Source organism: Gilliamella bombi (genome assembly GCF_900103255.1).
Lineage (GTDB): Bacteria > Pseudomonadota > Gammaproteobacteria > Enterobacterales > Orbaceae > Gilliamella > Gilliamella bombi.
The window spans coordinates 1-57,671 of record NZ_FMWS01000016.1; the positions used below are offsets into that span (position 1 = coordinate 1).

Genomic DNA, 57,671 nt, shown 5'->3' on the forward strand with positions numbered 1-57,671 from the left:
GTTGTTTTTGGCTGAATTATTATAACTCACATCATGCCGTCTAAAAAATAATCACGAAAGATCAACACGCCCTAATATATAAAAATATTAACAAAAAAGCAGGACTAATAGCCTGCTTTTTTATTACTACTATCGGTCGTTTTTAACGCATGGTAACAAACTCTTCGGCAGCAGTTGGGTGAATAGCCACCGTATTATCAAAGTCTTTTTTAGTTGCTCCCATTTTAAGCGCTACTGCAAAGCCTTGTAACATTTCGTCCATTCCGTAACCAATGCCATGAATACCAACAATTTTTTCATCTTTCCCCACGCATACTAATTTCATTCGACAAGGTTGTCGATGCTGTGTTACTGCGGTGTACATTGCTGTAAATGTTGATTTATACACTTTTACGTTTTCTTCACCATACTGCTGTATTGCTTCTGGTTCAGTCAATCCTACTGTACCAATTGCAGGATGAGTAAATACGACGGTCGGAATATTACTGTAATCTAAATGTTCATCAGGTTTATTGTTAAATAACCTTTCTGATAAGCGGCGCCCTGCGGCAACTGCAACAGGTGTTAGCGCTATAGCGCCTGTAATATCATCACCGACAGAATAGATGCCTGGGACATTGGTGTTTTGGTATTTGTCGACGATAACAAAACCTTTATTATCAACCGCAATTCCTGCCGCCTGTAAATTCATGTCATTTGTTGCTGGATCACGTCCAATCGCCCAAATTAAACAATCAACTGTGTAACTTTCGCCATTTTCGAGGTTTAATGTTAGTGAATTATCACTATTTTTAATTACCGATTTTGGAACCGCAAAAGTATGTAATTGTTGTCCTTCAGTAGCAATAACTTCCATTAAGGTTTCAACAATAAGCGGATCAAAAGATCGTAGTGGTGTAGCATTGCGAACAAATTGATGTGTTTGTGCGCCCAAAGCGTGTAATACGCTTGCTATTTCGCAAGCAATATAACCTGCGCCAACAACTGCCACACGTTTTGGCAAGGCTTTTAGAGCAAAAAAGCCATCTGAAGTAATGCCATTTTGCGCACCTGGAATATTGGGAATGCTTGGTTTTGCGCCAACAGCAATTAGAATATGATCAGCACTATAGTGTTCGCCATTTACCTCAACGGTGTGAGAGTCAACAAATTTTGCATAGCCATGAATGACGTCAACTTTGTTATTAGTAAGTACCCGATCATAAGACTGATGAATGCGATCAATATAAGCAGTTCGACTAGCAATTAATTTATCCCAATTGAATTGATTAATAGTGGTATCAAAACCGTAATCGGGACCATAATGTTTTATAGCTTCTGCAATTTGAGCACCATACCACATTACTTTTTTGGGTACACAACCAACATTAACACAGGTTCCACCTAATAATTTGGCTTCAATAATGGCACATTTCTTTCCATAGGACGCAGCTCGATTAATTGATGCTATCCCTCCACTACCACCACCAATGGCAATGTAATCATAATGTTTGGTCATAAAATATCCTTAATACTCTTTTTCGTTATTTGCTTATTAGCTTTGCATAAAGATCACAATAAAAAAAGTATTAATTTTGAAATTTAACAATAGTTATTAACGATTGATTAAAGTGTATTAATTTTTTTTACTGATTTTTATCTTAAACAAGAATTAACTAAGGTTATTAAGAGCTGAAAAGCCAATTGGCTACTTATTTCCAAGTAGCCAATTTTATTTGTGATTATTTAGCTTAGCGTTTTTTTTATTGCATTAATAATGTTGGTTGTTGAACATCCATCTTCAAAATTGAGCACTTTAACAGTTCCACCAGCAGCAATAACTTCTTTACCGCCAGCGATATCTTCAGGTTTATAATCGCCACCTTTGACTAATACATCGGGTAAAATAGTGCCTATTAATCGCTGTGGTGTTTCTTCCTCAAATGGCACGACCCAATCAACTGAATCAAGTGCACCTAATACAATCATTCGTTGCATAAGTGGGTTTATTGGTCTTGATTCACCTTTTAACTGCTTAACCGAGGCATCGCTGTTCACAGCAACTATTAGACGATCACCAAGTTTACGCGCATTAGCAAGGTAAGAAACATGTCCTGCGTGTAAAATATCAAAGCAACCATTGGTCATGACAATTTTTTCACCACGCATCCGTGCTTTTTGAACTTCTTCTTTAAGTTCTTCTTCTGTCATTACACCAAATCCGTCATCGGCACGTGCTCGAATGGCATTACTTAACTCTACTTGTGATACTGTTGAAGTGCCAAGTTTACCAACAACAACACCCGCTGCCGCATTGGCTAAGAAACAGCTTTCCTCTAAAGATTGCCCTGCGGCTAAAGCTGCAGCTAATGTGGCAATTACGGTATCGCCAGCACCTGTGACATCAAATACTTCTTTAGCTTGAGTCGGTAGATGATAAGTTGGTTTATCTAATTGAAGCAATGTCATGCCTTTTTCGCTTCGTGTAACCAATAGCGCTTTTAGTTGGTACTGTTTAATCAGTTGGTGGCCTTTTTCTATGATTTCATCTTCACTTTGACAATGACCAACTACCGCCTCAAACTCTGACATATTAGGGGTTAAGATTGTTGCACCGCGATAACGTTCAAAATCAGTCCCTTTAGGATCAACTAGAATTGGTACATTTGCTTGATTAGCAAGCTTAATTATTGCTTGAACTGCTGATAATGCTCCTTTAGCATAGTCCGACAAAACCAATACTTTATGCGTCGCCAATGCTGTTTGAATACGCTCAAGAATAGGAGTTGCATCAATATTGCCAAATCCTTCTTCAAAATCAATACGGATCAATTGTTGATTACGTGATAGGACTCGTAGTTTAGTTATGGTTGGGTGTGTTGAAACAGAGACAAAATCACATTGAACTTTGTGTTTACTTAGCTGTTCATCAAGAATTTTGGCTGGTTCATCAATACCTGTTAATCCGATTAGTCTCGCGTTACCACAAAGCGATGTAATATTCATAGCAACATTAGCCGCACCACCTGGTCGCTCTTCTAAAGAGTCAATTTTAACTACAGGTACTGGCGCTTCGGGGGATATCCGATTAGTTCCTCCATACCAATAGCGATCTAACATAATATCGCCTACAACTAATACATTGGCACAATTAAAATCAGGTAATGAGGTCTTCATTATGACTTGTTATCCTTAATTATTCAGTTAATTCATCTTTTATCTGTTAACTATCTTTATCAGATTCATAACTGTCGTTATCTTCTGTTTTGTCATTTTTTCGTGGTTGATAAAAACGGGCAAAAAAAGTGCCGATTTCAAACAGTAAACAGATAGGTACAGCTAGTAATATTTGTGAAAATACATCGGGAGGTGTAACAAACATTGCAACGGCAAACACTCCAACAATTATATAAGGGCGCTTTTTTCGTAGACTTTTAGGAGTAGTTATTCCTGTCCAACAAAGTAGTATAATGGCAACTGGCACTTCGAAAGCAAATCCAAAAACAATAAAGAGTGTCATTACAAAATCAAGGTATTTTGTAATATCTGTATTGATAGCTACATCAATAGGTGCAGTGTGAATAAAAAAGTAAAATGCTAGTGGAAACACCACAAAGTAAGCAAATGCGATACCAAGATAAAAGAGAATTGTGCTTGATACAATTAACGGCATTACTAGACGTTTTTCATGTTGATATAGTGCTGGTGCGATAAATCCCCAAACTTGATACAGTATGTAAGGAATTGAGATAAATATTGCCACCACAGCAGTTAGCTTAATTGGAGTAAAAAATGGCGCTGCAATATCTGTTGCTATCATGCTACTACCTTGAGGTAATTGGCTGATAAGTGGATTTGCCACGATATGATAAATATCATTGGAAAAATAGAGTAAGCAAGCTAATACTAGCAAAATACAGATAATAGAGCGTAGAAGCCGTGTTCTAAGTTCAACAAGATGTCCAATTAATGGTTGTGTAGCGTCGTCGGTCATGATTTATTTTTATCTGAGTGAGAGTGAGAATCGATCAGCGTTGCAGAGTCGATCTCGTTTTGTAATGATTCTGTTACGCGCTTTAAATCATCAATTGATTCTTGAATCTCTGGCGTAAGTGTTGTTAAACCACTTTGTTCAGCCTTTTTTAGACTGTCTTGTAACTCTTGCAGTTTAAGTTCTTTATTTAATTCTAACTGTACAGTAGCAGACATTCGGCGGAGTACTTTTATCCATCCTGCAACTGTTTTTATGGCAATAGGTAACCTTTCTGGCCCTAAAACCACCAGACCAATAATTAATACCAATAGTAACTGACCAAAGCTGATGTCGAACACGGGTTACTCTTTTTTGCTATTGTTAGTATCTGTATTGTTAGTATCTGATGAGTCAATATTCTCGACTTTTTGTAAATTGTCTTGCTCTTTTTGGTCGTGGCCGTCATCATCATTCATCGCTTTTTTAAAGCCTTTAATTGATGCACCAAGATCGGAGCCTAATGTTCGTAATTTTTTTGTTCCAAATAACAAAACAACAACAGCAACTAATATGAGGAGTTGAGGCAAGCTTGGCATCATGATAATTATCTCCAGTAAGGTTAATACCTAAATTATACACACAAACTACAATTTTCCCAAATAACTAGTTTTGTGCTCAATTCTTAATGCACAATTAGTATAATAATACATAATGCACAAAATAGTGCAATCGCTGTATATAAATTTCGTTCACGCTTTTTACTACGCTGAAGTTCTTGATTGATTTGCTGTAATTGAACATTCATTTGTTTAGAAATTCGTTCATAATCATTTAATTTTTCTGGTAACTGTGGCAACATGACCCGCCACTGAGGCAACGATTCCCAAGCTTGTTGTAGTATCTTTTTAGCACTATATTTATCTCGATACCACTTTTCTAAAAACGGCTTTGCTGTTTGCCACAAATCAAGTTCTGGATAAAGCTGACGACCAAGTCCTTCAATATAAAATAGCGTTTTTTCAAGTAAGGTTAGTTGGGGTTGGATATCCATATCAAATTGACGTGCAACTTGAAATAATTGCAGTAAAATCTGTGAAAATGAGATTTCAGAAAGTGGTTTTGAAAATGCGGGCTCACATACATTGCGCATTGCCATTTCAAGTGCAATAACATCTGTTGTTGCTGGTACCCAGCCTGATGCAATATAGGTTTCGGCTATTTTTCGATAATCTCGATTGAAAAATGCTAAGAAATTTTCTGCAAGATAGCGTTGATCATCAGCACTTAATATACCAACAATCGCACAATCAATACCAATATAACGTGGATTTTGTGGTTCTGTAATATCAACAAAAATGTTGCCTGGATGCATGTCAGCATGAAAAAAGTTATCACGAAACACTTGGGTAAAAAAAGCTTGTACTCCTCGTTCTGCAAGTAATTTCATATCAACATTATTTTGCTTTAACTGATCGATATCTGCAATGGGGATCCCTTTAATGCGCTCTTCAACCATCACATTTTTTCGACATAAATCTTGGTAAACATAAGGGATATATAAAATGTCGCTATTGATAAAATTATCGCGTAATCTAGCCGTGTTGTAAGCTTCTTTTTGTAAATCTAACTCTTTTAATAGTGTCATTTCATAATCATGCACTATTTCAACCGCTCGTAATTTTTCGCCTGATTCAATCCGCTTAGTTAATTGTTTAGCCATCCAATACATCAAACTAATATCGGCTTGGATAACGTGTAAAATGTTAGGACGCAATACTTTGATAACTACTTCGGCTTGACTACGTTTTAATATCGCCTTATGAACTTGTGCTATTGATGCTGATGCTATTGGTTTTTCGTCAAAATCTGCAAAATAATAATCAATTGGCTGCTCTAAAGCTGACTCAATTATTTGTTTGGCAATTTTACCGTCAATAGGGTTAACTTGGTCTTGTAATTTTGCCAAAGCATCGGCTATGTGTTTTGGTAAAATATCTCGTCGAGTTGAGATCATTTGTCCAATTTTCACCCAAACTGGACCTAGTTCTTGTAACGCTAGTTGTAAACGTTCACCGATTTCTTGATGTTTTGCTTTAGCTCTAACCCAAAACATACAAAATAATAAAGTACGCAACCATTTTGATGAACGATGTTTTGGCAACAATTCATTTAATTGATAAGCTCGGAATACAGTTAATATTTTAAACAGTCTAAAAAATGTCATTATTATTCATCGCATCAAAATTTAAAGCCAGTATGTAACGCAACTATACCACCAGTCATATTGTGATATTTCACATCGACAAATCCTGCATCTTCCATCATTTTTTTCAATGTATTTTGATCAGGATGCATACGGATAGATTCAGCTAAATAACGGTAACTTTCAGAATCATTTGCCACTATTTTCCCCATCAATGGTAACATGGTAAATGAGTATAGATCATACGCTTTATTCAGAATTTGATATTGCGGTTTAGAGAATTCAAGAATTAATAAACGCCCGCCAGGTTTTAATACTCGCCACATGGATCGTAATGCTTTTTCTTTGTCGGTGACATTACGTAATCCAAATGAAATAGTAATACAATCGAAATAGTTATCTGCAAAAGGTAATTCCTCGGCATTAGCTTGTACATATTCAATGTTTTTAAATAAGCCTTTGTCACGTAGCTTATCTCGTCCCACTTTTAACATCGATTCGTTAATATCAGCTAACACAACCAATCCATCATCACCAACAAGTTGCGAGAATTTTGCCGTTAAATCACCAGTACCTCCTGCCAAATCTAAAACTTTTTGACCTTTACGCACGCTACTATATTCAATGGTAATTTTTTTCCAAATACGATGTATGCCAAATGACATTAGATCATTCATAACATCATATTTATCAGCAACAGAATGAAATACTTCAGCAACACGTTTTACTTTTTCTTGTTTGGGAACTTGTTTGTAACCAAAATCAATTTTTTCTTGATTTGTATCGTCTTGTTTGTCAGAAGATTGAGACATAAAAATTTACCTATCACAAATATTTGACTTATTTTAACATAAGCCACAATAAATGTGATGAACTAAATCAATAATGCTTCAACCTCTTTTGTGATTGTTTCAAAATGTTCCAGCCGTGAGGATTTTGGATTTAAATCTTTTTCGTGAATGACTAAATCAAAATGATAACTGTCTTTAAAAGCTTTTAAAATTTCATTATTTTTTTGAAATAATTGATTGTAGTACTGTGCTAATGTTTCAAAATCAATTGAGGTAAAAACAACCTTATTGGCGCTTTCAACAGCTTTTGAAATCCGTTCTACATGTAACATCGCAATTTTCATAAAATCAGATTCACTCAAATAGCGTTTGTTATGCTGAGTTAAGATTTCTCGCTCAATATAATTAATATAACCGTTAGGTACATATTGAGTATTATAAATATTAGCAAATTGAATAGGTAAATCACGAAATCTATTTTGACCAACAATAGCTACTTTTTTAACAAAAAAAGGTTTTGCTGCTTGTGCGATATAAGACCAGTTTTTATAAGGATTTTCACGGATTTGGGTTGCGCTGATGCTTATAAAATCTCGATTGGCATCAACAATGATTACCGGACAGCCAAAATAGAGTTCATGATTTTTGACATCTTGCGGTTCACTAGTAAATACTACGTTAGGCTTAATTTTATGTTCGGAAAGAATTTGCTTAACGCGACAACTCCAATCTTGCCATCCATTGGGATAAAATTCAATACCAGCTTCATCAAGTACATGGATATGAATATTGTGGCGATCTTTAAACGTCTCTTTTAACCATGAAAAGCGGTCGCTAACTTGTGGTTGTTTGGGTAAGCGGCTTTTATCAAATAGCTGCTTATCACGTGATGCCTCACAGCCCAATATGATATGTAACACATCAACTTGGCTCATTGCTTTTTCAATCAAATAAATATGACCACAATGTAAAGGATAAAACTTCCCAAAAATTAAACCAACTTTATGCTTTAAAGCCATAACCATTACCAAAATACACAATAACTAATAACAATTTACAGAAAAAAAAAGCAATTTCTAATCAAATCATGCTATTTGATATATTTTACCAATTAGTAAAATAACTTTTACCATACAAATAGTTGATAATAAAGATAAAATAATACTTTATTATTTTTGTAAATTAGATAATAAAATACCCGTTGCAACCGAAATATTTAACGCAGGCATGTTATCATTTCCCTTTAAATGGACAACAACATTAGCACAATTAATAAGTTTTATATTAATTTGTTGAAATATAACTAACGCAACTTTTTTATCAAACTTGATTTTATGCAATTGAGTTGATGCAATGGATTTTGCCTGACACGGTAATAACGCAACAACTTGGTAACCACGCTGTTTAAGCATATCAAGTGAAGCAACAAAATCATCACTTTTAATTGATTCAACAGCCTCAATACCACCTTCTGCCACACGCATGGCAGCGCCACTATCGAGTAAATTTGTTTGACGTAATATAACGCCATTAACACCATAAAAAGCAGCACTACGAATTAAGCCACCTAAATTATGGGGATTATGAACATCGTCAATAGCTAAAATACAATCATGATCTTTATTACTATTGTTTTCTAAATAATCCAATAAGGTAAGTGGAACACGTTTTTTTACAATTAGGCAGACACCGCCATGGTGCTGAGTTTGAGTTATTTTACTAATTTGCTCACTAGAGATAACATCATAACCTAACCGTTGTTTGACTAACCAGTCTATTAGATCTTTAAACTGATAAGTCATCTCTTGGGTAATAAATAGTTTAACAATAGCTGTGCGTCGATGTTTGAAAACTGCTTTACAGCTATTTTCACTATAAACTAAAGTTTCTTCTTTACGTTGGCGATAGCCATCATAACCAAAGGTCGGTACTTGATCATTAGCACGAACCTTTTTTTGCCATGGTGAATCATTATCGATAGATGATTGAGATTGATTAAGTTCAACATTAAACCGCTTTTTTGCAAACTCAGATTTATCATTTCGAGGTTTGAATGTTTCAATACGATCATGACGATCTCGTTTAGATTTCAACTGAAATGAATCATCTTTACGCTTCTCTTTCCATCGAGAGGGCTTTTCAATAGCCGAGCGAGAATGTTTTTTAGATTCACTATTTTTGGCGTAAAAAATAGATGGTTTATTTTTTTCGGTATTGTCGTTCATATCAATCTCACAATTAATCGGTTATCGCGTACGGATGGTTGGGGCTATTTTATCTAATACGCCATTAACAAATTTATGGCTGTCAGCAGCACCGAAGGTTTTTGTTAAATCAATGGCTTCATTAATTACCACTTTATAAGGTACATCTTGACGTTTCATTAATTCATATAGTGCGATTCTAAGTATCGCTAATTCAATTTGTCCTAATTCATCAACAGATCGTTCAGTGAGATAAGGCGTCATTTTATCATCTAATTCGGCAGTATTTTTTGCTACACCATTTAATAATTCACGAAAATACTTAGAATCGACGCCTTTCATATCTTGTTCTGCAATAAAACTTGTCTCAACATCAGCAAGATCGTTTCTGGAAACTTGCCAAGAGTAAATGGCTTGTACCGCACATTCTCTTGCTCGACGACGAGGATTAACTAATGCCACAAAATTACTCCTTAATTGCTTTAATAATATTTAGCATTTCCAGCGCAGTTAATGCAACTTCAGCCCCTTTATTGCCTGCCTTAGTGCCTGCACGTTCAATTGCTTGTTCTATACTTTCGGTGGTTAAAATACCAAACCCTACTGGAATAGTGTTATCTAAACTTGTACTTAATAATCCAGAGCTTGATTCACCAGCAACAAAATCAAAATGCGCTGTACTACCACGAATTACGGTACCTAACGCCACAACAGCATCATATTTTTTTGACTGTGCGGCAACTTTAACAGCTAGAGGAATTTCATAAGCACCAGGAACCCAAATAACAGTGATATTTTTATCATCAACTTGTCCTATACGTGTCAATGCATCAATTGCACCATTTACTAGGCTATCATTAATAAAATGATTAAAACGCGCCACTACAATTGCAACTTTAGCTTTTGGTGCAGCAACTTTACCTTCAATCGTTTGCATATAAATTCCTTATTAATTCTATTTTATGCCATTTCACTCTGTTTTGCGTGAAAATTACTAAATAAATTGTATCACGAATTAAAGACTTATCCTATCGGCAAATAGCGTTACGACCAAGTTCTATCCAATATATTATTTAAAATAAATGCAAAGAATTTAACTATTTGCAAATGTATTATTTGTTAAATTTAAAATTAATTTAAATTTTGTCGTTATTTCAACCATCATTATTAGAAATAACCTTAATTTATTTCTATTTCAATGTTTATTTTTGCACTTAATGGCATAGTTCCTAAAATGTTCTTACCAAAATAAGAAATTTTGTTTTTATTGCTTGCAAGCTATTTTGAACAAATTACAATAGTCTATAAATTTATTTATTATTGATGGAGAAATACCTGTGTATATTGACAATATTCGTGATGAATTAAACCAAGCTATTAACGTATTAACTAATTTTGTTTCAGATGATAAAAATCTCCAACAAATCCAAAAAGCTGCTATTTTAATTGCTGATTCGTTTAAACATGGTGGTAAAGTTTTATCATGTGGTAATGGTGGCTCTCATTGTGATGCTATGCATTTTGCTGAAGAATTAACTGGTCGCTATCGTGATAATCGCCCTGCTTATCCTGCGATAGCCATATCAGATGTAAGCCACATTTCGTGTGTAGGTAATGATTTTGGATTTGATTCTATCTTTTCACGTTATGTTGAAGGTGTAGGTCAGAAAGGTGATGTACTTTTAGGTATCTCAACTTCAGGAAATTCAGCTAACGTGCTTAAGGCAATTGAAGCAGCAAAACAAAAAGGGATGAAAATTATTACGTTAACTGGTAAAGATGGTGGTAAGATGAATGGACTTGCCGATGTTGATATTCGTGTTCCACATTTTGGTTATGCCGATCGTGTGCAAGAAATCCATATCAAAGTTATTCATATTCTTATTCTGTTAATTGAAAAAGAGATGGCAAAATAATATGTGTGAATTATTGGGTATGAGTGCTAATGTGCCAACCGATATCTGCTTTAGTTTTACTAGTTTAATTAAACGAGGTGGGGACAAAGGTCCTCACAAAGATGGTTGGGGAATTACTTTCTACGAAGGAAAAGGTTGCCGAACATTTAAAGATCCTGAGCCTTGTAGCTATTCGCCTATTGCTAAAATGGTGAAAGAATATCCCATCAAATCTAAAGCTGTGATTGCTCATATTCGACAAGCAAATCGAGGCGGTGTCGCACTAGAAAATACCCACCCATTCACCCGCGAACTCTGGAGTAAAAATTGGACTTTTGCCCACAATGGACAATTAACCAATTACCAAAATTTAGATACAGGGCTTTTTCAACCTGTTGGAGAAACCGATAGCGAATACGCTTTTTGCTATTTAATTAATCAATTACAGCAAAAATATTCACAAAAACCTGTCGATGATCTTGAGCTATTTAATTTTATTAAGCAATGTGCCGATCGATTAAGCCAACTAGGCATATTCAATATGCTACTTTCTGATGGGCAATATGTGTTTGCCTATTGTACAACGAATTTGCATTGGATAACCCGTAAAGCACCATTTGGCAAAGCAAAATTACTGGACGAAGATGTAGAAATTGATTTTCAAAAACATACAACACCCAATGATATTGTTACTATCATTTCAACCTTACCATTAACTTCAAATGAGATATGGCAAAAACTTAATACTGGCGAAGCGATTTTATTTAAAGATGGCGAAATTAGCCAATCTTCCGCATTTTAATAGGGTGCTTGGTGACTCATTTTTAAATTGATAATGCAGATAACTTAAAGTTATCCATAACATTATAGGTTTTTAGCTAGAACAATCAGCAATACCATTGCCAATAACATACCAAAACCTTGTGAACAAATTGCCGAAATCCTAACGCAAAACCAACAAAAAGTGCACTCCAACCAACTTGACTAACAAAGTGGGTTGAAACAAGCGGAAACACAACATAAAAACCCAAGACAATAAACAGATTATCAAGTAAAAGTATTTGCCGACCTGTTTTACGAATTTGAGATGGTATTGGCATTTATTTAACTCTTTGAGTTAAATAGTTTTGATAATCAGGAATTTCAATATCAACTTCTTGCGTAAAAATAGAGGACTGAATTAATGCATTGGCTGTGGCTTGATTAGTGGCAACTGGAATATTCCAAACAGTAGATAATCGTAACAACGCTTTCACATCTGGATCATGAGGTACAGCATTAAGTGGATCCCAAAAAAAGATTAAGATATCAATTTTACCTTCTGCAATTAATGAACCTATCTGCTGATCTCCCCCCATCGGACCACTTAACATTGGCGTGATATTTAATCCTGTTTCTTGCTTTATTAATGTTCCAGTAGTGCCCGTGCCACATAAATTATGACGAGAAAGCTCTTCACGATTTTTTTTACACCAACTTAATAAAGAATCTTTCAGATGATCGTGAGCAACTAAAGCAATATTTTTTTTAGCTAGTAATTTACGTGTGGTATATAGCATCATTGTATCCTAATTCATTATTATATTTTTTTAATTTTTAACAGAGTATTAATCAAAGCGCAAGGTTTATTTAATTGATAATAGATAATAAAAAAGGCACCGAAGTGCCTTTTAAAATAAAGATACAATCAATTAGAATTGGTAAATTAAACCAAGTGCTACTGTGTCTTTTGTTGTGCCCTTGATTTGTGATTTAGTAAATGAACCATCTTCATATAAAGCACGGCGTGCACCGATATCATCTTTATCTAACAAGTTAATTTTATAATCGATAATAGCTTGTAGGTTTTTGTTAAAGTCATAAGTTAAACCAACATCAACATATTTAGCTAAATCATTACCTTTAAGCCCTGCATCACTTGAATAACTAGATGCGTCTTTAACTTTATGTTGGATATAAGCAACAGATGGCGTTAAACGTCCTACTTCAAAGTCAATACCATATTGAGCAACTAATTCATAGCCTTTGGTTTTTAAATCATCAGCGCTACGAGTAGTTGAGGCATTATCCCAGCCATATTTTTGTTTACCTTGAATATATAACGCAGCTAAATAAAGGTTGTCGTTGTCATATTTAATACCAGCTGACCATGCTTTAGCATCTTTATGACCACCAGTTTGTGCATAACCAGCACCAACAGATAAACCAGTATCAAGCACATCCCAATCAACAACTGAACCCCATGCTTCAGCACTATTGCGTTTATCATTAAGAGTATAATTACCGAAATGACGTGTTGAGCTGTTATCTCCGTTATCCGCATATTGAACGGCAAAACGTAAACCATTCACTAAGCCAAAGAAATCTGAATTACGGTAGGTTGCAACGGCTTTAGTACGAGCTGTTAATGCATAAAGATCATTATCAGAAGCATCACCACCAAATTCTGGTAAAACGTCAGTGTAAGATGTTAATGTTTTTAATACACCATCATTGCGACCATAGTCGAATGAACCAAAATCACCAAAGTTTAAACCAGCAAATGCATAACGAGTTTCATTATCAGCATTTTTACCTGTTTTTGCTTCATATTCCCAACGACCATAGCCAGTTACGCTGTCGGTCACTTGTGTTTGACCTGACATACCTAAACGTGCAGTGGTCTTGTCACCTTCACCTGTTTGGTTATTGCGATCAGTAATATAGTTTAATGCGTAAACACGACCATAAAAGTCAACTTTATTACCGTCTTTATTCCACACTTCAATAGAAGCGTTTGCTGTACCTGCAATTAAAAGTGCAGGAATAGCGATTGCTAATAGATTACGTTTCATTTTTTACCCTCAAAGGTATTTTATATTATTAAAGATGCAAATTGCTTTGCTCTGGTTTAACAAATAACTGCTAATAATCAGCAATTATATTATTACTGTGATAGCCATTTTGCCTAATAAACATGGCTCTAATGCCACATTGCCTATTTAACAATGGAATTTAGATTTATTCTGCGAATTTTCGAATATTTTAATACTTATTATAAATTTTTTTAGGCATAAAATGTTTTTTTAGGTGGGAATGAATTCAAAAGATGAAAAAAAAGGCACCTAAGTGCCTTTTTATAAGATATTAAGCGATTAGAATTGGTAAATTAAACCAACACCTAACACATCTTTAGTACCTGGTTTAGTATCGTGACCACGTGGATTTTCAGTATTTGAAGCTGCACCAAAATCTTTACGATCAAGAAGGTTGAATTTATATTCAACAATCGTACTAAAGTTTTTGTTTAAATCGTAAGTTGCACCTACAGATACATACTTAGCTTCTGGTGAATTGAAACCTCTATACTTCCAACGGTAACCATATTTTGAAAAATTATCATAATCAGAAGATTTAACTTTGTGTTGAACATAAGCTAGAGAAGGAGTTAAACGACCAACTTCAAGATCGATACCATATTGAGCAACTAATTCAAATCCTCTGACTTTTAAATCTGTATCTCTTATATGATAAACGTAATCACCAATTAATCCATAAGTACCAACCGCATTCTTATGTTTACTTTGGAAATAGTTAGCACCTAAATATAAATTATAGTTATCATATTTAAGACCAGTTGCCCAAGTACTTTGACGGCTATCACTTTTTGAAGTTTGAGCGTAACCTGCACCAGCTGTTAAACCAGTGTCAAAAATATTCCATTGAACATTTGCACCCCAAGCTTCTTTGGATTTATGGTTAATACGATCTTTAGTAGTACCTGATACAGGGTCTAACCATTTTTTATTCTCAATATCTTTAACTGCATCACCATTATCGGCATATTGTAATGCAAAGCTAATATCATCGGTTAAACCGAAGAAGTTATTGTTACGGTAAGTTGCAACAGCTTTAGTACGTTCTGAAAGAACATGCCATTCATTGTTTGCTGCATCACCACCAAATTGTGGTAATACGTCAGTATAAGCAGTAATTGCTTTTAACACACCGTCATTACGACCATAGTCGAATGAACCAGCATCACCAAAGTTTAAACCAGCGAATGCATAACGTACTTCACTACTGCCGTCTTTACTTTTACCCGCTTTAGCTTCATATTCCCAACGACCATAACCAGTTACGCTATCAGTGATTTGAGTTTGGCCTGACATACCTAAACGAGCTGAAGTATCATCACCTTCGCCTTTTTGACCACGGTCAGTGATGTTGTTAGCTGCTTTTACTCGGCCGTAAAAGTCAACTTTATTACCATCTTTGTTCCAAACTTCGATAGATGCATTTGCACCAGCTGCGACTAAAAGCGCAGGGATAGCGATTGCTAATAGATTACGTTTCATTTTTTACCCTCATGGTTATTTTTTAAAAAGACACTTCCATAAGTTTAGTGTCAATTTTCGTACAATAATTATTCATCCAAAAAATAATATTTTTATCTATTATTTTTCTACTTTTTACAGTAGTGTAAATTATGTATAAATTTTTTTTAAAATCAAGCGAACTTTTCATTAAATGTAGTATCTAAGTCTAAATTTAAGCCTGTTTGATTGTTTTTTAAACTAAAACAGATTAATATCTACCTACTGTAACTCTCAATAAATTCTTGTTAGGGATTTTAATCAACTTAAAAGTTTGCATTACGCGGCGTTCTTGGGAATGGGATAACATCGCGCACATTTTGAACACCTGTTACATAAACAATTAAACGTTCAAAACCAAGACCAAAACCAGAATGCGGCACAGTACCATATCGACGTAAATCACGATACCACCAATAATCTTCTTTTTTAAGTCCCAATTCTTCCATGCGCTTATCCAACATATCTAAACGCTCCTCACGCTGAGATCCACCAATGATTTCACCAATTCCTGGCGCTAAAACATCCATTGCTGCTACCGTTTTACCGTCATCATTCATACGCATATAAAATGCTTTAATATCTTTCGGATAGTTTTTTACTACCACTGGTGCTTTAAAATGTTGTTCAGCTAAATAACGTTCATGTTCTGAAGCTAAATCAATTCCCCAGCTGACTGGGTTTTCAAATTTAGCATCACAATTTTGTAATATAGTGATAGCATCAGTGTAATCCACTTGAGCAAAATCAGCATTAATAAAGTTTTCAAGACGATTGATTGCTTCTTTATCGACATGCTGAGCAAAAAATTGCATATCATCAGCACGTTTTTCTAGCACTTCTTTAAACACATATTTCAACATATCCTCAGCAAGCTTAGCGTTATCATCTAGATCAGCAAACGCTACTTCAGGCTCCATCATCCAAAACTCAGCTAAATGGCGAGTAGTATTTGAGTTCTCTGCTCTAAATGTTGGACCAAAAGTATAAACTTTAGAAAGTGCACAAGCATAAGTTTCAGCGTTTAATTGTCCAGAAACGGTTAAAAAAGATTCTTTACCAAAGAAATCTTTATCAAAATCAACTTTACCATTATCAGATTTAGGCAGATTTAGCATATCAAGTGTTGAAACGCGGAACATTTCGCCCGCCCCTTCAGTATCTGATGCGGTAATAATAGGAGTTGATAGCCAATAAAAGCCACGATCATTAAAAAACTGATGAATTGCTTGCGCAAGCGTATGGCGTACACGCGTTATCGCACCAACAATATTGGTTCTTGCACGCAAGTGAGCCACTTCACGAAGATATTCAATTGAATGGCGCTTTGCTGCCATTGGGTAAGTTTCGGGATCGTCAACAAAGCCATACACTTCAACTTGCGTTGCTTGTAATTCATATTTTTGACCTTGACCTGGTGACTCCACTACTTTACCAGTGACTTTAACGGAACAACCAGCTGTTAGACGCAAGATTTCCTGTTCATAATTAGGTAAATTATTTTCAATAACAGCTTGAATAGGGTCAAAGCAGGAACCATCGTAAACAGCTAAAAATGAAATACCTGCTTTAGAATCACGGCGAGTTCTTACCCAGCCTTGAACTGAAATAGTGCTACCAACAGCAATTTTGCCTTGTAACACATCAACAATAGGTGCAACTGAAGTCATTTAATTATCCATCTCTACATTAATTTGTTTAAGTAATATTTAAAGTAATACAGATATATTCTAAAGACTATCCCATAACGAAATGGAATTCTTGAATAACTTGTTTCTTATTACTAATTACTAATTTTTAGTTTCTAATATTAATAATAAGTTAAACATGAATTATTATCATTGTTTAACACTAAAAGTTCGTTTTAATTCATCAATAAAATCTAAATCCTGAGATATCGTTTTACCTGGACTATCTGATAGTTTAGCCACAGATTGATTATTACATTCCGTTAATTTAAGCACAATGTTCAATGCTTTGGTATTGGCATCTTTAGATGGAATATCACAAGCTAAAAAACCACCGACGCCAAAAGATAATTTTACGCGATGATTAAAATGTTGATAGATTTTAATCGCCTTATCAAAATTTAAGCTATCAGAAAAAACCAAAAGTTTAGTTTGTGGATCTATGCCCAATTGCTGATAATGAGCAATTGCTTTTTCACCCCATTGAATTGAATCACCTGAATCATGACGAAGCCCTTGATAATGGGAAGCAAAATGCAAATCAAAATCACGTAAAAATGCATCCATTGTAATACAATCTGTTAATGCTATTCCTAAGTCATGAGGATATTCATCTAACCAAACTTGAAGAGCATTTCTTTGGCAATCTTGAAGATTAGCACTTAAACGTTGATGAGCTTGAAACCACTCGTGTGCTTGGGTTCCAACAGGAGTAAGCCCTAAACGATAAGCCAGTAAATAATTGCTAGTACTATGAAAGTTATGAAAGTGTGTTTTCAAATAACTGACAACTGCCTCTTGCACCGCAAACGAATAACGCCTACGCGTACCAAAATCCATTAAATTAAAGCCCGACATATCCATATTAGCTGTTTTTTCATTAAACAACGCCAATTTATCTTTTAGCCGAGCTAGTGCCTCAGAAACTCCAATATTAGGTGAACGATCTTTATGAACAATTTCACTGATAACGGCAAGTAATGGCACTTCCCATAGAATAACATCTAGCCATTTACCTTCAATTGTAATAGAAAGCACTCCATCTTCATTTTTTATAGTGAGCAAATCACTATTGAAACGCCATTTTTTAAGCCAATTTAAATAGTCAGATTTAAAAAAGGAAATATTTGATAAATAGTTAAATTCATCATCAGACAGCGCTAATGATTCCATTAATTTCACTTGATGTATTATTTCATCAACATATTGTCCCAATAAATCATCACTACGACAACGAAACTGCGCAACGACAGTTACCTCTGGGTAGTAATGAAATACAGCCTGCTGCATATGCAACTTATAAGCATCAGTATCTAATATTGATGTAATTATTGCTGGTAACATGTAAATTTAGTGCTATTGCTTTAAATAAAAATTTCAAAGATTATAGCAGAATAATAATGAAGATATAGATTAATTATGTAATAAGATTGTTTTTAATCAGCTATAATATCAACCAATATAAAATATAAATTGATTTCAAACCAAAAGGTCATAACAACATGAATACAAAAACACCTGAATCGCTGCCTATTGCCAAAAATCGTCTTGATTATAAATCACCCGATTTTACCATTACCGACATTGATCTTGATTTTGATTTAGCTCCCGAAATAACAACCGTCACAGCTCGTAGCCATGTTGTTAAGAAAAATAATAAAGCGGACAATTTAATTTTAGATGGTGAAGATCTTAAATTGATTTCTGTTAATATTGACGAACAACCATGGCATGATTATCAGCTCACAAAAGCTGGTTTAATCATTCAGCGTGTTCCAGCAGAATTTACATTAACGATTGTTAACGAAATCAAACCAATTGACAATACAGCACTTGAAGGATTATATGTATCAGGCGAAGCGCTCTGTACTCAATGTGAAGCAGAAGGATTCCGCCATATTACCTATTATCTTGACAGACCTGACGTTCTTGCTCGCTTTTCAACACGTATTACCGCGAATAAACAACATTATCCTTATCTACTTTCGAACGGTAATCGCATAGCGCAAGGCGAGCTTGCAGATGGACGTCATTGGGTACAATGGCAAGATCCTTTTCCAAAACCGGCTTACTTATTTGCATTAGTTGCTGGTGATTTTGATATTTTAAAAGATCAGTTTATCACGCAATCAAAGCGGAAAGTTGATTTAGAAATTTACGTTGATAAAGGTAATTTAGATCGTTCGCAGTGGGCTATGACAAGCTTAAAAAATGCCATGCGTTGGGACGAAACACGCTTTGGGCTTGAATACGACTTAGATATCTTTATGATTGTAGCGGTTGATTTTTTCAATATGGGAGCAATGGAAAACAAAGGATTAAATATCTTTAATTCAAAATATGTGCTTGCCAAACCACAAACAGCAACAGATGATGACTATTTAGGTATTGAAGGTGTAATTGGTCATGAATATTTTCACAACTGGACTGGTAATCGGGTAACCTGTCGCGACTGGTTCCAACTTAGTTTAAAAGAGGGATTAACTGTATTTCGAGATCAGGAATTTAGCGCTGATATGGGATCTCGTGCAGTAAAACGCATTGAGGATGTCAAACTTTTGCGCACCGTTCAATTTGCCGAAGATGCTAGCCCAATGTCTCACCCTATTCGGCCTGAACAAGTAATAGAAATGAATAACTTTTACACAGTCACCGTGTACGAAAAAGGCGCTGAAGTTATTCGAATGATGCATACTTTATTAGGAGAAGATAAATTCCAAGCAGGGATGAAACTTTATTTTAAACGCCATGATGGTAGTGCCGCAACTTGTGATGATTTTGTTGCAGCCATGCAAGATGCCTCAGGTATTGATTTAACTCAATTTAAATTATGGTATAGCCAATCAGGAACACCTGAATTAACCGTTACCGATAATTATGACGAGAAAAATCAACAATATACTTTAACAGTAGAACAATATACGCCAGCTACTCAAGATCAAGCACAAAAACAGGCTTTGCATATCCCACTTGATATCGAGTTATATCAACATAATGGTGAAATAATTCCACTGCAATACCAAGGCAAATCTGTTCACCATGTTTTAAATTTAACACAAAACAAACAACAATTTATCTTTGATAACGTAACTCAAAAACCGATTATTTCAGTATTACGTGATTTTTCAGCACCTGTTAAGTTAACTTATGATTATCAAGATAATGATCTTATTTTCTTAATGCAACACGCTACTAACGCATTTAGCCGTTACGATGCAGCTCAAATGTTATTAGCAAAATATGTTCGCTTGAATGTAAAAAATTATCAAGAAAATCAAAATTTAATGTTGCCTGATTCAGTATTAGATGCATTTAGAGCCGTATTGTTATCAGAAAAAACTGACCCTTTCCTTATTGCACAAATCTTAACCTTGCCATCTGAAAACGAGTTGGCGAATTTATTTACTGTGGTTGATCCAATCGCAATTCATCAAGTGCGTCTATTTTTGTTAACGCATTTTGCAAACGAACTTTATGATGAATTATTAGCCATTTATCACCACAATAAAACATCACAATATCAAATTAAACATAATGACATTGCTAAGCGGTCACTTAAAAACTGTTGTTTAACTTTATTAGCTCATGCCGATGATAATTCGCACGCCAATACATTGGTTAACCAACAATATTATCAAGCAAATAATATGACTGATTGTTTAGCCGCCTTGAGTGTTGCTGTAAAAGCTGAACTTGATTGTCGAACTGAGTTATTGGCTAACTTTGATGACAAATGGCATCAAGATGGACTTGTTATGGACAAATGGTTAGCACTAAACGCAACAAGCCCAGAAAAGAATGTTCTTGCTACCGTGAAAAAATTATTAACTCACCGCTCATTTACACTCAGTAACCCAAATCGGATTCGTGCATTAATTGGAGCATTTGTAAATAATAACCCTGTGGCATTTCACGCTGAAGATGGCAGTGGTTATCAATTTTTAGTTGAAATTCTCACTGAGTTAAACCAAAAAAATCCGCAAGTTGCAGCAAGGCTTATCGATCCTCTAATTCGATTAAAACGTTATGACAAAAAGCGTCAAAAGCAGATGCAAAAAGCACTTGAGGCATTGCTAAAAATTGAAAATTTATCTAAAGATTTATTTGAGAAAATTAACAAGGCACTAGAAGCCTAAGTAGGAAATAGCATTCTGCAATATCGTTGTAGGATGCTATTAATAAATTTAAAATTGAAGTTGAAATTTTATACTAAAACGTAGAGTTTCCTGAAACTTTTTTACAAGCACTTTAATAAGTTTTAAATAATGACAATAAAAGAAATCACTCCCACAGAACTTGCACAAAAATTAAATCAGCAAGATAATCTATTTCTACTCGATGTACGAGAACCCAATGAAATAGCCATTTGCAGTATTGGCAACGCAACTCATATTCCAATGAATATGATCCCTTTATATCTAGATAAAATCCCAGATGAAATCGATATTGTTATTTATTGTCATCACGGCAGACGTAGCCTAACTGTTGCTCATTATTTAGCAGAAAACGGATTTGATCCTAACTTTCTCTATAATCTTACAGGAGGGATTGATGCTTGGGCGCTAACAATTGATAAACAGATGGCACGATACTAAAATGCCCGTTATCAAACGGGCTTTTCTTCATTACTTTACCTTGCTATGCTTATTCTTGAGGCATCACCCAATAACCATTTTGGTTATGCGTTTTCATATAATCTTTAAATTGTTGAGATTGATAAATACGCTTCACATCTTGAGCCCATCGACTATTTTCGTTTCCTTCATTCACTACAACCATAATTTCCAAATCAGGAATGATGGTTTCAGAAAGTAATGCTTTGTTCGAGTCAATATTAGCAGAATAAACAATGCTACCTGGAATTACCGCAAAATCTAATTCATTAAGCACTCTAGGAATATTGGCCGAATCCATTTCAATAATTTCAATACCTGCAATATTTTGAGCAATATCATTTTTACTAACAATAATAGGATTTGTATTATTTTTTAATTTTATCCAACCAGCTTTTTCTAGTAGATTATATGAACGAGCTGCATTAGAAGCATCTTGTGGAATAGCAACTTTTGCTCCTGAAAAAACTTGCGTTAATGAGGTGAACTTATTTGAAAATATTGCCGCAGGTACCGATGGTACATGCACAACCGATTTTAAATTTGCTTTACGCTGGGCATTAAACACATTCATATAAGCTGTGTGCTGTGCAACGGTTAAATCAATACTACCTTCACTTAAAGCTACATCTGATTCAAGTAAATGCGGAAAATTCACTAATTTAACCTTATAACCCTCTGATTCAAGTATGGGTTTAACAGCATCATTAAAAAGATCATTATATGGACCTGGTGATACGCCCATGCTAATTTCTTTTTTTGTCTGATTATCGACTGGTTTAGACGAATTATCACAACCAATAGTCAAAAACACTGAACTAGCAACTAAAACGACTGATATGTATTTAAATATTTTTTGTTTGATAAACGCATTTTTCATTTCAGCTATCCTCTATAAGCTATAAGCATTAAATACACTCTAACACAGAAAAAAGCATTCATTTATTCCAAGTAATTCTATCTTATAACTATATGGAATAAGATATAAAAAACGATTATTAGAGCAACAATTTAACCTGTGATACCGTTAGATATATCAATTATTGTCAATCGTTGAATATGCCATATAAACACCTGCAATAAATGATTCAGCCAAATTGCCTAAGCAAGCACTTATTCAACTAGAACAAAATAAATAGGTGATGAACAATGATTAAATTTGAACATGTCTCAAAACAATATGAAAGAAATGGCGTCACAACACAAGCTTTAAACGATATTAATTTAACCATCAGTAAAGGTGATATTTACGGCATTATTGGTTACAGCGGCGCAGGTAAAAGTACCTTAGTGCGCTTAATTAACTTTCTTGAAAAACCAACACAAGGCAATGTCATTATTCAAAATAAACTATTAAATCAATTATCTAGTAATGAATTACGTCAAACCCGTCAAAAAATTGGTATGATTTTTCAGCATTTTAATTTGCTTGAATCAAAAACCGTATTTGAAAATATTGCTATTCCTTTAATTTTAATCAAAAAAGATAAACATTCGATTAAACAAAAAGTCTATGAACTTTTGGAATTTGTTGGATTAAGTGATAAAGCTAACAGCTATCCCAAAGAGCTTTCTGGTGGGCAAAAACAGCGCATTGGTATCGCCCGAGCATTAGCCAACGGTCCTGATATTTTACTATGTGATGAAGCAACTTCAGCACTTGATCCACAAACCACTCAAGCTATTTTAGATTTAATCAAAAAAATCAATGAAGAATATAAAATAACAGTCGTGTTAATCACTCACGAAATGCATGTAATTGAACAAATTTGCCATAAAGTTGCAGTAATGGAAAAAGGCAAGATTATAGAACAAGGTAACGTACTTGACGTATTTGGACAACCAAAACACCAAACTACTCAAAATTTTGTTAGCTCAGTGATCAACGATCAAATTCCAAATGGTGTTGTGGAAAATTTGTTAGAAATAGAAGGTAAAAAAGACAATATTAAATTATTTAAGCTCGAATTCTTAGGACGATCTGCGTCAGAACCCGTGATAAATTCACTTATACTGCAACAAAAAGTTATCGTCAATATTTTGTTTGCCCATATGTCAGAAATCGAAAAAACGGTTTTAGGTAGTATGTTTGTTCAACTAAAAGGTAACGATAGTAATATCAAAGAATCAGTACATTACTTACGTGAGCGCGGTGTGCAAGTCACTGAAATTAAACATTGGGAGATGAGTAAAAATGGAAATATTTAATACTATAATTGACTATTTGGCCTCTTGCTTTGCAACATCAGTAACCACTGAACAATTTGTTCAAGCATCCTATGACACCCTAATTATGGTAGTTTTCTCCTTAATTTTAGGTTCATTAATCGGAATTCCACTTGGTATTTGCTTAGTTACAACAAGACCTTATGGACTATTAGAAAATCGTCGAGTGTTTCGTATTATCAACCCGATTATTAATATAGTTCGCTCATTGCCTTTTATTATTTTATTAGTTGCTATCCAACCTTTAACAAAGGTCATTGTAAATAGCTCTATTGGCACTATAGCAGCGATTGTTCCGTTAACATTTTATGTTGCTCCTTACATTGCTAGGTTAGTTGAAAATTCATTACTTGACGTGAATAGTGGTATTATTGAAGCGGCTCAATCAATGGGAGCGACGCCAATACAAATTATTTGGTATTTTATGTTACCAGAGGCATTTAGCTCTTTAATTTTAACGCTTACAACTGCTACTATAGGTTTAATTGGTGCTACAGCGATGGCTGGTGCTATTGGCGCTGGCGGTATTGGTGATTTAGCTGTGTCATACGGTTATCAACGTTTTGATAATACTGTTACTTATATCTGCGTGGTGATATTAGTTATCGCTATACAATTTATTCAAAGCACTGGTAATTATTTAGCTCGTAAAGCACGGCATGAATAAAACACATAATCACTTTTAGTTATGCATGATCAGTAAAAAATGGGGGGGAGCTAAAATATGACTTTCCCCATTTATTATTTAGAAAAATAGCCTTAATTATCTTTTATCTCTCTAATAAGATATTTTACGTAAAACCTCTGTTTGCCTATAAAAATCAGCCATCGAGTATAAAAACTATTTATTGAGCAGTTATACACAAATAGGCAAAACGTTTAATTGATTTCTTTATTTACAAATATCAAGTAAAATAAGCAAAATTTTACCATTCTAGAAATCTAGGAAATCAATGTGACAAACGCATTACAACAAAATTTGGTTGAAATTCACGATATGTCTTTTTATCGTGGAACAAGGCCTATTTATAAAAATATGAGTTTGAATGTCCCTAAAGGAAAAGTGACAGCAATCATGGGACCTTCAGGAATTGGTAAAACCACACTACTAAGGCTCATTGGTGGTCAATTAAAACCGCAGTCAGGAAAAATTTTATTCGATGGAGAAGACATTCCAAGCATGTCTCGCTCCCGACTTTATGAAGTACGCAAACGTATTAGCATGTTATTCCAATCGGGGGCTTTATTTACCGATCTAACTGTGTTTGATAATGTTGCTTACCCACTACGTGAGCACTTCAAATTACCTGAACCTATATTGCATAATTTAGTCTTAATGAAATTACAAGCTGTTGGTTTACGTGGTGCAGCTCAAATGATGCCATCGGAACTATCTGGTGGTATGGCAAGGCGAGCAGCATTAGCTAGAGCCATTGCGCTTGATCCCGATTTAATTATGTTTGATGAACCTTTTGCTGGGCAAGATCCTATATCTATGGGTGTTATTGTTAAACTGATATCTGAAATAAACCAATCATTAGGATTAACCTGTATCGTTGTTAGCCATGACGTGACCGAAGTGCTTAGTATTGCAGATTATGCTTATATTGTAGCCGAACAACATATTATTGCAGGTGGTACATCACAGCAATTACGTGATAATGATGATTTACGAGTAAAACAATTCCTTGACGGGTTGGCTGATGGTCCAGTACCTTTTCATTATCCTGCTGAAGATTACAAATTAGACCTAAGCAGAGGTAAAAAATAATGTTAAATATACTGGCAAAATTAGGACAATGGTTTATTGATGTCATTGCAATGATTGGTCGTTCTGGTGTGATGCTCTTTAGGGCATTAATCGGTAAGCCACAATTTAATAAACAATTCCCATTACTCATTAAGCAATTTTATTTTGTTGGAGTACAATCACTCACTATTATTATTGTTTCTGGTCTTTTTATTGGCATGGTTTTGGCCTTGCAAGGTTATTTTATTCTGACCACTTTTGGTGCTGAAGCCAGCCTTGGAATGATGGTAGCCCTTGCCCTACTTCGTGAGTTAGGTCCTGTTGTTGCTGGTTTGCTGTTTGCAGGTCGTGCTGGCTCTGCATTAACGGCTGAAATCGGCTTAATGAAAGCAACTGAGCAGCTATCAAGTATGGAAATGATGGCAATTGATCCATTACGACGTATTATTGCACCTCGTTTTTGGGCTGGTTTTTTCAGTATGCCATTTTTAACTGCAATTTTTGTTACCGTTGGTATTTTAGGTGGTGTTATTGTAGGTGTTGATTGGAAAGGTATTGATGCAGGCTTTTTTTGGTCATCTATTCAAAGTAATGTTGATTGGTGGCATGATCTAGGTAACTGTTTTGTAAAAAGCTTTGCATTTGCCATTGCCAGCACTTGGATTGCACTTTTCAATGGTTATGATTGTGTACCAACATCAGAAGGAATTAGTCGAGCAACAACAAGCACTGTTGTTTATTCATCATTAGTAATTTTGGGGTTAGATTTTATTTTAACCGCATTAATGTTTAGTCATTGAGGTCATTAAACATGAGTCGTAAAGTTGAAATCACTGTAGGATTATTTATGGTACTGGTCATTTGCTCGGTACTTTTTTTATGTTTCCGTGTAACGGATCCAACATCATTTGCTAGTCATAATTCATATCGAGTTTATGCTGTATTTGATAATATTGGCGGATTAAAAGCACGCTCTCCAATCAAAATCGGTGGCGTTGTGATTGGTCGAGTCAGTAATATAACACTAAAATCATCAGATCTTGATGTATATAAACCCTATGTAACAATAGATATTGATGCACAATACAATCAAATTCCAGTTTCAAGTTCGCTTTCAATTAAAACATCAGGTTTATTAGGTGAACAATTTATTGATATTAACTTTGGACTTGATAAAAGTACCGAATTAGAACTTGATTCATTGGATAGCGAAGGCACAAGCAACAATTTGCCAACAAATAATCATGAACCAGCTTATTTTCATGATGGTTTTGTAATATACAACACTAAACCAGCAATGGTTATTGAAGACTTAATTGGTCAATTCCTTTATAGTACTGGAGGTTCGACCGATGATAAAGATAAGAAACAAGATACACAAGATATAAATGAAAATTAAGGAGTTTTGTTACTATGTTAACCAAATTTAAACACACTATTTTTTTTGCATTAGCTTTAATATTTAGTGCTAATGCGTTTGCTGAAAATGATCCTTATAAAGAGATGGAAATGGCTGCTAATAAGATTTTTAGCACCATGAATGCACAATCTGCGACATTAAAATCAAATCCTAACAAACTAAAAGAGATCGTAAGAACAGATTTATTACCTTATGTACAAGTAAAGTATGCTGGCGCATTAATTTTAGGTAATTATTATAAAAGTGCTACAGATGCGCAACGTAAAGCCTATTTCGCTGCTTTTGAAAACTATTTGGTACAAACTTTTGCTCAAGCATTATCTATGTATAATGGCCAAACTTATCAGGTTGAATCGCCAAAAGATTTAACAGGTAAAACGCTTATCTCTATTCGTGTTTTATTAAACCAACCTAATAAAAACCAACAACCATTGCGAATTGATTTCCAATGGCGTAAAAACTCTGTCACTGGCGAATGGAAAGCTTATGATTTAGTTGCAGAAGGCGTCAGCATGATCACCACCAAGCAAAATGAGTGGTCAACAATTTTACGCCAAGATGGTATTGACGCATTAACTAAACAATTAACTGATCTTTCAAATCGCAATATTGACCCAAACGCTAAACCAAAAGGCTAGCCATAATGTCGCGAATAAAAACAGAAAAACAACAAGAAATATTATCTTTACAGGGTGAACTTGATGTTCACTCTTTAAACGATTTGTGGTCAACACAAAATACTATTTTAAATGGTGTAAAATGCATTGATGTTGCGCAACTTACTCGGGTTGATTCTTCAGGGCTCGCAACTTTAATTTATTTTTGCAATAAATATCATGTAAAGCTCAAAGGTATTAATCCTCAGCTACAAACATTAATTACATTGTATGATCTACAACCTGTAATTAATATTTAAAAAATGTTAAGTTTTATACTGAAACACATAGTTACCTGAAACTTTTTAACAAAAAATTCCCCCATAATTTACATTAATGATGAGTATGAATAATGGATAAACAAGAAATTATAAACAAATTAAAAAATTCGCTTGAACTTGATGATGTACATGTCCTAACCGATGATGGAAGCCATTTCCAAGTTATTGCTGTAGGAGAATTATTTGCCGATTTAAATCGAGTGAAAAAACAACAAGCAATCTATGCTCCTTTGGCTGAATTTATTAATGATAACCGTATTCATGCGCTTTCTATAAAGACTTATACCCCCACTGAATGGCAACGTGAACGCAAACTTATGGGATTATAACCATTTCTTAGCATGATAATCCCTTGAATTAATTGTTTTCGCCACCATATTATGTTGTATCAATAGACAACACCATTTGTATAAAGGTATCGCTACATGACTAATCCATTATTAACAGATGCACCATTACCCCTTTTTTCACAAATTAAACCCGAACATGTTTTGCCTGCTATACAAGAAACTTTAAAAAACTGCAGAAATACCATTGAAGCAGTATTAAAGCAAAATAGCCAATATACTTGGGATAACTTAATTCAACCAATTGATGAAGCAGACGAAAAATTTGGACGAGCTTGGTCTCCAGTTAGTCATCTTAACTCAGTTAAAAATAGCCCTGAATTACGTGAAGCTTATGAAGCTTGTCTGCCATTACTATCTGAGTACAGCACATGGGTTGGGCAACATAAACCTTTATATCAAGCTTATAAGCAACTCAAAGAAAGCGAACAATATGCTACTTTAACCAAAGCACAGAAAAAAGTGGTTGATAATGCACTACGTGATTTTGAATTATCTGGAATTGGCTTACCCGATGACAAACAGAAACGTTACGGTGAAATTGTTGCAAAATTATCAGAATTATCCTCAAAATATAGTAACAATGTGCTCGATGCCACCATGGGATGGTCAAAATTAATTACCGATATCAAAGAACTATCTGGCATGCCTGAAAGTGCGCTTTCTGCCGCAAAAGAACAGGCTAAATTAAAAGATAAAGAGGGTTGGTTACTAACCTTAGATATACCAAGTTATCTTCCCGTCATGACCTACTGTGATAATCGTGATTTACGATTTGAACTTTACCAAGCCTATAATACTCGTGCGTCAGATCAAGGACCAAACGCAGGTAAGTGGGATAACACTGAAATTATCAAACAAATCTTAACGCTTCGTAATGAGCTTGCACTATTACTAGGCTTCGATAATTATGCTAATAAATCATTAGCAACAAAAATGGCAAGCTCAACCGCTCAAGTCATTGAGTTTTTGAACAATTTAGCAACTAAAGCTAAACCTCAAGGTGAAAAAGAGTTAGCAGATCTTAAACGTTATGCTTATGAGTTTTTTGGCGCAAGTGACATCAAACCATGGGATATAGCTTATTATAGTGAAAAGCAAAAACAGCATTTGTACGCTATCAACGATGAAGAATTGCGTCCTTATTTCCCTCAACAACGAGTTATTAATGGTTTATTTGAAGTAGTGCATCGCATTTTTGGTATTACAGCCAAAGAGCGACAAGGCGTTGAAGTTTGGGATCCTGAAGTTAAATTTTATGATCTCTTTGCCGCAAATGGTGAGTTAAAAGGTAGTTTCTATCTTGATTTATATGCACGTGAACATAAGCGTGGCGGTGCTTGGATGGATGATTGTATTGGTCGTATGCGTTTTGCTGATGGTCATGTACAAAAACCCGTTGCCTATTTAACTTGTAACTTCAATCGCCCTGTTGGTGATAAACCAGCACTATTTACACACGACGAAGTCACAACCCTTTTCCATGAATTTGGTCATGGTTTACACCACATGTTAACCGAAATTGATACTTCATCAGTTTCTGGTATTAATGGGGTGCCATGGGATGCTGTTGAATTACCAAGTCAATTTTTAGAAAACTGGTGCTGGCAGCCTGAAGCGCTTGCATTCATATCTGGGCATTATCAAACTGGTGAACCGCTACCAACTGATATGTTAGAAAAGATGCTAGATGCTAAAAACTATCAAGCAGCACTATTTATTTTACGCCAATTGGAATTTGGTCTTTTTGACTTTAAATTACATACACAAAAAGATCCTGATATTTTAAATACATTGGCTGAAATAAGAAAGCAAGTTGCCGTTGTTCCTACCGTTGAATGGGGAAGATTTCCACACGCATTTAGCCATATCTTTGCTGGTGGTTATGCTGCAGGTTATTATAGCTATTTATGGGCAGAAGTATTATCTGCTGATGCATTTTCACGTTTTGAAGAAGAAGGTATTTTCAACGCTAAAACAGGCAATGCATTTCTTGATAATATCTTGTCACAGGGTGGTAGCGATGAGCCTATGACATTATTTAAAAACTTCCGAGGCCGTGAACCTCAACTTGAAGCATTACTTCGTCATTATGGTATCCACTAATTCTAACTTTGCTCAGCTAAAATTATTAGCTGAGCAGTGGTTATCCACACATGCTGATCTTCCATTTACTCTTGTTACCCAAAACAATCAACTTGAGTTACAAAAAACTGACGAACCAAAACTAGGGGCAATATGCGTAAACTTTGTTTCTGGAACAATGGCTCATCGTCGCCAATTTGGTGGTGGACGTGGCGAAGCGATTGCAAAAGCAGTTGGAATAAAAGGTAAGTATTTACCCACTATTGTTGATGCAACAGCAGGACTTGGCCGAGATGCCTTTGTACTTGCCTCACTTGGGTGTTATGTAACAATGTTTGAAAGACACCCAGTGGTTGCGGCGTTATTAGCCGATGGCTTACAACGCGGTTATCAAGACCCTAAAATTGGTGACTGGCTACAACAACGCTTACAATTGAACTATAGTTCAAGCCAAATAGGCTTAAATTCACAACTTGAAAAGCCAGATGTAGTTTACCTTGACCCAATGTTTCCGCATCGTCAAAAAAGTGCGCTTGTCAAAAAAGAGATGCGCATTTTTCAACTATTAGTTGGTAGTGACAACGATGCTGACAGCTTATTAGAACCCGCAAGGCAACTTGCCAAAAAACGTGTAGTTGTAAAAAGGCCCGATTATGCACCGTTTTTAGCCAATCAAAAACCGACGGCCGAAATTAAAACTAAAAATCACCGTTTTGACATTTACACGCCTCTTTAATTCATAAGGATAAATGATTTTGATTATGCGATTAGACAAATTTCTTGCTCATCATTTAGGCATAAGTAGAACAATTGTTAACAAAGAACTCAAAGCTAAAAAAGTCACCGTCGATGGTGAAATTATAAAATCAGGTGCTTACCAGTTATTACCCGAGCAAGTGGTTGAGTATGATGGTTATGAAATCATACCCGTAACCAATAATCGTTACTTTATGCTTAATAAACCTCAAGGTTATGTCTGTTCGACTGATGATCCTGACCACCCTACTATACTTTATTTTATTGATGAACCAATGCCTGAAAAATTGCATGCAGCAGGTAGACTTGATCTTGATACTACAGGACTTGTTCTACTTACTGATGATGGTAAGTGGTCACACCGTATTACATCACCCAAACATCATTGCGAAAAAGTCTATGCCGTCACGGTTGAACAGCCATTATGTATTGAACTGATTGATATATTTAAAAATGGTATCCAATTAAAAAATGAGAAATCACTTACCAAACCAGCGAAATTAAATATTATTGATGACTTTCACGCTGAATTAACTATTAGTGAAGGACGATATCATCAAGTTAAACGCATGTTTGCAGCAGTCAATAACCATGTTGTTGAATTGCATCGCAAACAAATAGGTAAGGTAATTCTTGATATACCTGAAGGTGAATATCGACCACTTACACAAGATGAAATCGACTCGTTTAATTGACATATATAATTTACATTAATCTTAATAGCAACTTTCCATTTAGATAAATGAATATTTTTAGGTGCATTTTAAAAAATTTGAAGGAAGTATGACGTGCCAACTCAAGATTGTTTAAGTGATATTAAAATTTCCAAACAAGCGCTTATTTTTATCCTTGGATTACTTTCTATGTTGATGCCTTTATCCATAGATATGTATTTACCTAGTATGCCAACGATTGCACGCGACTTTAATGTAACCGATGGCACGGTACAGCTAACAATTAGTTGCTATTTATTAGGATTTTCTGTTGGACAACTTTTATTTGGACCACTCACAGATAGTTATGGGCGTCGTAATGTTCTCATTTTGGGTCTAATTATTTTTATAGTTGCGGCGTTAAGCTGTGGTATTGCCAACAATATTAATCAATTAATTACAGCTCGCTTTTTCCATGGCATTGCGGCAGCGGCTACAGCAATAGTCATTAATGCGTTAATGAAAGATATTTATCGTGATCGTGACGAATTTTCTAAAATGATGTCATTTGTCATGCTGATATCCAATGTAGCACCATTACTCGCACCAATTATTGGTGGATTTATTTTATACTGGTTTAATTGGCAAGCCAATTTCTACACTATCAGCCTAATTGCTTTGACTTGCTTTGGTCTAGTGATCGCATTTATTCCTGAAACACTTACAAAAACAAAATGCGATAAATTCAGTTTAATTCGTATTTTAAGTAATTTTATTACACTGTTCAGGCATCGCCAAGTATTAACTTATATGATGTTAGGTGCATTTTCTGGAGCTGGATTATTTTCATTTTTAAGCTTAGGACCTTTTGTATATATGAATCTACACGGTGTTGCATCAACTAATTTTGGCTACTACTTTGCATTCAATATAATAGTTATGGTGTTTATGAATACATTAAATAGCCGTTTTGTTAAACATGTTGGCTCGATTAAAATGATGCAGTTCGGTCTTTTGGTCCAATTTGTTATGGCAATAGGCCTTACCATCGTAACATTATTTAATCTCGGATTTGCCTATCTTGTTATTTGCATTGCAGGATATATTGGTTGTATGTCAACCATTGGTGGAAATAGTATGGCAATCGTTTTAGACTTTTATCCCTATATTGCAGGTACAGCCTCATCTCTTGCCGGTACAATTCGTTTTGCAATCGCTGGAGCAATAGGCATACTATTATCATTATTGGTATCAACTCCAACAGCACAATCCATAACGGTCAATAATACAACAGAGTGGCTAATGGTTGGCTCTATGGTGTTATGTAATTTTATTTCTGTGAGCTTATTTTTGAGTGTCAAAAATAATAAAAGGTAATAATTATGATCTATCAACTAGGTTATTTACATCCACAAATTCATCAAAATTGTTTTATCGCAAAATCTGCTGATATCATTGGTGATGTCGTTTTACAAGAGGGTGTTTCTATTTGGTTCAACGCTGTTTTACGCGGTGATATTGCTCCCATACATATTGGTAAAAATAGCAATGTGCAAGATAACACTACCATCCATATTGAAACAGATATCCCTTGCATTATTGGCGAGAATGTCACTATTGGGCATAATGTTATCCTACATAGTTGCACCATTGAAGATAATGTATTAATTGGTATGGGTAGTATATATTAAACAATGCCAAAATTGCAAAAAATTGCCTTGTTGGCGCCAACTCGTTAGTAACACATACCATACCTCATGAAGAAGGTTGTTTAATTATGGGATCACCCGCAAAAATTATCCGCAAATTAACTAAAGCTGAAATTACAGCAAATATCACTAATGCACAACGATATGTACAAAATGGTATAAGATTTAAAACTAGCCTACTTCCTGTTGCATAATAACCCAACAATAAATTGCGTTTTAAACAGTATTGGCTCTGTGAGCAAGCACAATTTATGATAAAATGCCAGCTATTTTAATAGCAATAGTTTTTAGGTACTTGTTTGAAAAAGCCCAAAATTACAAAAAAACAGATCATCACTCAATTGATTCTACTAACAATAATAGGTTTATCTGTTTGTTTATTTCTATCGCAGTTCAGTTACGATCCATCCGATCCAGGTTGGTCTCGTACAGCTTGGCACTATCCTATTAGTAATTTTGGTGGTTATGTTGGTGCATACATCTGTGACGTTCTGTTTCAATTTTTAGGCTTTATTGCTTATAGCCTACCTTTTATCGCTATTTTTATTTGTTTACAGTCAATCGTTTATTTTTATAAACATGCTAATGATCCTATAAACTACTTTAGTCTTTCATTTCGGATTATTGGTGTGTTAGCATTTATATTTAGTGCTACAGGATTTTTTACTTTAAATATTGCTGATTCTGAACAATTTGAAGCAGGCGGTTATTTAGGTGCGATAGTCATCGAAAGCCTTTTACCAATTATAGATAGCATTACTTTATCCTTAATTCTTCTTGGAACTTGCTTGGCCTGTGTCACATTATTAACTGGATTATCATGGTTAAATCTAATTGAGAAATTAGGTGCTTTTGTCATGATTTTACTACTACCGATCAGATGGTTAATTAAGCCTCGCACAGCCAATAAACTTAAACAACCAGATCCACAAAATGAAAAATCAATAGCGCAGACTGGTGAGGAAATAAAAGAGCCTCAATTTACAATACCTTTTGATACAAAACTAGATAAAAAATCAGATGATGATATCAATATCATTCCAACATCAAATGCTATCTCTAGTGCTGAAACAATTCAAAATCAGACTGCAAATACCATCATATCGGCTGACGATAAAACAATCTCAATAAAAACAACCGATGAATTAATCAATTCATCCCACAAAGATACTCAAGTACCGCAGTCAACAACAGTGCCCCTAACAAGTGATAATCCACCAAATAAAGAGCTCGATCCTAACGAGATTTTATCTCGCCTTGAATCAATTATTCAAAACATGAATGGAAACAAAGCTACTCCAGAGCAAGAGCAAACCTTGTCTTCATCAATAGAACAAATAAAACAGGTAATACAAACACAAAAATCAGAAGAAAAACTACCATTTGATGAATCAGAAAAATACACAATTTCAGATGCACCAAGTAAACCACTGTTTACATCAGTACACAACGAACCCAAAATTAATTTTACTAATGAACAAACACCGTTTGAATCATCCATCAACCTTTCAGCTATAGAAACAACTGAAACCAAACAACCATTTATTCAAGAACCACAGGTTATTACAAGTACAAAAGACACTGCATCTATAGAAGATATAGAAAACATAACAGATACAGAGACTGAAACTGAAACTGAAACTGAAACTGAAATAAAAGAAGTGAAAGCAGACGTAGAGCAACTAGAATATGTTGACACTGAAGCTCTAAAAAAAGCAAATCCAATTATTGACGATATCTATCCTGAAGAAGATCGTGTTGAAGATATTCAACATAATCATTTCAATGAAAATGACGAAGATAGCTTAATTCATCCGTTATTAAGACGTAATGATAAACCGTTACCTAAACCGACTACGCCACTACCGTCACTGAACTTATTAACTGCGCCACCAACAGCTCGAATCGAAGTCGATCATGGTGCCTTAAACGCAATGTCGGAACTGATTGAAAAAAGTTTATCGGATTATCGAGTGAAGGCAAAAGTGGTTGATTATTTACCGGGACCGGTGATTACTCGATTTGAAATTGAACTTGCACCAGGTATCAAAGCGGCACGAATTTCAACGCTAGATCGTGACTTAGCACGATCATTATCAATGCCATCGGTTCGTGTAGTTGAAGTTATTCCGGGAAAACCTTATGTAGGTATTGAATTGCCCAATAAAAATCGTCAAACAGTCTATTTTAGAGAAGTCTTAGACAGCCCTCAATTTAAAGATGCTCAATCGCCGTTAACTGTCGTATTAGGGAAAGATATCGCTGGGCAATCAGTGGTTGCTGATCTTGCTAAAATGCCTCATTTACTTGTTGCTGGTACTACTGGCTCGGGTAAATCAGTTGGTGTTAATGCGATGATTTTAAGCATTTTATATAAATCGCAACCTGAAGATGTCAGGTTTATTATGATTGACCCCAAAATGCTAGAGTTATCTATTTATGAAGGAATACCACATTTATTAACACAAGTGGTTACTGATATGAAAGATGCCGCTAATGCATTAAATTGGTGTGTTAACGAAATGGAACGACGCTATCGTCTAATGTCAGCATTAGGTGTGCGTAATATTGCTGGTTATAACGAAAAAATAAAACTAGCAGAACAAATGGGCAGACCAATTCCCGATCCACTTTGGAAACCAACTGATAGTATGGATCTTAATATGCCAACACTCGAAAAATTACCCTATATTGTGGTCATGGTCGATGAATTTGCTGATTTGATTATGGCTGTCGGTAAAAAAGTCGAAGAACTAATTGCTCGGCTTGCTCAAAAAGCGCGAGCAGCAGGTATTCATCTAGTTTTAGCCACACAACGTCCATCGGTGGATGTCATTACGGGCTTAATCAAAGCGAATATACCAACTCGTATCGCTTTTACAGTATCAAGCAAAATTGATTCTCGCACTATTTTAGATCAAATGGGAGCAGAATCATTACTTGGTATGGGAGATATGCTTTATTTAGCCCCTAATAGCTCCATTCCAATTCGTGTTCACGGTGCATTTGTGCGTGATGAAGAAGTGCACGCCGTTGTGCAAGATTGGAAAGCACGTGGCACACCAAAATACGTTGAAAATGTCACAGTTGCAACCGATGATAGCGAAAATGGCAATTCCAACTCGTCAGATGAAGAATTCGATCCATTATTTGACCAAGTTGTTGCTTTTGTCATAGAAACACGAAGGGCTTCTATCTCTAGCGTACAACGAAAATTTAGAATTGGCTACAACCGAGCAGCCCGAATTGTCGAACAAATGGAAGTAGAAGGCATTATTAGCGCCCCAAGCCATAATGGAAATCGGGAAGTACTAGCTGTATCAACACATAACGATTATTAGTTTTATCACACACCAATCCATTTAAAAGAGTGGCTTGGTGTTTACATCATAGCATCATGCAAATTAATTAAATCGAATCCCTATAGGTAACCAATAGTAATGAGTGATTATTCTCAGCAAGTAGCATTATTAGAATTACAACTCAATAATGACCCTAACCGATGTTTACCAGCGCAATTAGCAACTAAAGCATTAATCAAAGAAATTTGCTTATCACCAAAACCCGGATTAGTTGATATGAATAATAGTGGTGCACATCGTGATATGGATTTCCAGACCTTTATTCAAAGTATTAGTGCTATTTGTGTCTGGTTTGAACGTTTCTACCAATATGGTAAAATATCAGCTTTGCATAAAAATCAACTTTTTTTAGCTGGCATTAGACCAATTGGTATTAATTGCGAACAAGCGATGTTTAAAGCCACCAATCAAGTTAATACTCATAAAGGCGGGATATTTGCCTTTGGTTTGCTGCTCGGCGCTATTGGCAAGTTAGAGCAATTAAACTTACCAATCAATATACAAAGCATTTGTAACGAAGTTTCATCCATTTGCCAAGGCATTGTTCAAAGCGAGCTAAAACAAAATAATCTAACAAATTCTGTTGGTGAAAAGCTATTTAAACTCCATAACCTTACAGGAGCAAGAGGAGAAGCAGAATCAGGTTATGCAACAGTTAGAAATATCTCTCTGCCTATCTTTCAACAAATGCAAAAGAACGGCTATGATGAAGAAACTTGCTTATTACAAGCGATGTTACATTTACTTGCTTTTAATCAAGACACTAATGTAGTTTCACGAGGTGGACTTGATGGTTTGACCTTTGTCCAAGAACAAGCAAAAAAACTCATCAAACAAGGTGGCGTAATCAATCCCAAAGTACGAGAAAATTTATATCATCTTGATAGTGAATTAATAAAACGTAATTTAAGCCCTGGCGGATCAGCGGATTTAATTGCGATTACTTGGTTTTTGTCTCAATATAATGGATAAAACAAGACAATAAAAAGATAAGATTTATTGATATAAAAAGTAATTAAAAATAACAGAATTTAATATTTAACACTATTCTCCAATTAATTTTGGGGCTTTAATATCGGCCCCAATTAATATAACCAAAGATGAGTAATAATTATTGATTAATAAAATAACTCACCTTATGTGCTTCAGTCGGTAATGGAACTTCCCATTTATTTAATAACCGCTGAATTGCTTTATTTGGCAACGTAGTATCTCGTGCTGAATTACGGCGATACAACTCTTTTTCTGGTTGTTCAAGATAGACAATTTCCACATTCGCATGATAAGCATAAAGCAAATCGAGTGCTTTTTGACGCATTTCTTGCGATAAGTGGGTCGCATTCCAAATAAAAGGTTGTTTTGTTCTTAACCACTGTTTAACCTTTGCTAACACAAACTGAATAACCACCCCTTCGTTTTCACCGTGCTTTAGTTTTAGCTCAGATCTAGCATCATCATAAGAAGCAACATCCCATGTTGGATAATGTTTACTCACCCAACTATTTTTACCCGATGCAGGTAAACCAGCTAGCATAATCACCTTAGATCCTACTTGGGGATATAATGCATAATCGGGTAATACATTACTACCTCGAAAATATTCGATACGAGTATAATCATCAACAAATTGGCGAGGTTGATATAAACACCCTTCTTCAAGTGCCAATTGCCTAAAGAGTTCAACTTCATCAAGCGCTCGGCGTTTATCAGCACAAATACGACCTTCCATATCTGCTTTAGCTTGCAAACACAACATCCAAATAGGCAATTGCCACGATAAGCGGTGAATTAAATATTCGGGTGATTTATTTCTTACGCCATCACTTAAAGCAAAAAAAGGCACTTGATGTACACTAATAATTCGGCAGATTTGTTCCCGCAAATCAAATGGCACCCCCATTCGCCATAATAATATACGACTACGGATCTCGCCTTTTTTGGAATGCCTTGGTTGTGTAATTTTACCTGTCAACTCATCTATGACGGTGGTTTCTGGCTTAGCGATATCATGTAATAAAGCAGTCATAAATAATACAAACTGCTCATCTTCTGTTGCGTTGGTAAACTCTTCTTGCGTTAATAATGCACGCACAACCATTTGCGTATGAACCCAAACGTTCCCCTCTCCATGATGCGAGGGATCTTGTGGCGTTATTATCAAACTATTCAATTCAGGAATACAGGTTAACCATGGGCTAAAATCATCTGTTGCCAACGTACTTGCTATTTGTTGTTTTAGTACTTGGTAATTCATAATTTACCCCCGTTTAGGCATCCATTATTCCAATTCACTGTTAATTGAGGTGTATATAACTCAACACCTTGAGCCAATTGGTTTGGAATAAAAGGCTGTTCACTATGATGTTGCCCTGCATCTAAAATCGCCTGAACAAAATCCTGCCTAACCCATTTTAATCGATCAATGGTTTGTTCTTCCGATTCGATTTTAAGATATAACCCTTCCATCAAGTCAGAGTTATCGCATTGTTGCCAAGCTTTGCTTAAGTCAAGCTTTTCACGCATCACGATTTGTTCAAAGCAAGTACGCCAATTAGCGGTTTTAGCCAAAGATGGTTTGACTAACGCCAATAAATCGCTCAATTTAGAAGGTGCAATCCCTGCAAATAACACAGGTACCGATAAAACAGGACCATCAGCTAATAATTGATGTCGCTTTAGGGTAGATAAAAAACAGTTTTGTTGTCTATCCCAAATATCAAACTCACAAAAATAGTGCGGTAAAGCATCATAAAAAATAGCATGTTTTTTGTGTAACCATTCACCATAAAGGATATAGCGATCTTCTAAACGCTCAAGTAACCAATATTCATGCACGCAAGCCCAGTGCTTTAAAAGGTTAAATTGGCGTTCTCGTGAACCACCTATTAAGTAATGTCCTCGAGATTGAAGCAACAGCTCACCACTAGCTGAAAAACTAATAGCACAGTTTGCTCCATCAAGTTTTTCTTCAATAACGATATATTGACCAGCTAATTGCTTATAAGGACGTTGTCCATGTTCACTATCACCAAACTGTAAGCGTGAGCTTTCTAGGTGCGGTGTTCGTGGATATTTAATTAATTCTAAATTTTGAATATAAGATTCCATTGTCATAATGTTTTCTCCAAAAAAATAAGGGAAAACCGACAAGGCAAAAATCTATAGATTGAATTGCAACGAAAGGGCTTAGATAATACTAAGCAAAAGACAATATGATAGAAGATACCAAGTCGGCATTAAGATAAAGTGTTAACTACAGGCATTTTGCCACCTCGCTATAACAAAAAATTCAGGTTAAAAAAACGGCGCTATTATCAACAGTTGCTCATGCTTTGTCAAGTTTAATTATAATAAATAATCATTTATGGAAATAACTAATTATAAATTATTTGTTTTTGCAAAAAATACAAATAAAATCAACACTCTAACTGACTATTTTTGCTACAACCCTTTATCAGCTCTGGGCTTATTCTAATGCTAGATTAATGACTATATTAACCTTTAAGTGTTGTGAAAAATCGGAATGTTTTTCTATAAAACAGTTTAGATATTCAATTGATTTTATTAAATTTTTATTGGTTATTTTTTAATAGAATTAAATAATTATAGTCCGTTTTTGGGGATTTTGTATTTAAGTAAAGTCTATGTGGATGAGGTTAAGTTTCGGACGTTTTAACTTTTGGGAAAATAAATAACGCTAGAGTCAACATCCGAAACATTACATTTAAAACTTACCCTTTTAATGCCAACCATGCCTATGCGTAGTCGGTCGGGAGCATTTTTTGACTTTCAGTCATTAATGCAGTCATACCTGCTCAGCGTCCAACTGAGCGAGGGCTGGGTTCTTTGTTAGATTACCTCTATTTGTACCAGAATCGCCCCTTCGCCCTAAGGATTAAGGACTAAACGCTAAAAACTAAGGTGTGGTGCAAACAGCATAATAGCCGAAGGTGGCACCCATGTTATTGCTATTGATATAGCCTGTGTCGGAGTAGACATAAAACTGACTGTTAGATATGGCATCACTCATCCAGTAACCATAGTGGGAGTGGGTGCTGTAGGCGAAGTCCGCATCAGCATAATGAGACATGTAGCCCCACTCCGTGAAAAATCCAGCTCCAATTCGACGCTGGTAACCATTCCAAACTGAAGAAGGCGTGGCGCCAGAAATAGGAACACTAGCTGTTCTGACTGCATTGGTTAAATCTCTTACCTGCGAAAGACGATACCCCAAACGACTACACCATGTTGTTTGAACAGGAACTGTATCGTATTTACTTCCTCGGTTAACAAACCACTGCTTTAACTTAAATCCATACCTTACCACTACATTATTACTACGATCCTTTCCCACTAACTCAAAGGTTTTTGGTAACCTTGGCTTAGCTATTCGATTAGGATTAGGGTTGTTCCATTGATTTCTTGCCTCTGGACCTGTTAGCCTAACACGAGCTACGGCTTTTCCCTTATCCCAATTAGGAATCCACCTATCATTAGGTACAACATTTGCCACTGTTGCAGTAATTCCCTCATGCGTGACAGGTGCCCATGTCAATTCATTTATATCTACTCCACTTATGAGTAAATCAAAATATAAATTATGCGCACCTGTAGTTGGGAAATTTAAATCGTAAGATGATGAACTTGTAGATTGAGTTAGAAAACCCTTAGTAGTACTCCATATGCTAGATGGGCCAGCAAATTTAGGATTGTCGTTAGAATCGATACCAGTCGTACCACCATATAGCAAATTCGGCCTGACCGAACAAATAACTGGTTGTGGCGGCGGAGTGATATAATACACCGCAGTACCTTCACTGAAAGTACTACTTTTGGGCACGCCATACTGCGTTGCTAAACTACCTCCCGTACTACTTAATGTTATCTTATAAGGTGCCTTACAAATATCTAATGCATCACGACGACTAACGGTATTACCATTTTTATCCGTAAATGATACCGATATATTCCCCATTGCCGTTACCTGATTATCACCATCATCATCGCCCCATTTACCCTGTGTCACCAAATCATTTAAGCTCACTGAATCAGCTGGCTGGACTATCATATCGATATTAGCCAAAGTATCCCCTATATTAGGTAACTCGATTGGCACTGTCGATGATGGAGGATTATTTTGCGGTGTGAATGTTCGTCCATTTGATAATTTAATAGTTAATAAGTCATCTGTTTTAGTCACTTTAGTAACACCGCCATCAAAAGTTAAATAAGGCGCAGTACCATGAATGCGCTCAGAAGTCGTGGCCGATAATGCCTGCGATTCAAAAGAGTATGGCAATAACAACAATAGCGCTAATACCAATGGAACTTTTGAAAATAATTTTATGGATAATTTCGAAGATATAAATGAGTTTCGTGCAAAAACTCGTCGAATAGGGTTATTTGATAAATTTAAGACGTAGGTTAGCCAGTGCTTGTGCCTTGTGCCTTGTGCCAAAAATGATACTGCATTACGTTCCTCGTGTCAAGTAATATTTTGTTTTATTTGGATTTTTTATAATTATTCGCTTATTTTCCTATAGCAATAAGAGTATAGCCGTTTAAAAAATAGTTGGCTAGTTTTTTGGCGGACTTTTTTGTAAAGAAATGTAAAGATGAAAACGATTCGGTTTTATAGATAGGTTAATTTTATAATTAAAATAGGGTGTTATGTTTCCGTCATTTTGAGATTTGGTGAAATTATTAATATCTACACCTACATTCCAGCTCACCCTATTTAGTGGAATAACCTCGCTTAGCTATTGGCACATTTAAACCCCATGGTAAAGCGAGTATATTAATCTTGTGGTATTGTTAGATTTTTTGCTCTAAAAACCTTCAGGTAGAGTATTGATTTTATTGAATTTTTTTATTTCGTTTTTTTTAATTAAATCAGACAGTTATAGAGGACAGTGGTATTGTTTGAAGTAGTGGTTTTAAATATTTTTCCCTTTTGGGGAAATGAGTAGTATCGGTGGTAACATCCGATCCAAACATCCTTGTTTGGCGTACTACCTTACTCAGTTGCTGCGTATTCTAACGCCAAAATAAGGTAGATATAGGTATTTGGTTGTTATAGAAGCTGTTTTTTCCTTTATTACTAGTACCAATAACTGAAAAAAACTCAAATAGGTATGTTTTCAAAGCTAGTATTTTATCTGAAACAGATAAAATACTATTTCCCTAAACGTTTATATAGCCTTTCTGGTCGTCCAATTTTTCCATGATTAAGTTCGACTGTTAATAATTTGATTTGTACACAATATTCTAAATATCGCCTAGCGGTCGTTTTGCTAATATTGGCTTTTTCGACTATTTCGTCAACAGTGAGTGCTTTATCGGTTTGCATAAATAAGTCTTTGACTTTTTGTAGTGTGATTTCTTCAATCCCTTTGGAGTGGCGGTTCATATCAACAAAATCTTTAGTTTGCAAATTGAAAAGTTCGTCTATTTTTCGTTGATTGACATGTTTTTGTAGGCTTTGTCGGTATAAAAATAGTTCAAAACGCTCAAGCGAGTGTTTTAGCCTTTGGTAAGATACGGGCTTTATTAAGTAGTCAAAAGCGCCATAACGAATCGCTTTACTACAAGTATCCATATCACTTGCGGCTGTAATAAAAATAACATAGCAATCTAGATGATTATTTATGATGTATTCAAATAATTCTATTCCTTTGCCGTCAGGTAAATAATTATCGAGTAATATTAAGGTCGGTTTTAGTTTTTCTACCATTATTTTAGCTTCTTCTAGTGTTGAAGCTATTCCAATTACTTTAACCTTTGTATCTTTTTGAATAAACTCTGCATTTAGTTCTGCTAAAATTGGCTCATCTTCAACAATAAGCACTTTGATATTATCTTCTTGAAATTGATTCATATAATTGCCTTTTTATTATTTAGGTATAAATACAGAAAAAATTGTTCCATAAGGGGTATTATCTTCAAATGTAATATAACCATTGGCCTTTTTTATATAGGTCGAAACAAGGTGTAAACCAATACCGTGTTCTTTACCTTCTTGCGATGTGACGCCAGGTTCGAAAATTGAATCGCGAATATTTTCATCAATGCCACAGCCTTGATCAGTTACCTCTAATACAACTTCATTTGTTGCGTCGCTTAGATAGAGATAAATGGTTTTATCACCACGATCATTTTTTAAGCTAGCATTAAAAGCATTATCAAGCAAATTTCCTAAAATTGACATAAATTCTATTTCGGTGATAAGTGAAGGTAATGCATTTAATTGGCATGCTGGATCAAATACTAGATTTAAGCCAATTTCGTGTGCTTTTGAATATTTGCCAATTAATAAACCACATATAGCCGGCACATTAAAATGTTTGGTAATAAAGTCTAAATTACTTTGGTTATCGGCAGAATGCAATGCAATAAATGATTGCGCTTCATCATACCGTTTCATATATATTAAACCTGATAGCGTTGCTAACCAGTTAAGATGTTCATGCCTTAATGCGCGTAAATTATCGACATATTGTGTTACTTGCGTTAATTGCATACTTAATACATTAATATCATCAAAATTACGAAAAGTAATTACCCAGCCTTGAATTTTATCATCAATAACCACTCGAACTCGGCTGGCAATAACAATCATGTTATTGAAATAGCATATATGATCGTGTATGTCTTCAGTTTGATTTTCTTTTTTGTAGATAAAGTCACTTGAGGTGATAAATTCGCTTAAATCATGTTTATGTAACTCGTCATCATTTATCTTAATATCTAACATTGTGCGAGCAGATTGATTAATATTGATAATTTTATAATTAAGATCAATGGCGATAACACCTTCAAAAATCGATTCCATGATCGACTTTTGGCTTTTTACCAGTAGTGCGATTACTTTAGGCTCTAAATTGAACATCTGTTTTTTAATTGCTTTTGAAAAACAATATGAAAAGATAAATAATGCTAAGAATAACAAAGAACAAAAAATGATAAACGGTATAAACTGTTTTATATGCAATGCATAAATACCATCAATCATATAACCGACCGAGACTATACCAATAATCTTACCGTTTTCAATAATTGGAGCTTTCCCCCTTAATGCTAAACCAAGAGAACCCTCACTAATAGTGATGCTACTATTACCGTTAAGAACCTCTTGATTATCCCCTCCTACCATGGGGGAATCTAAGGGGCTATTAGCTGTATGAAATAAACGGTTAGCATTAGCATCGCCAATAACAATATAGCTTGCATCACTTTGTTTAAATATATCTGTGATTAAATTTGCTATTTTATTTGTATCTTTGTCTTTGACATATTCAATTAAACTTGGTAAAACAGATAACTCTTTTGCTTGAATTTGCGCTTTTTCGCCCAAACTTCGATACAAATTTATTTCAGTTGTGTTCCAAATATAGCTTTGTAATAGCACAAGAACAATCAACGAAAAAAACAAAAGCGATAAAAAAAGTTTTGTGGTAAACGATAAGTGGATTTTCCTTCGCATTTTTGTATTTTCTTTTCAAATTAAGTCCAAATAAGTGTATCACAGCATAAAAAAACATATATCCTTTAAAACCATAAAAACCACAGTTAATTTATGATTTATATCACAAAAATTTCATTAATTTTTTGTAAATATACCCGCCAATAATTTCGAATAAATCAACTTATTTTGGAGAAAAAAATTAATGGTGAATTTTAACTCATCTGAGAAAAACATTAATGAAAAAGAATCAACAGGTAAGACTGCTACAGAAAATCTAACAGGTTGGCCATATAATTGGTGGCGACTAATGGATAATTATAAAATTGGTGTAATCCCACTTCCATTATTTATTATCGCTGGTATTCTTATTTGTGTAGAAGTGTTAGTAACAGGTAAATTACCTAGCGAAATAGTTGTAATGGTGGTAACGTGTGGCTTCTTTGGCTTTTTATGTGGCGAAATTGGTAAACGCTTACCGATTGTTGGAAAAATGGGTGCTGCCGCAATTTGTGCAACCTTTATTCCTTCTGCATTAGTTTATTATGGTATTCTTCCTAAACCAATCGTTGTTGCAACAGAAAAATTCTATGAAGATACACATATTCTTTATTTATATATCTGTTGTATCATCGTGGGTAGTATTATGAATATGGATAAGAAAACACTTATCCAAGGGTTCTTAAAGATTTTTATTCCAATGCTATGTGGCGAAATTGTTGGGATGTTAGTTGGTATAAGTGTAGGTTATTTACTTGGCCTTAATGTAGCTCATACATTCTTCTTTTTAGTATTACCAATTATGGCTGGTGGTGTTGGTGAAGGTGCTATTCCACTATCAATAGGTTACGGTGATCTACTGGGTATTAAAGATGGTTTAAGCCGCGTGTTACCTATTGTTATGTTAGGGGGATTAACAGGTATTATTTGTGGTGGTATCCTTAACCGTATTGGTAAAGCTTATCCACACTTAACAGGTAATGGTAAATTATTCCCAGAAAGTGATAACACCAATACCTCTGATAAAAAAATGCTTAAATCTGAAATAGTTATTGATGTAACAACTTTTGCCTCAGGTGTACTTTTAGCCACACTACTGTATATGATTGGAATGCTTGTCAAAGCGGTAACAGGTATTCCTGCACCTGTAGGAATGTTGTTTGCAGCTGTTTTGGTAAAACTAATATCGGGTGTATCACCAAAAGTATTGAGTGGTTCACAAGTGGTTTATAAATTTTTCCAAACATCTGTTACTTATCCAATTTTATTTGCGGTAGGAGTGGCTGTCACTGAATGGAAAGACATTATTGCAGCTTTCACACTAACAAATTTAACGGTTATTATTTGTACAGTTGTTAGCCTAGTTACAACTGGTTTCTTTGTTTCGAAGAAATTAGGCATGTATCCGATCGATGCAGCTGTTATTTCTTGTTGCCAAAGTGGGCAAGGAGGAACAGGCGATGTAGCTATTTTGACAGCAGCAGAACGTATGGAATTAATGCCATTTGCACAAATTGCTACCCGCATCGGAGGTGCAATTAATGTGTCTTTATCGTTACTAATACTTGCCCATGTTTTATTAAAATATAACTTAGTTAGTATAGCCGATTTAATAAATTAAGTTTAATCACTAAAAAACAACCTTAGTTTATACTAAGGTTGTTTATTTTATAGTTACAATTAACAAAATAGCTTTTAAGGAGTTTTCATGAAGCTTGTCAGTTATCTTGTCTCTGGTAGAGCAAGTTTTGGTCTTCTTACTCACAACGGTATTGTTGATTTAAAGCAAAAATTAGGTGATAAATATGCCGATTTAAAATCACTACTTGCCGATAAAGAAGGACTATCTATTGCCAAAACCTACCTTAATGCCCCAAGTGACATTGATGAACAAGACATTACTTATTTACCCGTTATTCCAAATCCAAATAAAATCTTGTGTGTTGGTATGAACTATGCCGAAAAACGAGCAGAATTTAATGAAACCAGTTCAGCACCAACGCTTTTTGTTCGTTTCCCTGATTCTCAAACAGGTCATAAAACCAACATTATTAAACCAGCTATTACTAATGAGTTGGATTATGAAGGAGAATTAGCTATTATTATAGGTAAAGCTGGTTTTCGCATTAAGCAAGAAGATGCGTTATCATATGTAGCTGGCTATAGCTGTTATATGGATGGTTCTATTCGCGACTGGCAATATACTTGGTTTACCGCAGGTAAAAACTGGCCTAGCACTGGTGCTTTCGGTCCATGTATTACAACAAGCGATGAAATTCCTGATCCAAAAGTATTATCTTTAACTACTTATTTAAATGGCGAGCAAATGCAACATGATTCAGTTAAAAATCTTGTGCATACTGTGCCTGAATTAATTTCTTATATTAGTACTTTTACACGTTTATCTCCAGGTGATGTTATTCTTACTGGATCACCAGGTGGAGTTGGTAAAAAACGTAATCCTCCAGTATTTATGAAAGATGGCGATACAATTGAAGTCGAAATTACAGGAATTGGTCGACTAACTAATTATGTAGTAGCTGAATAGAGGTAAATTTATGTACGATTTAGTTGATTATGCCGTTGTTGATATTTCTAAAGCAGAACAAGATTATAAAGAAGTTAAACAGTTGCTATCTCGCTCTGATCTTGATCTGGATTCACAAGTTACTGTTTTTATGGTAGCTAAAATCAATGAACAAATTATTGCTTGTGCAGGTATTGATCGCAATATTATTAAATGTGTTGCTATTGATCCTAATTATCGTGGCAATCAACTAAATCTAACCTTGATGGATCATGCAATAAAATATGCCAATGAAAACGGCTATTTTCATCTTTTTCTATATACAAAACCCGAAAATATAGATTTTTTTAAGGGATGTGGGTTTTATCCTATTGTTGAAATAACAGATCTTGTTGTCCTAATGGAAAACAATCCAGTTGGAATAAGGCAATATTGTAAACAACTAAGCACGCAACAAAAAGAAGGGAGCAAAATTGGTAGCATTGTTATGAATGCTAATCCTTTCACTAAAGGCCATCAATATCTTATTCAATATGCTGCAAGTCAATGTGATTGGTTGCATGTTTTTGTTGTCAATGAAAATGCATCGCTATTTTCATTTGATACACGTTTGAAGTTAGTTAAAGATGGTACTAAACAGATAAAGAATGTGACGGTACATGCAAGTTCTCCTTATATTATTTCAAGAGCAACATTTCCAACTTATTTTCTAAAAGATAAGACAAAAATCGATCAGGCCTATATGGGTATCGATCTGCTTATATTCCGAAATTATATTGCTCCAGCGCTTAATATTAACTATCGATTTGTTGGAACTGAACCCTATGACGAAGTAACGAAGGCTTATAATGAAGCGATGTCTTATTGGCTTGAAGATAAAGCAGTTAGTAATCACTCCGCAATTACCTTTGTTGAAGTTCAACGAATAACCGAAGGTGATACTATTGTATCAGCTTCATTAGTAAGAAAATTATTGGCATCAGGGCAATATGAAGAGGTAAAAAAACTAGTTCCATCTACTACATGGGATTACCTTTCAGCTAATTTGGATAAATTTAAAATTTAATACGTTTTAAAAGGTAAAAAAATGAAAATACAAAAAGAAGCCATGGCGGGGACTCTTGAATCTAGCGATTTGTTAGTCAAAGTCATGCCAAACACGGGAATTGAAATTGTTATTAATAGTGATGTTAATAAACAATTTGGCGATCAAATCCGTGCGGTTGTTAATCAAACTTTAAATGAGCTTAATGTAACCGACGGTTTAATCATTATTGATGATAAAGGTGCACTTGATTGCGCTATTAAAGCTAGAGTTCAATGTGCAGTTTTACGTGGCGCAGAAGAAGAAAACTTAGATTGGAGTAAATTACTATGAAAAAATTACGTCGAAGTATGCTATTTCTTCCAGGTGCAAACGCCGCTATGTTATCAACTTCGTTTGTTTATAAGCCTGATTCAATCATGTTCGATCTTGAAGATGCCGTTTCAATTAAGGAAAAAGATTCAGCACGTTTATTAGTTGCACAAACTTTACTTCTTCCTGTTTATAAAGAGCACGGGATTGAAACAGTAGTACGAATCAACGCACTTGATACTCCATTTGGTTTAAAAGACCTTGAAGCAGTTGTACGAGCGGGTGTTGATGTAGTACGTTTACCTATGACTAACTGTGCTGAAGATATTCATGAGTTAGAAGCCCATGTTGAAAGAATCGAAAAAGAGTGTGGGCGTGAAGTTGGTAGCACTAAATTAATGGCTGCAATCGAATCTGCTCAAGGTGTTGTTAATGCCGTTTCTATCGCTAAATCTTCTCCACGTTTAATCGGTATTGCGCTAGCTGCATTTGACTATCTTGTTGATATGCAAACTGAACGTGGCGATGGTACAGAATTATTCTATGCTCGCTGTGCAGTATTGCATGCAGCACGTGTGGCTAAAATTGATGCTTTTGACGTTGTTTACTCTAATGTTAATGATGATGAAGGTTTCTTGAAAGAAGTCAGCTTAATCAAAAAATTAGGTTACAACGGTAAATCGCTCATTAATCCTAGACAAATTGACCTGCTCCACAATGCTTATGCTCCAACAGCAGCTGAAGTTGAACATGCTCAAAAAGTAGTTGAAGCAGCAGAAGAAGGAGAAAGAAAAGGCCTTGGCGTTATTTCTCTAAATGGCAAAATGATTGATGCACCGATTATTGCTCGAGCTAGAAAAGTTATCGAGTTGGCTAAGTATTCTGGTGTACGTAAAGAAATTTGATAGGATTGAAAAATGACTACTTCTATAAACAAAAAAATTGATGATTTGCTTAAACAGCACCCTGATCTCAAGAATATTAAGCCTTTTGTTGATGCTAACGCAACAACTCCATATTTAAAAGATGAGTCTAAATACACGCGTAAATTGTGTGATTCTATTGAGCAAGCAATTAAAAAATGTGAATTGCGTGATGGTATGACTATCTCTTTTCACCATGCATTTCGTGAAGGCGATAAGGTTATCAACAAAGTTGTTGAGACTATCAGTAATTTAGGCATTAAAAATTTGACGCTAGCTTCAAGTTCCTTATTAAGCTGTAACTCAGCGTTAATTCCTCATATCGAATCTGGTGTAATTACTAAAATTTATACCTCTGGTTTACGTGGTAAATTAGCCGATGCGATTTCTCACGGTTTAATGGATAACCCAGTCCATATCCATTCTCATGGTGGACGTGTAAAACTGATCCAAAGTGGTGAAATTAACATTGATATCGCATTTTTAGCTGTATCAACCGCTGATGAACAAGGTAACGCTAATGGTGTATCTGGAAAATCACAATGTGGTGCTCTAGGTTATGCTATGGTTGATGCGCAATTTGCGAAGAAAGTTGTACTATTAACTGAGGATATTGTTGGATATCCTAACCATCCAGCAAGTATTCGCCAAGATCAAGTTGATTATATTGTTAAAGTTGATGAAGTGGGTGACCCAACTAAAATTAGTGTGGGCGCAGCGCGTATCACTAGTAATCCACGCGAACTGATGATCGCTCGTTATGCAGCTGATGTTATTGAACACTCTGGTTATTTTAAAGATGGTTTTTCAATCCAAACTGGTTCTGGTGCATCGTCAACTGCAGCAACTCGTTTCCTTGAAAATCGCATGCGTGCGAAAAATATCACTGCATCATTTGCTTTAGGTGGTATTACAGCAAGTATTGTTGATCTTCACGAAAAAGGATTAGTTAAACGTTTATTAGATACTCAAAGTTTTGACGGCACTGCGGGGCAATCTTTAGGTAAAAATAAAGATCATATCGAAGTTTCAACTAATGTTTATGCAAATCCTGCCTCAAAAGGTGCAAGTGTTGATGAGCTTGATATTGTTATTTTAAGTGCGTTAGAAATCGACCTTGATTACAATGTTAATGTATTAACTGGTTCTGACGGTGTAATGCGCGGTGCTTCTGGTGGTCACTGTGATACAGCTGCTGGTGCAAACTTAACAATTGTTGTTGCGCCACTCATTCGTAGCCGTATTCCAACAGTAATTAAAAAGGTAACAACATTAGTTACTCCTGGTGAGAGCGTTGATGTGCTAGTCACTGACCATGGTATTGCTGTTAACCCTAATCGTCCAGAAATTGCTGAACGTTTAAAAGCAGCTAACTTACCAATTATGAGCATTGAAGAGCTTTATCAACGTGCTGTGTCTTTAACTGGTGAACCAAAACCAATCGAATTTAATGATAAAATCGTTGGTATCGTACATTTCCGTGATGGCTCTGTTATTGATGTCGTACGCCAAGTTAAAGATTAATTTTAATCTTTATTAATATAGTAATAGCCTGACATGTAAAAGTGTCATGCTATTACTTTTCTATTTGATGAAAAAAATGCAAATTAAATTTGATGATGGCACTCCTATTACCCTTGAGCAAATGCTACTAGCCAAGGAAAAGCGAGTTGAAAACCAAAAGCATGCAATGACATGCTATAAATATCCAATCATATCATTAAGCATAGTTATTCCTGGTCCTATAAAAAACAGTAGCGGAGCCCGTTATCTTTTTGACGAAGCAATTAAAGCTTTACATCTCTGTTTTTTACAAAACGATATAACAATAATCAATGAAGATCATTTCCATTACATTACTGGTTCAGAAGCAATCATAGCAATTAAATGTTCAGCTAAAACCCTTAAAAAATATTGTATTGAAGTTGAAAATAATCATCCCTTAGGGCGTTTGTGGGATATTGATGTTATTGACATTGTTACACAAAATAGCCTGTCACGTTCTCAATTCGAAAATCAACCAAGACAATGTTTGGTCTGCAATGAAGAGGCAAAAATTTGTGGTAGAGCTAAACGGCATTCAATTGATGAAATTTTTACCGCGATAAAAAAGAAAATAGAAAATTTCAGAAAGAATAAAACATCACTTTAATAAAAGTGCAAATAATAGGTTGATGAAATAACATTACAGCATTATATCATCAAGCCTTTTTAATCTAAAAATTCAATTAGATTGTTTCAAGTGCCTGCTGTAAATCAGCTAGTAAATCAGTAATATCTTCTAAACCAACTGAAATACGTAATAGCTGATCTGAAATACCCGCTGTTTTTCGTGCTTCTGCACTAATACCTGAATGTGTCATTGTTGCTGGGTGGCAGACAAGACTCTCAACGCCACCAAGTGATTGAGCTAATGTAATAATTTTAAGCGCTTTTAAAAACTTAGGCATTACATCGGCATTTCCAACCAGTTCAAAACTTAGTAACGAGCCAAACCCTTTTTGTTGTTCTTTAGCAATATTATGCCCAAGATTAGATGGTAAAGAGGGATGAAATACTTTTGCTATTTTTGGGTGATTAACAAGAAACTCAACAACTTTTTGGGCATTTTCTTGTTGCAAATTAACACGTGCAGCAAGAGTTCGTAACCCACGCAATAAAAGATAACTATCAAATGATGAAGTAAGCGTACCAATATTGTTGGCCCACCATAAAACATCTGTAGCAAGCTGTTGGTCTTTGAAGACTAAAATTCCCGCTAATAAATCCGAATGCCCATTTAAAAATTTGGTACAAGAATGGCTGACTATATCAGCACCAAGCTCCAACGGTTTTTGTAAAATTGGCGTCATAAATGTATTATCGACTAAAACCAAAGCTCCAACATCATGTGCTTGTTGGGCTATTTTCTTGATATCAACAACACGAAGTAATGGGTTACTTGGTGTTTCAATCAATACTAATTTAGGATGTAAATTAAGTGCTTCTTGTAAAGCTATTGCATCGGACTGATCAACAAATTTCACTTTAAAATAACCTTTTTGGCTTAGACTATTAAAAAGTCGATAGCTGCCGCCATAACAATCATGAGGAGCAACAACTAAGTCATTTGGCGCTAATAAAGCAACACTGATAAGATGAATTGCTGACATGCCACAGTTTGTTAAAATAGCATCTGCACCACCTTCTAATTTCGCAACGGTTTCTTCCACTAATCTCCGACTAGGATTAGCTTTTCGTGCATAATCAAACTTTCTTGGTTTTGCAAATTCTTCATAACGATAACAAGTAGATGGTGTAATAACAGGTACAACACTACCATATTGCTCATCAGTATTAATCCCACCACGAACAGCTATTGTTCCTTGGCTTAAATTGTTGGTTTGACTAACCATAATAATATTCCTCTAAATAATACTTTACTTACTTCAACAACAGATTGTATAAGAATAACACATTCAATAAGGACGTCAACATGTCTAGACGTCTAACTATCTTGGTGTGTAGATTGCAGAAAAATAAAAAAAACGTTAGAATTGCCCACATTATTTGTGATGTAATTTGGTGACAAGATGATGGAATGGAATGGCGAATATATAAGCCCTTATGCTGAACATGGTAAAAAAAGCGAACAAGTAAAAAAAATTACAGTATCAATTCCGTTGAAAGTTTTAAAAATATTGACTGATGAACGCACTCGCCGACAAGTCAATAATTTACGTCATGCAACAAATAGTGAATTATTGTGTGAAGCCTTTCTTCATGCTTATACCGGTCAACCTTTACCTTGTGACGATGATTTACAAAAAGATCGTGAAGACGGTATTCCTAAGCAAGCTAAAAAGATGATGCAAGATTTAGGTATTAATCCCGATTTTGATTGATTATTAACTAAAAAACTAATTTTGAAAAACAAAAGGCGCTTATGCGCCTTTTCTATTATTATTAATTTTGGGACATGGTTTTCCGAAAAATTATTTTTTACCGCCAACCATAGCAAAACGTTGTTTGAACTTATCTACACGTCCACCAGTTGCAACATCACGTTGTTTACCTGTATAGAATGGGTGACATTCACCACATACGTCAAGATGAATATCATGACCAACAGTAGAATGAGTTTTAATAACGTTACCACAAGAACAAGTTGCTGTAATTGCAGTATATTCTGGATGAATACCTTCTTTCATAATAAACCTCTAAAGTTTTTCGTATCGCTATATAAATGGCCATAAAAGCAAAATCTATACACCATACGAGTGTTAAAAAAACATGATAAGACAGCAGATTATACGGCCAATAGTCGAGTTAATCAAGAAATAAAAGAACAATTAAACAGGTAATTGACCTATTGTTAATTGCAGTTCAATCTTTTCCCCATTTCGCTGAACTATAATGGGGACAATTGTACCAGGTTTCAACTCAGCTATTTGATCCATTGTTTCAACAATTGATTTAACAGGTTTATTATCTACCATAATCAGAATATCATTAGCTTGTATTCCCGCTTGTAATGAAGGACCTTCCGCTCTGGTGACTAAAATACCTAACACCACTGGCATATCACTTGGATTTTGAGTTGGTGCAAATTCTAATCCATCAATTCCTATATATCCTCTAATAACTTTTCCATCGCGAATTAATTTATTCATGATTTTAACTGCTAATGCAGTTGGGATAGCAAATCCGATTCCTTCAGGAATGTCATTTCCTAGATTTTTTGCAAAGGTAAGAGTATTAATTCCCATTAATTCACCTTTGCTATTTACTAGCGCTCCGCCTGAATTGCCATGATTTATTGGTGCATCAGTTTGAATAAAATTTTGCCTTCTGTATGGGCTCAATCCATCACGACCTGTAGCACTGATAATACCTTGTGTAATAGTTTGCCCTATATTGTAAGGGTTCCCTATGGCTAATACGACATCACCAATTTTAGGTTCGCGTTGAGGATTTATCAATATAGTGGGGATATTTGAAGCCTCTATTTTTAATACCGCTAGATCAACAAGTTTATCTGAGCCTACAGATAAAGCTTCAAATATTCGTCCATCTTGCAATGCGACGATAATTTGTTCTGCATCTTCAACTACATGATAATTAGTAACAATATACCCATTCCCATTCATAATTACTCCAGAACCGAGCGGAGTTATTGGACTATCTTGTGATTCCTGAGAAAAAGAATTAATTGAGCGGCTATAAATATTAACTACTGCAGGGGCTGCTGTTTTAACAGCACTAGAAAAACTTAATGGATCATCATGAAAAATTGAAGTTGGAAAATTTGATTGGTTTCCTTTTTGTAAAGAAGGAAAAATAATCAATAACACAATAGCTAAAACCGTTCCAATTAATATTGGCCATAGAATTTTTTTGAGCATTAGTTTCAGAATTGTAATGGGAAGAATAATGAAGATTTTAACACATCTATATAAAGGTTAAAATTAAAGTTTTCGTCGATGCTAAAGCATCGACGATATAAAAAATGACTAATTATCGTAAAATTAAATATAAACGACTATCGCCACGAATTATATTTAATGCAATTACTGATGGGTGACTATCAATAATTTTTCTAAGATCTGCAATATTAGTTACTCGTTCTTTATTAACTCCAGTAATAAGATCTCCCTCTTGCAAACTGAGTCGAGACGCAGGCGAATTTTTAGCAATACTTTCTATTAAAACACCTTTTTGGCCTTTAATTTCACCATTGCTAAGCGTTGCACCATCAAGAGCAGAATGTAGCGATTTCGCATCCGTTGTTGTCTCGTCGCTATTTTTTAGTTTTACATCGACAGATATTGTTTTGCCATCTCGAATTAAACCTAGCTTAACGGTTCGCCCTGCTCCAGTTGTCGCAATTTTTGCACGTAGTTCAGCAAAACTATCAACTGGTTTACCATCCATCGAGACAATAATATCGCCAGATTTAATTCCTGCTGCTTGTGCGGCTGAATTCTCAATAACTTCACTAACAAAGGCTCCTTTTTGAACATCAACATCAAACGCTTTTGCTATATCCGATGTCAATTCATTACCTTTGATACCAAGCACGCCACGTTTTACTTCACCAAATTCTATAAGCTGAGAAGTTAAACTTTTTACCATATTACTAGGAATTGCAAATCCTATCCCTACATTACCACCACTTGGAGCAATAATTGCGGTATTTATACCAACAAGCTCACCATTTAAATTCACAAGAGCCCCACCAGAGTTACCTTGGTTAATTGAAGCATCTGTTTGAATGAAGTTTTCAAAACCATTCATATTAAGTCCACTACGAGCTAAAGCTGAAATAATCCCTGAAGTAACAGTTTGACCAATGCCAAATGGATTACCAATAGCAACAGCATAATCACCAACACGTAAATTATCAGAATCTGCTAATTTAATAGCTGTTAATTTTTTGGCATCATCGATTTTAAGTAATGCTATATCACTTTGTGGATCCTTACCGATTAGTTTTGCTTTAAATTCATGCCCATCGTTTAGAGCAACCGTAATTTTATCAGCACCATCAATAACATGATTATTCGTAACAACATAGCCTTTTTCTGCATCAATAATCACACCAGAACCTAAACCTGTAAACGCCCTTGATTGGCTATCTGGATAACCAAAAAAACGTCTAAATTCTTCTGGCATATTATTTTGCATTTGAGCTGTTCCTTCAACTTTAATACTAACAACTGATGGTAATACAGTTTCAAGCATAGGCGCCAAACTTGGCAGTTGCGTATTATTATCGGTTGAGGCAGGAGGAAAAGCTGCATAAGTATTCGGAAGTACAGATAAACTTATTCCTAAACTTAAAGCTAAAATACTTAATAATTTTTTTTGTTGTTTTAATGAATTAATCATCTCAGAACTCTCGCTTTTACAAAAATTTACACTCTATAAAATTGCTTGAATATTAAGTAACGGAGAATAAAATCATTGGTTAAGATTTATTTTCATCCGTTTTAAATAAACCTGAAGAATCATCAGAATAATCTCTAGGCTGCTTATCAAGCGTAATTTCTTTTGTTTCGTTAGAATCTGTATTTGAATCAAAATCTAAAGATTGAATATTACCACTATCCATAAATTGACTGGAGTTTTCAGCCATATGTTGATAAAGGCGACGAAAATCTTTAGCCATATTATCCAATATTTCTGCGCTATGTGAAAAATGTTTAGCAATCATTTGTTTTTGGGCTATTAATTCATCTTTTGTTTGATCTAACTCTTGTTTAACTTTGGCATATTTACGTGCCTTAGGACTAATAACACTAATAAAAATGAAACAAATAATAAAACCAATCACAAATCCAATTATAAGATAAGTAAGCATACCTTTATCCATTATTCACTCCTTATATCTTTAAGATATATAATTTTATAAAATTGAAGACTAATTATCAGCGCTTATTTTGCATGGTTAGCAAGTTTTATCAATTGTTTTTTTA

General features: G+C 35.0%; 56 protein-coding genes and 1 pseudogene (1 of these 57 running past the window's edge). 28 read left to right on the forward strand and 29 right to left on the reverse strand.

What is annotated here, in order from left to right:
- Positions 1–142 precede the first annotated feature (142 nt).
- The 11 genes and pseudogenes from gorA to ribH form a co-directional block, all read right to left on the reverse strand.
- Positions 143–1,498: a glutathione-disulfide reductase gene (gene gorA, locus B9N71_RS03760; protein WP_085164219.1), complete on the reverse strand. Its 1,356-nt coding sequence runs from the start codon at positions 1,496–1,498 to the stop codon at positions 143–145.
- A 227-nt stretch (positions 1,499–1,725) separates the two neighbouring features.
- The gene (gene hldE, locus B9N71_RS03765; protein ID WP_085164221.1) at positions 1,726–3,156 is read right to left on the reverse strand and encodes a bifunctional D-glycero-beta-D-manno-heptose-7-phosphate kinase/D-glycero-beta-D-manno-heptose 1-phosphate adenylyltransferase HldE; all 1,431 of its coding nucleotides are present in this window, start codon (positions 3,154–3,156) and stop codon (positions 1,726–1,728) included.
- Positions 3,157–3,202: 46 nt separating this feature from the next.
- Positions 3,203–3,973: a twin-arginine translocase subunit TatC gene (gene tatC, locus B9N71_RS03770; protein WP_065609060.1), complete on the reverse strand. Its 771-nt coding sequence runs from the start codon at positions 3,971–3,973 to the stop codon at positions 3,203–3,205.
- 50 nt (positions 3,974–4,023) lie between these two features.
- Positions 4,024–4,311: pseudogene (gene tatB / locus B9N71_RS03775) on the reverse strand (Sec-independent protein translocase protein TatB); the annotation flags it as partial.
- A 3-nt stretch (positions 4,312–4,314) separates the two neighbouring features.
- Positions 4,315–4,548, reverse strand: coding sequence for a twin-arginine translocase TatA/TatE family subunit (gene tatA / locus B9N71_RS03780; protein ID WP_051634208.1), 234 nt, complete (start codon positions 4,546–4,548; stop codon positions 4,315–4,317).
- A gap of 86 nt (positions 4,549–4,634) precedes the next feature.
- On the reverse strand, positions 4,635–6,176 hold the full coding sequence (gene ubiB / locus B9N71_RS03785) for a ubiquinone biosynthesis regulatory protein kinase UbiB (RefSeq protein WP_085164223.1): 1,542 nt from the start codon (positions 6,174–6,176) through the stop codon (positions 4,635–4,637).
- Between the two features lie 14 nt (positions 6,177–6,190).
- On the reverse strand, positions 6,191–6,967 hold the full coding sequence (gene ubiE / locus B9N71_RS03790) for a bifunctional demethylmenaquinone methyltransferase/2-methoxy-6-polyprenyl-1,4-benzoquinol methylase UbiE (RefSeq protein WP_034911549.1): 777 nt from the start codon (positions 6,965–6,967) through the stop codon (positions 6,191–6,193).
- Between the two features lie 62 nt (positions 6,968–7,029).
- Positions 7,030–7,965 carry a multifunctional transcriptional regulator/nicotinamide-nucleotide adenylyltransferase/ribosylnicotinamide kinase NadR gene (gene nadR / locus B9N71_RS03795; protein ID WP_167370050.1) on the reverse strand — a complete coding sequence of 312 codons (936 nt, stop codon included), beginning with the start codon at positions 7,963–7,965 and terminating at the stop codon, positions 7,030–7,032.
- Positions 7,966–8,115: 150 nt separating this feature from the next.
- A complete protein-coding gene (locus tag B9N71_RS03800; RefSeq protein ID WP_085164227.1) occupies positions 8,116–9,171 on the reverse strand; it encodes a TrmH family RNA methyltransferase in 1,056 nt (351 codons plus the stop codon).
- Positions 9,172–9,192: 21 nt separating this feature from the next.
- Positions 9,193–9,612 (reverse strand): transcription antitermination factor NusB, encoded by a 420-nt coding sequence (gene nusB, locus B9N71_RS03805; RefSeq protein ID WP_034911540.1) that lies wholly within the window; start codon positions 9,610–9,612, stop codon positions 9,193–9,195.
- A 4-nt stretch (positions 9,613–9,616) separates the two neighbouring features.
- On the reverse strand, positions 9,617–10,087 hold the full coding sequence (ribH, locus tag B9N71_RS03810) for a 6,7-dimethyl-8-ribityllumazine synthase (RefSeq protein ID WP_085164229.1): 471 nt from the start codon (positions 10,085–10,087) through the stop codon (positions 9,617–9,619).
- 400 nt (positions 10,088–10,487) lie between these two features.
- On the opposite strand from ribH, the gene lpcA reads away from it, so the two are divergent.
- Positions 10,488–11,066, forward strand: coding sequence for a D-sedoheptulose 7-phosphate isomerase (lpcA, locus tag B9N71_RS03815; protein ID WP_085164231.1), 579 nt, complete (start codon positions 10,488–10,490; stop codon positions 11,064–11,066).
- 1 nt (position 11,067) lies between these two features.
- The gene (locus B9N71_RS03820; protein ID WP_085164233.1) at positions 11,068–11,847 is read left to right on the forward strand and encodes a class II glutamine amidotransferase; all 780 of its coding nucleotides are present in this window, start codon (positions 11,068–11,070) and stop codon (positions 11,845–11,847) included.
- Positions 11,848–11,932: 85 nt separating this feature from the next.
- On the opposite strand, the gene B9N71_RS03825 is transcribed toward B9N71_RS03820, so the two are convergent.
- The 6 genes from B9N71_RS03825 to pncB all read right to left on the reverse strand — a co-directional run bounded on the left by B9N71_RS03825 (position 11,933) and on the right by pncB (position 18,432).
- Positions 11,933–12,145 (reverse strand): hypothetical protein, encoded by a 213-nt coding sequence (locus B9N71_RS03825; RefSeq protein ID WP_085164234.1) that lies wholly within the window; start codon positions 12,143–12,145, stop codon positions 11,933–11,935.
- Positions 12,146–12,604 (reverse strand): methylglyoxal synthase, encoded by a 459-nt coding sequence (locus tag B9N71_RS03830; protein ID WP_085164236.1) that lies wholly within the window; start codon positions 12,602–12,604, stop codon positions 12,146–12,148.
- Positions 12,605–12,736: 132 nt separating this feature from the next.
- Positions 12,737–13,879, reverse strand: a complete 1,143-nt coding sequence (locus B9N71_RS03835; protein ID WP_034911519.1) for a porin — start codon at positions 13,877–13,879, stop codon at positions 12,737–12,739.
- Positions 13,880–14,179: 300 nt separating this feature from the next.
- Positions 14,180–15,382 (reverse strand): porin, encoded by a 1,203-nt coding sequence (locus tag B9N71_RS03840; protein ID WP_085164238.1) that lies wholly within the window; start codon positions 15,380–15,382, stop codon positions 14,180–14,182.
- A gap of 284 nt (positions 15,383–15,666) precedes the next feature.
- Complete coding sequence (gene asnS, locus B9N71_RS03845; protein WP_085164240.1) at positions 15,667–17,070, reverse strand: asparagine--tRNA ligase; 1,404 nt, start codon at positions 17,068–17,070, stop codon at positions 15,667–15,669.
- 168 nt (positions 17,071–17,238) lie between these two features.
- Positions 17,239–18,432 (reverse strand): nicotinate phosphoribosyltransferase, encoded by a 1,194-nt coding sequence (pncB, locus tag B9N71_RS03850; RefSeq protein ID WP_085164242.1) that lies wholly within the window; start codon positions 18,430–18,432, stop codon positions 17,239–17,241.
- A gap of 158 nt (positions 18,433–18,590) precedes the next feature.
- Between pncB and pepN the strand changes: the two genes are divergently transcribed.
- Together pepN and B9N71_RS03860 are read left to right on the forward strand one after the other, a co-directional pair.
- Positions 18,591–21,224 carry an aminopeptidase N gene (gene pepN, locus B9N71_RS03855; protein ID WP_085164245.1) on the forward strand — a complete coding sequence of 878 codons (2,634 nt, stop codon included), beginning with the start codon at positions 18,591–18,593 and terminating at the stop codon, positions 21,222–21,224.
- Positions 21,225–21,353: 129 nt separating this feature from the next.
- On the forward strand, positions 21,354–21,683 hold the full coding sequence (locus tag B9N71_RS03860) for a rhodanese-like domain-containing protein (protein ID WP_065560916.1): 330 nt from the start codon (positions 21,354–21,356) through the stop codon (positions 21,681–21,683).
- Positions 21,684–21,732: 49 nt separating this feature from the next.
- On the opposite strand, the gene B9N71_RS03865 is transcribed toward B9N71_RS03860, so the two are convergent.
- A complete protein-coding gene (locus B9N71_RS03865; protein WP_141671398.1) occupies positions 21,733–22,581 on the reverse strand; it encodes a MetQ/NlpA family ABC transporter substrate-binding protein in 849 nt (282 codons plus the stop codon).
- 269 nt (positions 22,582–22,850) lie between these two features.
- Between B9N71_RS03865 and B9N71_RS03870 the strand changes: the two genes are divergently transcribed.
- The 16 genes from B9N71_RS03870 (at position 22,851) to citG (ending at position 37,918) form a co-directional block, all read left to right on the forward strand.
- Complete coding sequence (locus B9N71_RS03870; protein WP_085164247.1) at positions 22,851–23,909, forward strand: methionine ABC transporter ATP-binding protein; 1,059 nt, start codon at positions 22,851–22,853, stop codon at positions 23,907–23,909.
- An 85-nt stretch (positions 23,910–23,994) separates the two neighbouring features.
- Entirely contained in the window at positions 23,995–24,594 is a 600-nt protein-coding gene (locus B9N71_RS03875; protein ID WP_370738298.1) for a methionine ABC transporter permease, read from the forward strand.
- A gap of 288 nt (positions 24,595–24,882) precedes the next feature.
- Positions 24,883–25,698: a phospholipid ABC transporter ATP-binding protein MlaF gene (mlaF, locus tag B9N71_RS03880; protein ID WP_244178513.1), complete on the forward strand. Its 816-nt coding sequence runs from the start codon at positions 24,883–24,885 to the stop codon at positions 25,696–25,698.
- Positions 25,698–26,477 carry a lipid asymmetry maintenance ABC transporter permease subunit MlaE gene (gene mlaE, locus B9N71_RS03885; RefSeq protein WP_143422022.1) on the forward strand — a complete coding sequence of 260 codons (780 nt, stop codon included), beginning with the start codon at positions 25,698–25,700 and terminating at the stop codon, positions 26,475–26,477. Before mlaF ends, mlaE begins: the two co-directional genes overlap by 1 nt.
- Positions 26,478–26,488: 11 nt before the next feature.
- Positions 26,489–27,076, forward strand: a complete 588-nt coding sequence (mlaD, locus tag B9N71_RS03890; protein ID WP_085164251.1) for an outer membrane lipid asymmetry maintenance protein MlaD — start codon at positions 26,489–26,491, stop codon at positions 27,074–27,076.
- Positions 27,077–27,090: 14 nt separating this feature from the next.
- Positions 27,091–27,735 (forward strand): phospholipid-binding protein MlaC, encoded by a 645-nt coding sequence (mlaC, locus tag B9N71_RS03895; protein WP_065589436.1) that lies wholly within the window; start codon positions 27,091–27,093, stop codon positions 27,733–27,735.
- 5 nt (positions 27,736–27,740) lie between these two features.
- Complete coding sequence (locus B9N71_RS03900) at positions 27,741–28,013, forward strand: STAS domain-containing protein (protein ID WP_065607173.1); 273 nt, start codon at positions 27,741–27,743, stop codon at positions 28,011–28,013.
- Between the two features lie 92 nt (positions 28,014–28,105).
- Positions 28,106–28,363, forward strand: coding sequence for a BolA family protein (locus B9N71_RS03905; RefSeq protein ID WP_065560910.1), 258 nt, complete (start codon positions 28,106–28,108; stop codon positions 28,361–28,363).
- Between the two features lie 96 nt (positions 28,364–28,459).
- Complete coding sequence (gene prlC / locus B9N71_RS03910) at positions 28,460–30,487, forward strand: oligopeptidase A (RefSeq protein WP_034911466.1); 2,028 nt, start codon at positions 28,460–28,462, stop codon at positions 30,485–30,487.
- Positions 30,474–31,202 (forward strand): class I SAM-dependent methyltransferase, encoded by a 729-nt coding sequence (locus B9N71_RS03915; protein WP_085164253.1) that lies wholly within the window; start codon positions 30,474–30,476, stop codon positions 31,200–31,202. Before prlC ends, B9N71_RS03915 begins: the two co-directional genes overlap by 14 nt.
- Before the next feature lie 25 nt (positions 31,203–31,227).
- Positions 31,228–31,917 (forward strand): 16S rRNA pseudouridine(516) synthase RsuA, encoded by a 690-nt coding sequence (gene rsuA / locus B9N71_RS03920; protein WP_085164359.1) that lies wholly within the window; start codon positions 31,228–31,230, stop codon positions 31,915–31,917.
- Positions 31,918–32,010: 93 nt separating this feature from the next.
- Entirely contained in the window at positions 32,011–33,252 is a 1,242-nt protein-coding gene (locus B9N71_RS03925; protein ID WP_208610424.1) for a Bcr/CflA family multidrug efflux MFS transporter, read from the forward strand.
- Between the two features lie 5 nt (positions 33,253–33,257).
- Complete coding sequence (locus B9N71_RS13230) at positions 33,258–33,566, forward strand: gamma carbonic anhydrase family protein (RefSeq protein ID WP_208610425.1); 309 nt, start codon at positions 33,258–33,260, stop codon at positions 33,564–33,566.
- Positions 33,567–33,652: 86 nt separating this feature from the next.
- Positions 33,653–33,778 (forward strand): hypothetical protein, encoded by a 126-nt coding sequence (locus B9N71_RS13395; protein ID WP_279626692.1) that lies wholly within the window; start codon positions 33,653–33,655, stop codon positions 33,776–33,778.
- Positions 33,779–33,883: 105 nt separating this feature from the next.
- Positions 33,884–36,925, forward strand: coding sequence for a DNA translocase FtsK 4TM domain-containing protein (locus B9N71_RS13480; RefSeq protein WP_085164255.1), 3,042 nt, complete (start codon positions 33,884–33,886; stop codon positions 36,923–36,925).
- 99 nt (positions 36,926–37,024) lie between these two features.
- On the forward strand, positions 37,025–37,918 hold the full coding sequence (gene citG, locus B9N71_RS03940; protein WP_065589430.1) for a triphosphoribosyl-dephospho-CoA synthase CitG: 894 nt from the start codon (positions 37,025–37,027) through the stop codon (positions 37,916–37,918).
- A gap of 139 nt (positions 37,919–38,057) precedes the next feature.
- Here citG and B9N71_RS03945 read toward each other — a convergent pair whose 3' ends face one another.
- The 5 genes from B9N71_RS03945 to B9N71_RS03965 form a co-directional block, all read right to left on the reverse strand.
- Entirely contained in the window at positions 38,058–39,200 is a 1,143-nt protein-coding gene (locus B9N71_RS03945; protein WP_085164257.1) for an AAA family ATPase, read from the reverse strand.
- Positions 39,197–40,060, reverse strand: a complete 864-nt coding sequence (locus tag B9N71_RS03950; protein ID WP_208610426.1) for an RNA ligase family protein — start codon at positions 40,058–40,060, stop codon at positions 39,197–39,199. The genes B9N71_RS03945 and B9N71_RS03950 overlap by 4 nt, the downstream gene beginning before the upstream one ends.
- A gap of 802 nt (positions 40,061–40,862) precedes the next feature.
- Positions 40,863–42,404, reverse strand: a complete 1,542-nt coding sequence (locus tag B9N71_RS03955; protein WP_085164259.1) for a hypothetical protein — start codon at positions 42,402–42,404, stop codon at positions 40,863–40,865.
- A 717-nt stretch (positions 42,405–43,121) separates the two neighbouring features.
- Complete coding sequence (locus B9N71_RS03960; RefSeq protein WP_034914423.1) at positions 43,122–43,823, reverse strand: response regulator; 702 nt, start codon at positions 43,821–43,823, stop codon at positions 43,122–43,124.
- A 15-nt stretch (positions 43,824–43,838) separates the two neighbouring features.
- Positions 43,839–45,353 carry an ATP-binding protein gene (locus B9N71_RS03965; RefSeq protein ID WP_208610427.1) on the reverse strand — a complete coding sequence of 505 codons (1,515 nt, stop codon included), beginning with the start codon at positions 45,351–45,353 and terminating at the stop codon, positions 43,839–43,841.
- Positions 45,354–45,612: 259 nt separating this feature from the next.
- Here B9N71_RS03965 and B9N71_RS03970 point away from each other — a divergent pair, with 259 nt between their 5' ends.
- From B9N71_RS03970 to citX, 7 genes are all read left to right on the forward strand, one after another.
- A complete protein-coding gene (locus tag B9N71_RS03970) occupies positions 45,613–47,028 on the forward strand; it encodes a 2-hydroxycarboxylate transporter family protein (protein WP_085164263.1) in 1,416 nt (471 codons plus the stop codon).
- 87 nt (positions 47,029–47,115) lie between these two features.
- Positions 47,116–47,955, forward strand: a complete 840-nt coding sequence (locus B9N71_RS03975; RefSeq protein ID WP_065589426.1) for a fumarylacetoacetate hydrolase family protein — start codon at positions 47,116–47,118, stop codon at positions 47,953–47,955.
- Between the two features lie 10 nt (positions 47,956–47,965).
- Entirely contained in the window at positions 47,966–49,000 is a 1,035-nt protein-coding gene (gene citC / locus B9N71_RS03980; RefSeq protein WP_065561414.1) for a [citrate (pro-3S)-lyase] ligase, read from the forward strand.
- A 21-nt stretch (positions 49,001–49,021) separates the two neighbouring features.
- Positions 49,022–49,312 carry a citrate lyase acyl carrier protein gene (gene citD, locus B9N71_RS03985; protein WP_065589424.1) on the forward strand — a complete coding sequence of 97 codons (291 nt, stop codon included), beginning with the start codon at positions 49,022–49,024 and terminating at the stop codon, positions 49,310–49,312.
- Positions 49,309–50,196 (forward strand): citrate (pro-3S)-lyase subunit beta, encoded by an 888-nt coding sequence (gene citE, locus B9N71_RS03990; protein WP_034914409.1) that lies wholly within the window; start codon positions 49,309–49,311, stop codon positions 50,194–50,196. The genes citD and citE overlap by 4 nt, the downstream gene beginning before the upstream one ends.
- A 12-nt stretch (positions 50,197–50,208) precedes the next feature.
- A complete protein-coding gene (citF, locus tag B9N71_RS03995) occupies positions 50,209–51,738 on the forward strand; it encodes a citrate lyase subunit alpha (protein ID WP_065605690.1) in 1,530 nt (509 codons plus the stop codon).
- A gap of 76 nt (positions 51,739–51,814) precedes the next feature.
- On the forward strand, positions 51,815–52,366 hold the full coding sequence (citX, locus tag B9N71_RS04000; protein WP_065589422.1) for a citrate lyase holo-[acyl-carrier protein] synthase: 552 nt from the start codon (positions 51,815–51,817) through the stop codon (positions 52,364–52,366).
- Positions 52,367–52,442: 76 nt separating this feature from the next.
- Here citX and metB read toward each other — a convergent pair whose 3' ends face one another.
- Positions 52,443–53,609, reverse strand: a complete 1,167-nt coding sequence (gene metB, locus B9N71_RS04005) for a cystathionine gamma-synthase (RefSeq protein ID WP_085164265.1) — start codon at positions 53,607–53,609, stop codon at positions 52,443–52,445.
- Positions 53,610–53,786: 177 nt separating this feature from the next.
- Between metB and metJ the strand changes: the two genes are divergently transcribed.
- A complete protein-coding gene (gene metJ, locus B9N71_RS04010) occupies positions 53,787–54,098 on the forward strand; it encodes a met regulon transcriptional regulator MetJ (RefSeq protein ID WP_034914400.1) in 312 nt (103 codons plus the stop codon).
- Positions 54,099–54,188: 90 nt separating this feature from the next.
- Here the strand turns inward: metJ and rpmE are convergent, their stop codons facing one another.
- From rpmE to B9N71_RS04035, 5 genes are all read right to left on the reverse strand, one after another.
- A complete protein-coding gene (rpmE, locus tag B9N71_RS04015) occupies positions 54,189–54,404 on the reverse strand; it encodes a 50S ribosomal protein L31 (RefSeq protein WP_034914396.1) in 216 nt (71 codons plus the stop codon).
- A 141-nt stretch (positions 54,405–54,545) separates the two neighbouring features.
- The gene (gene degS / locus B9N71_RS04020) at positions 54,546–55,598 is read right to left on the reverse strand and encodes an outer membrane-stress sensor serine endopeptidase DegS (protein ID WP_085164267.1); all 1,053 of its coding nucleotides are present in this window, start codon (positions 55,596–55,598) and stop codon (positions 54,546–54,548) included.
- Positions 55,599–55,710: 112 nt separating this feature from the next.
- Positions 55,711–57,084 (reverse strand): Do family serine endopeptidase, encoded by a 1,374-nt coding sequence (locus B9N71_RS04025; protein WP_065609090.1) that lies wholly within the window; start codon positions 57,082–57,084, stop codon positions 55,711–55,713.
- Between the two features lie 79 nt (positions 57,085–57,163).
- Positions 57,164–57,568 (reverse strand): Z-ring associated ZapG family protein, encoded by a 405-nt coding sequence (locus tag B9N71_RS04030; protein ID WP_065561406.1) that lies wholly within the window; start codon positions 57,566–57,568, stop codon positions 57,164–57,166.
- Between the two features lie 62 nt (positions 57,569–57,630).
- Positions 57,631–57,671, reverse strand: the 3' end of a protein-coding gene (locus B9N71_RS04035) for a DUF721 domain-containing protein (RefSeq protein WP_085164270.1). Its footprint extends 421 nt past the window's final position; only the last 41 of its 462 coding nucleotides appear in the window; its start codon lies off the right edge, out of view; it ends in the stop codon at positions 57,631–57,633.

Excerpts from the sequence above, each read along its gene's own strand:
- pncB (WP_085164242.1), bottom strand. The coding sequence starts at position 18,432 with ATGTTACCAGCAATAATTACATCAATATTAGATACTGATGCTTATAAG.
- citF (WP_065605690.1), top strand. The coding sequence starts at position 50,209 with ATGACTACTTCTATAAACAAAAAAATTGATGATTTGCTTAAACAGCAC.
- citE (WP_034914409.1), top strand. The coding sequence starts at position 49,309 with ATGAAAAAATTACGTCGAAGTATGCTATTTCTTCCAGGTGCAAACGCC.
- mlaC (WP_065589436.1), top strand. The coding sequence starts at position 27,091 with ATGTTAACCAAATTTAAACACACTATTTTTTTTGCATTAGCTTTAATA.
- B9N71_RS03905 (WP_065560910.1), top strand. The coding sequence starts at position 28,106 with ATGGATAAACAAGAAATTATAAACAAATTAAAAAATTCGCTTGAACTT.
- B9N71_RS03950 (WP_208610426.1), bottom strand. The coding sequence starts at position 40,060 with ATGACAATGGAATCTTATATTCAAAATTTAGAATTAATTAAATATCCA.
- B9N71_RS13230 (WP_208610425.1), top strand. The coding sequence starts at position 33,258 with ATGATCTATCAACTAGGTTATTTACATCCACAAATTCATCAAAATTGT.
- B9N71_RS03820 (WP_085164233.1), top strand. The coding sequence starts at position 11,068 with ATGTGTGAATTATTGGGTATGAGTGCTAATGTGCCAACCGATATCTGC.
- B9N71_RS13395 (WP_279626692.1), top strand. The coding sequence starts at position 33,653 with ATGGGATCACCCGCAAAAATTATCCGCAAATTAACTAAAGCTGAAATT.
- B9N71_RS03870 (WP_085164247.1), top strand. The coding sequence starts at position 22,851 with ATGATTAAATTTGAACATGTCTCAAAACAATATGAAAGAAATGGCGTC.
- citG (WP_065589430.1), top strand. The coding sequence starts at position 37,025 with ATGAGTGATTATTCTCAGCAAGTAGCATTATTAGAATTACAACTCAAT.
- ribH (WP_085164229.1), bottom strand. The coding sequence starts at position 10,087 with ATGCAAACGATTGAAGGTAAAGTTGCTGCACCAAAAGCTAAAGTTGCA.
- B9N71_RS03800 (WP_085164227.1), bottom strand. The coding sequence starts at position 9,171 with ATGAACGACAATACCGAAAAAAATAAACCATCTATTTTTTACGCCAAA.
- B9N71_RS04025 (WP_065609090.1), bottom strand. The coding sequence starts at position 57,084 with ATGATTAATTCATTAAAACAACAAAAAAAATTATTAAGTATTTTAGCT.
- tatA (WP_051634208.1), bottom strand. The coding sequence starts at position 4,548 with ATGCCAAGCTTGCCTCAACTCCTCATATTAGTTGCTGTTGTTGTTTTG.
- gorA (WP_085164219.1), bottom strand. The coding sequence starts at position 1,498 with ATGACCAAACATTATGATTACATTGCCATTGGTGGTGGTAGTGGAGGG.
- citD (WP_065589424.1), top strand. The coding sequence starts at position 49,022 with ATGAAAATACAAAAAGAAGCCATGGCGGGGACTCTTGAATCTAGCGAT.
- B9N71_RS03900 (WP_065607173.1), top strand. The coding sequence starts at position 27,741 with ATGTCGCGAATAAAAACAGAAAAACAACAAGAAATATTATCTTTACAG.
- B9N71_RS03945 (WP_085164257.1), bottom strand. The coding sequence starts at position 39,200 with ATGAATTACCAAGTACTAAAACAACAAATAGCAAGTACGTTGGCAACA.
- citX (WP_065589422.1), top strand. The coding sequence starts at position 51,815 with ATGCAAATTAAATTTGATGATGGCACTCCTATTACCCTTGAGCAAATG.
- B9N71_RS03840 (WP_085164238.1), bottom strand. The coding sequence starts at position 15,382 with ATGAAACGTAATCTATTAGCAATCGCTATCCCTGCGCTTTTAGTCGCA.
- citC (WP_065561414.1), top strand. The coding sequence starts at position 47,966 with ATGTACGATTTAGTTGATTATGCCGTTGTTGATATTTCTAAAGCAGAA.
- B9N71_RS03865 (WP_141671398.1), bottom strand. The coding sequence starts at position 22,581 with ATGAAAAATGCGTTTATCAAACAAAAAATATTTAAATACATATCAGTC.
- hldE (WP_085164221.1), bottom strand. The coding sequence starts at position 3,156 with ATGAAGACCTCATTACCTGATTTTAATTGTGCCAATGTATTAGTTGTA.
- B9N71_RS03960 (WP_034914423.1), bottom strand. The coding sequence starts at position 43,823 with ATGAATCAATTTCAAGAAGATAATATCAAAGTGCTTATTGTTGAAGAT.
- nadR (WP_167370050.1), bottom strand. The coding sequence starts at position 7,965 with ATGGCTTTAAAGCATAAAGTTGGTTTAATTTTTGGGAAGTTTTATCCT.
- degS (WP_085164267.1), bottom strand. The coding sequence starts at position 55,598 with ATGCTCAAAAAAATTCTATGGCCAATATTAATTGGAACGGTTTTAGCT.
- B9N71_RS03830 (WP_085164236.1), bottom strand. The coding sequence starts at position 12,604 with ATGCTATATACCACACGTAAATTACTAGCTAAAAAAAATATTGCTTTA.
- mlaE (WP_143422022.1), top strand. The coding sequence starts at position 25,698 with ATGTTAAATATACTGGCAAAATTAGGACAATGGTTTATTGATGTCATT.
- asnS (WP_085164240.1), bottom strand. The coding sequence starts at position 17,070 with ATGACTTCAGTTGCACCTATTGTTGATGTGTTACAAGGCAAAATTGCT.
- ubiB (WP_085164223.1), bottom strand. The coding sequence starts at position 6,176 with ATGACATTTTTTAGACTGTTTAAAATATTAACTGTATTCCGAGCTTAT.
- metJ (WP_034914400.1), top strand. The coding sequence starts at position 53,787 with ATGATGGAATGGAATGGCGAATATATAAGCCCTTATGCTGAACATGGT.
- B9N71_RS03825 (WP_085164234.1), bottom strand. The coding sequence starts at position 12,145 with ATGCCAATACCATCTCAAATTCGTAAAACAGGTCGGCAAATACTTTTA.
- B9N71_RS03860 (WP_065560916.1), top strand. The coding sequence starts at position 21,354 with ATGACAATAAAAGAAATCACTCCCACAGAACTTGCACAAAAATTAAAT.
- rsuA (WP_085164359.1), top strand. The coding sequence starts at position 31,228 with ATGCGATTAGACAAATTTCTTGCTCATCATTTAGGCATAAGTAGAACA.
- B9N71_RS03975 (WP_065589426.1), top strand. The coding sequence starts at position 47,116 with ATGAAGCTTGTCAGTTATCTTGTCTCTGGTAGAGCAAGTTTTGGTCTT.
- prlC (WP_034911466.1), top strand. The coding sequence starts at position 28,460 with ATGACTAATCCATTATTAACAGATGCACCATTACCCCTTTTTTCACAA.
- B9N71_RS03970 (WP_085164263.1), top strand. The coding sequence starts at position 45,613 with ATGGTGAATTTTAACTCATCTGAGAAAAACATTAATGAAAAAGAATCA.
- pepN (WP_085164245.1), top strand. The coding sequence starts at position 18,591 with ATGAATACAAAAACACCTGAATCGCTGCCTATTGCCAAAAATCGTCTT.
- B9N71_RS03835 (WP_034911519.1), bottom strand. The coding sequence starts at position 13,879 with ATGAAACGTAATCTATTAGCAATCGCTATTCCTGCACTTTTAATTGCA.
- B9N71_RS04030 (WP_065561406.1), bottom strand. The coding sequence starts at position 57,568 with ATGGATAAAGGTATGCTTACTTATCTTATAATTGGATTTGTGATTGGT.
- B9N71_RS03915 (WP_085164253.1), top strand. The coding sequence starts at position 30,474 with ATGGTATCCACTAATTCTAACTTTGCTCAGCTAAAATTATTAGCTGAG.
- tatC (WP_065609060.1), bottom strand. The coding sequence starts at position 3,973 with ATGACCGACGACGCTACACAACCATTAATTGGACATCTTGTTGAACTT.
- rpmE (WP_034914396.1), bottom strand. The coding sequence starts at position 54,404 with ATGAAAGAAGGTATTCATCCAGAATATACTGCAATTACAGCAACTTGT.
- B9N71_RS03875 (WP_370738298.1), top strand. The coding sequence starts at position 23,995 with ATGGTAGTTTTCTCCTTAATTTTAGGTTCATTAATCGGAATTCCACTT.
- ubiE (WP_034911549.1), bottom strand. The coding sequence starts at position 6,967 with ATGTCTCAATCTTCTGACAAACAAGACGATACAAATCAAGAAAAAATT.
- mlaD (WP_085164251.1), top strand. The coding sequence starts at position 26,489 with ATGAGTCGTAAAGTTGAAATCACTGTAGGATTATTTATGGTACTGGTC.
- metB (WP_085164265.1), bottom strand. The coding sequence starts at position 53,609 with ATGGTTAGTCAAACCAACAATTTAAGCCAAGGAACAATAGCTGTTCGT.